Genomic DNA, 57,671 nt, shown 5'->3' with positions numbered 1-57,671 from the left:
ACTTATCATGCCAGTTGTCTTTTCTTTCACCAATTTCTTCATAAACATATGGAAATCTAACAGTAATAATATCTGCATCATATGCTTGATTTTCACTTTTGTGATTTCTATCCAACACATAATTTTCTAAAACGAAAAAGCCATAGAGCTGAAAATACCATATACAAGTACTTCTGCATAATTTTCATATAATTTTCGCCATTCCTTTTGTCCTTTTATCAATACTACCATATAAGCTAAATCATCATTTTCATTCCTCTTCAATGCATTTAGCACACTCAAAATACATGCCTGATTGTGTTGTTCAATGGTTTTTGAAAATATAATTAACAATGTAATTTTCAAATACATATTCTTTATCAGCAAAAAAAGATACAAAGTAATTTTCGTATGCATGAATATAATTTTCTGTAATTTTTCTAATGAAACATCATATCTAAAGTCAAGTCCTTGCAAAAATTTTGCAAATAAATCTAAATATTTCAGACTAATGCCAGGAGAAGAAAAAAGTATATCTGCTATTTCTTTGGATAATCTCATTTGAAGTGCATAATTTATAAGCACATCTTTTAAGTTTCCTAAAAAACCATTCTTTACAAATTTAGTATATATATCAATTAGCTTTGGAATACCATTTATATTGTTGACGCTCTTTATCTTATTTAGTTTTTGCATAAAAAAGTCTAAAATCAATAATCTATCCTATATAGAATATTCTCTTGTTTTTATAAGTTGGATGCAAAATGTTCTTATATCCCACAAATATTTTTTTATGTTGTTTCTAGTTCTAAAATCTTTCACATCAATAACTTTGTTTATACTAACTGGTCGCTCAAATTGCTCTTGAATCTGAATAAAATTAATACCATTTTTGTTTATCAATACTATCATTGCTTTAACAGGACAAGATATAGTTGCTAATTTTTCAAAAACCCTGTCAACAAGGTTTATTATTCGTGGATAATAATAACAGGTTGTGGAAAAAATCTTCGACATGTTCTTCTTGAATTTTGCAAAGATTTTGCTAATCCAAAAAAGGATATCTACCATTATTTTTCATTACAAATTTGCCAAAGTTAAACTTTAAAGGGGTTGAACGATTTCTTTTTATATATTTTTCAAAATCAGCTTTGAGAAAAGAGTTTTTGGCTTATTTATACTTTTTGTAAATTCCCTCATCTATTGATACTCTTCAACCAATACAACAATTATCTTGGCATGATGAGCCTATGAATTTGAATTTTTTCATGTGTTTTGGCATTATTACATCAATAAGCACATAATTTTCAACTTCTTAAATATTTTCTTTATTAAGTTCATCATCTTCTTTCCCATCTTTAAACCATTTTAATAAAGGTTTTTTGTAAGCTTTTCTTCCTGTATAAAATTCGATGAATACTCCATAAGCATATTGAAATTCTCCATTTTGATTTGTAAATTGTTGCAATTTGTAGTAATCATAAATAATATCATCATAATCCGAATTCATTTTCTTTATTTCTATAACTAATAAATTATAGTTGTTATTTCCTCTTTTGTGAATAATTATGTCTGGATAAACATTAACTTCCTGCAAAAACTCTAAAACTTCTTCTTTTAAATTTTGATGATACATCATCAAACATTTTAACTTATCAAATGCTTTTCTTTTTAAATCTTCAATAACCCAAATCTTTTTCCTACCAGTTGCATGATCTTTATTACCATTATACTCACAATCAACATTAAAACAAAAACCAAATAATGTTTCAAGGTAAATTGCTAATCTATGAGCTATTGTTCTTTCATGTAAATTTTCCACAATTAAATGTTTATCATATATGAATAATAATTCTAAAGCATATTCTAAATATAATTTAATTAAACTTGGTTCATTCTTAAAAATACCCATAAAAAGATCAATACAATTTTCTTCCACTCTTCATCATCCTTTGTTAGAAAGTTTTATATACTAAAAGAGCCAGGAAGTATTCCTTCCTGACTCTACATTTTTTGCTACAAAATCTTTTTACCTTAATAATTGTAATACTGCCTGAGGTGCTTGGTTAGCTTGAGCTAACATTGCAGTTGCAGCTTGCATTAAGATGTTGTTCTTTGTATAGTTCATCATTTCTTTTGCCATATCAACATCCCTAATACGTGATTCAGCTGATGTTAAGTTTTCAGCTGATGTACTAAGATTTGTAATAGTATGTTCTAATCTATTTTGATAAGCACCAAGTTTTGCTCTTTCCTTAGACACTGTTTCAAGTGCTTTATCTATAGCTGTTACGCTACCACCAGCAAGTGTATTATTTGATACATTTACTCCTTTAATTTCAAATGTATCACCATCTGTTAGACCTGCTGTTTTTTCAAATACTGTATTAAGATCTATTGATGTTCCATCAAGTAAATCAATTTGAGTTGTAGTAGTAGTATTTACAGTACCTATCTTATAACCATCTTTTAATACATCACTTCCTGATACTGTATAAGTGCCTGCTGCTAACTTATCGTTTGTTTGTCCTGATGCTACTACTTTTTCCATAGTGAAAGTATCACCATTATTTGAAACTTTAATAATTGCACCTGCTGTTATATTTTCATTTGTAAACGAAACTGTAGTTGAACCATCAGCAAGAGTAATATCCTTACCAGATATTGTTCCAACTTGTTTACCAGCAGAATCAAGAAGTTTAGCTCCTGCAGAATCTACTGTATATGTCCCATCTTTAATAAGTGCCCCCGCTGCTGCACTTGTTTTTGTTTCTACTTCTATTGAACTAGCAAGCCCTAGAGCTGCAGAATTCATTTTGCTGATATCAAGTGTTAATGTTTGGTTTTCATTTGCACCAATTTGAAATTTACCACTAAATGTTCCATCTAATAATTTCTGTGTATTGAATTCAGTTGTATTTGAAATTCTGTCAAGTTCTTGTACTAATTGATTAATTTCGTCATTTATTGCAGTTCTATCTTGATCAACGTTTGTATCATTAGCTGCTTGAACTGCAAGTTCTCTCATTCTTTGAAGTATTGAATGTGCTTCATTTAATCCTCCTTCAGCTGTTTGAATAAGAGAAATACCATCTTGAGCATTTCTTGAGGCTTGGTCAAGACCTCTTATTTGTGCTCTCATCTTTTCTGATATTGCCAAACCTGCTGCGTCGTCGCCTGCTCTGTTGATTCTTAGCCCTGATGACAATTTTTCAAGTGATTTTGATAAGTTTGAGTTATTGATTGTAAGTCTGTTGTAAGTGTTTAAAGCTTGAATGTTGTTATTAATACGCATTTAAAAACACCCTCCCTGAAATTAATTTTTAGCTTCACGTCCCTATGAAGCTTTATTTTGTTTTCAATAAGATTATCGGTAGAATATTTTTTTGAGTTTAGGGGTTAAGGAAAAAATTTTTTTAAATTTAGCTAATTAATTTTTCAAGATTCATTGCTAATTGTGTATCTGTAATATCTTGAAATTCAACCTTTTTAAATAGTTTTATTTCATCTTCTAAGTTTATAATCCTAACTATTTCTTTTACCCTGATTTTTATTGGGAGCAGTTTGCTGTAAGGGTTGATTTTGAGAGCTTTTTCTATCCACTCAATGTCTTTTTCTATAAATTCAAGCATTGGGTAACAGTTTAGATTTTTCAAAGAAGCAATAACTTCTTTGTAATTGCTTTTATTAAACTGCACAAAAAACGGGTTAACAGCTTCAATGCCCTTTAAATTCAACATCCTCATCAATAACTTTATAAAAAATTCCCTTTGTGTTGAACCTAAATGAAAGACATATACCATATTATCTTCTGTAATGTAATGAAAAACATGATCTTCTAAATTCAAATATGACCTTATTGCATATGGCTGCATGTTAAAAAATACAGTTTCATATGGTACATAACTCAAAACACCGCTATCAAACCTCTCAGATGAATTTTTAACAATTATACTATTTTTTCGAACATCTATTATCTCTTTGCTTTCACCTGTTATTTTAATCTTTTTATTCTGAAAATCTTGAATATTTATTGCTAAAACCTTGTTCTTTTCAAAATCATAAATTGACATTCCACTTGCAAATCTGATGGTTGAATGAATTTGCCCATTCGAAAACTTATCAAGCCAATCCTTGTTTACTGTTAGTCTGCCATCGTCTGCTTCTACAAGCTGACCGCTTAAAATTAGATTATCTATAATATCATTCTCAACTGATAAATCTTCAAAATGATATTTTAAACAAGATTCAACTACGCTTTTTAATGCATTTTTGCTTCGTTTCAAATCTTTTGACTGAAATATGTATGAGATTATCTGCTGAATAATAACATGAAAAATATCACCAGATGCTGTATTGAAAAGAATTCCATTTTGTGCACAAAAAAGCATAGCTCTTTGAATTAACCTTTGAGCATCACTTTCAGCACATAAAAGTATATCTATTTTTTCGTTTTTCCTGTTTCCACGACCAATTCTTTGAAGAAAGCTGTTAATGTCAAGCGGTGGTTCTTCCAAAACAACCAGATCGATTGAACCAATATCTATTCCTATTTCAAAGGTAGAAGATGAAACTGCTATAACCCTTTCTTGTCTTTTTAAAATTTCTTCTGTTTCTTCTCTTTCAGGCCTTGTCAAACTTCCATGATGAGATACAATTTGGTAGTTTGAATTTCTTAAAATGTTTCTGAGTTCTGCTGCTAGAGCATCAACTCTGTTTCTTGAATTAGAAAAAATCAGTATCTTTTTAAACCTGTTTTGAAAATCAGCACTGCAAAAATACTTATATATTACCTCATCAATCGAAACAATTTCATCTGAAATTAGATTTATCTCTCTTTTTCCTTCAGCTTTTACTATCTCGCCATTAGGAATATAATACTTCAATATCTTCTCAGTGTCTTTCATTGTAGCACTCATTGCAGCAATCTGAATCTTTTCATCATCACACCATTTTTCTTTAAATGCCTGAGTTTTTAGCCTTCTCAATCTTTCAATCAGCCACCTTACCTGTTCACCTCTTGAGCTACCATACAAAAGGTGCACCTCATCTAAAATAACTGCATAAACACAAGATAAAATATGCCCAAAGCCATTTTTAAGTCTTCCTCTACACATCATACTGTCAAATGACTCTGGTGTTGTAATTAGTATATTTGGAATGGTTTTAAATTCTGATTGATAATCTCCTGTTTTTCTTAATATCTCAATACCATAGTATACAAGCCGTGAATAAAGCCTTTCATAGATATCGTTAACCAGTGCTCTTGTTGGGCATATATATAAAATTGTCCAAACCTTGAATCTTGACTTTAAAGTCTCAATTAAAGGTGCACATGCCGCTTCTGTTTTACCGCTCGCAGTAGGTGAGCATATTAAAATATCCTTCCCCTCAAGTATTTTGGGAATTGCCCTTCTTTGAACATCTTTTAGCCTACCGTAGCTTCCAAAAAACATATCCCATGTTGAGGAAAGCTGATTTTTTATAGCAAGATCTTCTAAATAACTATTATCCATCTTGCTTATCACCTACTTTTGCCTGGGGGACCATACTGCAAATCCAAAAGTGTCAAATACCATTTTATAATCGAACGAATTTGCCTGCTCTCACTGTTAGGAACCTTACTTTCTATGAGCTTTGTAAGAGTTTCCCCTGTGTTTAAACTAAATTCAGACCACAATTGATAAGTTTCACAGTAAAGAACATGTAGCTTTTTCAGAAGTTCTATCTTATGATGCTCACTCCACCTTGTCACCTCAAACATATTTTCAGGTGTTTTGGAAATATATCTTGTGATGTCTGGATCACCCTTTTCACCACCCTGGTTTATTGCTGAAAAGATTATACAAAGTGGAGCTTTTGGAATATTCAATTTACCCATCAGATATTGTCCGATTATCTGCAGCATATTTTGAACTAGTTTATAATTGCTGGGATTTTTTATTCTCTCAACCTCATACTCGTCAATTGTAACAACAAGCCCTTTATAACCAGCTGCAGCTACTAAAGTGGCAATTTCTGCTAAAGCCTCAATAAAATCCAAATATCTTTCATCTACTTTTCTGCTAATAAGAGTTTTTAGTTTTAAATTTGAATGACCTGAATATCTCAAAGCTTCTGAAAGTATTTTATTCACATCAGTTGCACTTACCTCATCAGAGCATGAAAAAAGTGATTCTATAAAATAAGAATACTCATCCACTAAACCAAGCTCTGCCAAAGCTGATATAACATGCAGGTATTTTTCGATTGTTTCAAATCTTTTTAGTTTATCAAAGCTGCTATTTTTCAGCATCAAAGCCTTTAAAAAAAGACTTACTATTGGATAGTCAGAATATATGTCATTGTCATTAACACTCAAAAACAGCATGTTCAAAAGTTTTGTTGGATTAGAAAGACTCACACCTTCACCATCAACTTCCACTTTTAAAGTAAAAAACCCTTCTTTTCTTGCTATATATCTCATAACAGATAAGGTATGACTTTTCCCACAGCCATATTCACCACATACTTGAAATCCAACAGGCATAAAAGCTTCACATTTTCTTAATATCTTATCTGTAACATCTTTTATCTTTTCAAAGCCTATTGTAAGCTGGTCTATGTAATACTCTGGCACCAATCCAAATCTGAGCGATTCAATAATCCTCAATTTTTTAAATGCGATATCGTCTTTCACCATGTCCTTTATACCTCATCTTCATATATGTTTTGTGTATTTATTTCTAAAATGTTACTATTACACTCTCTACCTTCAAGAACTCCCAATAAACATGTGCAAACAGCCTTTGTTATTTCACGCTTGTTTGAGCTTGAAACACCTCTTCTTATAATTTCACCTGATATCTCATCAGCCTTTTTTAGTAGCTCATTTTTTGAAATGCTAATCTGGTCTTTGAAAGTATCATAAAATACATCTGAAATCTTCATAGCTATCTTCTTTGATAAGTCAATCGAGTCAAGCCTTGTAAGATCAATAACTGGAGCCAAAATATTTCCACTGAAAAAATCTTTGTCATATGGGCTTGAAAGCCTTTGCTGCAAAGCTGGGTATTTATTCATTTCCTCATAAACATCGTTTGTCATAGCATATATAATTAAAGCAGATGCATCTTTTAAATTAACAACTGCATCCAATAAAGAGCGTAATGTTGCAAAAATCTTAGCAAGTTTTTTTCTGTCCACATTAAAGCTCTGCTCGGCTTCATCAAAGCCAACAATTATTCCTCTATAACCGATATAATAAACAAACTGAAAAAGAGAAAAAAGCATATCCTCTGCTCGCTTATTTTGTGCTGATTTTGTCACTTTTGGTATACCTAATTCTTTACATAGCTTATTGTCTGAGATATTACCTAATAAATAATCACAGCACAAATCAAAGGTTGAAATATCATTATTAATATAAGAAATCAATGCTAATTTTAGCACCTTTCCAAATTCCCTTGATTTAAATCTGCTATCATTAATATCTTTTGAAAATCTTTCTTTTAAATACTGAGGATTTTTAGTATCATTTATCATACTGTTCAGTGTATATCTTAAAAACTCACTTAAACCCTCATTTTTCTGTAAAGGTGCTTTTATATTTCGCACAACTTCACTGTATATCAGAAGCTTATCAGAAAAATCTATATCCCTATTCAAAGCAGTTTCAGAAGTAACACAATTTTCATCCCTTGCTATTTCCATTAAATGCCGCAAAAAATGTGTCTTGCCAGAACCATATGGCCCTACAACAAACTTCTGCGAGCAAATGTTTCGACCAAACTGCTCATAAAAATATTTTTGTTTAATGGCTTCAAAAAAATTTTCATATCCAACACCAATAAACTTACACCCTTCAGCTGGTGCCGTTCCGTGTTGTGCCATGGTATATAATGCTCTTAAAAATAAGTCCTTGTCCAATTTATCTCATCCTTTCCAATATCATAGTAGCAATAGTCTTTGCCAGTTCTCGTTTATAGCCCGAGCTTATATTCCTTTTCAGCACCATACTACATGTATCTATGACTTGTTTTTTAAAATCATCATTTAAGATGCCAAAATTTTTAGCCATTCTCAAATAAGCCTCAACCATTCTAACCATAAAAATCTGTTGGTTGTCTCTCATTGTATTAACAGAGTCAACCTTTTGAAATGGAATACGCCAACCAATCGATTTATTTTCACCTTTAACTATTTGCAAACGCTGAGCTAAAGCCTCATACCTACTTGCAACCTGTGATATAAAATCAGGTAAAACCGAAAATATTATCAAAACCCCTTCCAAAGCACCATTTGAACATCCATCTATTAATCGTCGCATAAGATTTGCTGCAAGCTGATTATGCCTTGAAATTCTCTCTCCAAAACCAGAAAGAGTTCTCTCATTTTCATCAAACAACAATACAACCCCTTTAAAACCTAAAATATGTAAAGATGATAAAGCTGTTTTTAAAATATTCTCTGCATTAGACTTGCTCAAACTTGCCCTTATGTTATTAATTCCTATTCTTTTAAAGGTTTGAACATTGACTTTTCGACCAACCAGATACTCTTTTACAACTTCCCATGCCTCACTATTCAAATTCTTTTTATTAAGAGCAAGCAAAATGGCATTTTTAAAACTTGTAGAGGGCAATTTTGCTGACTTTAAAATCTCTTTTTGTTTCTCATTTACAAGTTTTTCTCCTGCAAAAGCTAAAATCTCCGGCAGTGATTTGTATGTTATTCCTTCATGCCTGTATTCGACATTTTCTAAGATGTACTCAACCACCAGTTTCCAATCAGTCAACGAAATAGCACTGTCTAGAGTTGTAAATGCAACCAGCATACCTTTTGATAAAGCTTTTTTGTAAATGAGATTTAAAAGATGAGTTTTTCCAGCACCATAAGCACCTTCAATAAATTTACATGTTGCTCCACCTTTTGCTATAAGATTTTCAATCACTTCGTTTTCCAAATAGTTCATATAATCCTGATCCCCAACATCAATCAAATCTGCAATCTCAACATCATCTGTCCCATTCTGAGCAATTTTCTCAAGTGAAGATATAATACTATCCTTGCTTATCACTTGCATTTTTTAAACACCTTCTTTTACTTCATAAACATAACACATTATCTTGTAATCATCATCAGGATTAAGTCCGTTTACATACATCCCTTTTCCCTGCATTGTTTCTTGCATACTGCCAGTTTGCAAGGCAATCCGTTTGTTTTTGGGTACCTCATTCCATATGCTCCTGTATATATCTAAATTATACAAAAAAGCCCATTTGGGAAACTCTATATACTTTGTTATCTTAGCATCAGGTTTGTTTTTCTCCAAATATCTTCTTAGCTGAATTAATCTTACTTCTGTATAAAAATCCAAAATGCTCATAATATCCTTTCCATTCTTAAACCTTGCATATTGATATGCATCCCAGAATATATCTACAAGATCATTCTTAGGCATCAGGTATTGAATTAGTAATTTTTCCGCCTCTTCTATCAAAGATTTAATATCTTCTTTAGAACTAACCCTCGTCCAATCAATGATTGTTTGGTTATTGTATGAAATGCTAACAGCCGAATATTGAGGTTTTGTCTTTAAATGAATGCTTTTTATTCTCCAACCATCACTACATTCTCTTAAGTGAACACCTTTTTCTTTTAGCTCCATTATTAGTTCAGATTCAATTAATTTAAAATTATCAGCCATCGTTTCCTTTTCTTTAGCAATTACATCCTTTGCTCTGGTTATGATGTCATTCAGCGTTTCAAATACACTATTAAGATTCGAAGTATTGCTTACAAATTTTTCTAATTTTTCTAAAACATCTTTGTCATTTGGCTTTATCTCTGTTATTTTATTGAATATCTTTAAACCCTCTTTGAGCTCTTTTATAATATTTTCAAGTTTTGATGATTGCTTCATATAAATACGCCTCCCTCATCTTTGGTGATTTTTACAAAATTAATTGCTTTTAATTTATTTATACCACCTTGGTTTCACTTTAACAAGATAAAAGCAATTTTTGATAGAACTTTTTTAAATATAAAAAGCTATCAGCAAAAATAATCACTGATAGCCTACAAAAAGCATATTTTTAAATCATCTTCTACCCATCAAATACATAAACGCAAAAGCAGGGATTTTTATTATTGGAACTTTAGTTGATATTTGAACCTTCCCATAATCTTCAGCTCTTTTTGTGATAAGTACTGCTGAGATTACATCCTTTTCTTTTTGGCTCATCTCTACAATTGCATCACTCTCAGGAAGTGTGCTATCTTCTCTAAATTTTACTTCGATTAAAGCCTTGCCATTTGGAAACTCAACAACAATATCAATTTCCTTTTGTTTATCAGTGGACTTTCTAAAATAACCTACCTTCGCATTTGTTTGATTATAAAAATTGTATACATGCTTAAAAATTGCTGTTTCAACTGTAATTCCAAGTTCTTTACTATCTGTAAAAAGCTCTTCCATCATTAAGACTGCATTTCTAATGGCTGGATCTGATATATATATTTTTGGTTTTGCTTTTAAAATCTTTTTGCCACCCAATTCAATTGGGAAGCTTCTATAAATCAAATTTGCATTTTCAAGCAAGTGAATATAATTTTCTACTGTGGTTATTGATACATTTTCAATCTGCTTGCTGATGGTTGAAATATTGATTACACTTGAAGAATTAAAACAAAGATACAAAAAAACTATTTCCAAAGATGTTTGCATTTTTAGCTTATTAATATAAACTGTACTTTATATTTTTTGTAATATACCCTGCATTCTAAGGATAAATGAAGCAGTCGATAGACTCATAAAATCAAAAAGGCAGGTTTTTAGAATCAATATCCCATAAAACCTGCCTTTATAATCTCATCCCTCATCATCTTTGATAAGCCCTTTCAAATCCTTAATCTTCATAAGCCTCTCTTTACCCTGCAGTGCCTCAACATTTTCGCTTTTTACCTCTTGAATTAGCTCATACCTCAAAACTTTTACATTCTTTGGTGCCTCAATGCCAATACGAACTATATCTTTTTCAATACTGATAACTTTAACTATTATATCATCAGCAATTAAAACCTGCTCACCAGCTTTTCTCGTTAACACAAGCATGCTTTTTTACCTCATTTCTCATAAGTTGAATTCTGAAATAGATAAAACCTTATGCGGTATCTCTCATCATCTAATACAACTTGCATGCCTTTTTTCTTATTTACGTTTATAATAATTGGAGCTCTTAGATTTATACGTGTTTCTTTTATGTTCTCTGGTATTACTGCTATTGAGAAGACTACAACATCTTCAATACTTTCTATTTCTAATTTACTTATAACCTCATCTGGTATATCAAATTCATAGTTTTGAACAACTTCGAATGGATTAATGATAACAAATGCAATATCCTTATCATCAAGTGATTGTAGCCATTTAAATGGGCTATCTTTTTCCTCAACTATAATAAACTTTTTTAGATTTTCAAAAGCTGGTATACCATCTTCAAATACAATTATATTCTCTTCTGTAACCTCAAGCTCTCCAAATACTCTTGTTTGTAAAACTGATTTTTGAATTAACATAACCTATTACTCCTTAATACATAAATTATTTAATTTTATATAATCTTTATACCATATTTTTTTATTTCACTAACCAATGGGTTATCATCAACAAAGTCATTTGGTGTAAATGGATGTGGCTCAATTCGTAAATCAATATCTCTTCTAAATCTCATAAGCCTAAATGTATCTTCTATTATATCTCCAGTAAACTGTTCTGAAACAATTGCAATATCGATATCACTGTCCTCATTAAAAGTACCTTTTACATATGATCCAAAAAGATATGCATCTAATACAACAATGTTTTTTTCAAATTTTCAATATATTTTTTCAATATTGTTTCTAATTCTGGTCTAATAACTTTATTAGCCATTCTCTCTACCCCTTTTAATTTCACACCCTCACATCAACCGAGCCCATTTCAAAGTCGATATTTACAGTACCACCTTCAAAATAAATCACAGGTTTTGATTTGGGAATTACATCAACGTTATAGTCAATGCTTTCAAAAGCTTCTTCAACACATATATCTATTATGGGTTTACCGCCTTTTTCAATCTGGCTTAATCTATCGCCGTTTTGAGCAGTTTTTGCTGTAAAGTTTAAAACTGCATTATAGCCTCTTTGAGCCGAACTTTCGATTAAATATGCTGTTGAGCCTAAATTCCTTTCATTCCAACACTCATCTTGATTTATCTTAACCTTAAGCTGCTCGGTTTGAATTTTTACCTTTGGAAATTCGGTGTGTAATGACAAGATATTTAGCTGCATTTTTGAATCATCTCTTTACATTAATATTTCAAGAAGTCAAGTAATGTAGGTGGTAAAATCCTTGCACCAGTTTCAAGTGCAGATCTATATACATTTTCATCTTGTTTTAGTTTCATTATTGCCTCTGCTATATCAACATCTTCATTCTTTGATAAAAGATTGGTAAAGTTAACATTGTCATCTGAAAGCCTATTTTTTATAAGCTCCATTCTGTTTTGTAGTGCCCCTATATCCCCTCTTTGTGCAACAACATTATCAATATGTTTGTCAATATCTCCTAATTGGTTTGAAACTGCATTATAATCCCCATTATTAAGGTTAGTAATAAGGTTATCTAGTACTTTAAACAAATTCCCTTTATTTGGGTCAGTTTCATTTTTGAGATTAAATATATCATTAGCAGTTTTATTTATCTGAATAAAATTACCCTTCATTAGCTCAAACTCAATAACATTTTGCTTTGTAGAAAGATCTACTTGATATCCACCTGAAGAAGAATAATCTCCAGTATCTGAAAATGTCCCATCTGAGTTAATTGGTGCAGTAGAAGTTTTAAACCCAGAAAAAATATATCTTCCTGCATAGTTTGTATTTGCAACTTGAATAATGTGGTCTTTTATCTGACTTATTTCTTTAGCAATTTGAGATAAATCCTCTTTTGTTTTGGTTCCATTTGAACCACTAACTGCAAGTTCACGAACTCTTTGTAGTACATCTCCTATGTCCTGAAGTGCATTTTCGGTTGTATCAAGCCAAGAAGTTGCATCATCAACATTTTTGTCAAACTGTTCTATCTCAGCAATATCAGTTTTTAGCCTTAATGACCTTGCAGTAATAACTGGTTCATCAGAAGGATATCTTATTTTTTTACCTGTTGACATCTGATACTGCAAATCATCCATTCGAGCTAAGTTTTTATTTAGATTTAAAAGAAAATTATTTACCATCATATTATTTGTAATTCTCATTAATGTCTCACCTTACCTTCCTACAAGCCCTAATCTATTTACGAGTGTATCAATCATCTCATCAAAAACATTAATCATTCTTGCTGATGCTTGATATCCATGCTGATATTTAATTAAATTTGTCATCTCCTCATCAATTGATACACCAGATAGTGCCTGTCTTCTATTATCGAGCTGAGTTACCATAGCCTTTTGATTTTCTGAAAAGTTTTTTGCTCCTTGTGAATCAACACCTAAATTAGATATTAAAGACTTTACAAAATCCTCTATACTACCTTCATTAAAAAGTGTTGTATTCGATCTTATTTGTAGCATTTTATTCACAAGGTCATTTCCACCTGGAAGACTATTTACATCAGATGTTGTTGCAATGTTATTTAAGTCGTTCATTATATCATCAGAAACCTTTATGTTTTTAGCATAGAAAAATTCTGTATTTGAGGCATCTGGTTCAAAGAAATTTATATTTGTTTTTGTTCCATTCAAAGAATATCCTGTTTTATGAACAGCATTGAATTGTTCAATTATCTTTTTTGTAAACTCATTAAGTCTATTTAAATAGTATGGTATTCCTGTAAATGTATTTTCATTTGGAACATCTATTCCTGCAAGCGTATCTTCATTTAGTCCACCAACACCATCTCTAAGGTCCAAAAGCCCTTTTAACTCACCTGAATTTATAGCAACCTTTTGTCCCGTATCAGCCCATGTAACAACAAAAAGACCTGGCGTATCATATAGGTTTTGCTGGGATAGTGTATCATTTACATCAAACTGTGTTGGCTGGCCTGTAGAATCAAAACCACTATCCCTAGTAATCTTCGATTTATCAGTTTCAAGTTTATAATAAGTAAAGTGATTTACAAGTACTTGGTTTCCAATGAATACAGAAAACCTTCCTTCGCTATCCTCATAGGCCTTTGCATCAACAATCTTAGAAAGCTTATCTACAAGAAGATTTCTTTGGTCTCTTAAATCATTTGCCTTCTCACCACGAAGCTCTAGTGTGAATATTTGTTTATTTAAATCGGTAATTTGAGATGCTATACTATTAATGTCTAAAATTCTATCATAAACTTGAGAGTTTAGCTCCACTTGCAAATCCTCTAGCTGTTGATTTACTTTTTTAATTGTATCAGCTAAAGCTTGTGCTCTTTGTCTTACCAATGCACGTGTTGTCAAGCTTTCCGGTGACTTTGAAAGCTCTTGTAAGGCACTAAAAAATTGGTTTAAAACATTTGAAATTCCTGTATCAGAAGGCTCGTTGAAAATTGCCTCAATAAAGTTTAGGTTGTCTGCTTTTATAGAGTATTCACCTTCACGAGATGCTTCGTTTCTATACTGCATATCCAAAAACATATCTCTAATCTGGTCAAGGCTTTGGATATCAGCTCCAAAACCAGCTTGAAACTTAGGGTCAAAAAAAGAAACACTACTATATGCTGGAACTGATTTTGTATTTAAAACCTGTCTTGTATATCCCGGTGTTGAAGCATTAGCTACATTATGCCCTGTAACTTCTAAAGCCTTTCTATTTACAAATATACCTGATCGAGCAATCTCAAGTCCGTAAAATGGTGAGGACATATATTCTCATCCTTTCGTCATTTATAGCTTTATATCAAAAAGACTTCTGCTTTTATCAATGTTTTTACCACTTTTTTCATAGCTTGTTTCTAGCTGATTAGATGAAATTAGATTTACCATAAAATCTATATATTCAAGTGAACTTTTAATTAGTCCCTGATTTATTTCATTTACTTTTTTAAGTTTTAAAATAACATCTTCAATATCATTTTTTGCTTTCATTAGCCTTTCTTTAATATCACCATCAGAAAGCAATATTAAGTCATCAATATTAATGTTGTCTTTATCAATAATTTTTGAAATCTCATTCATATACTGATATCGGCTGTTTTCAATATCATTTAATCTTTTTACTTCAATATTCTCTTTATTATTAAGCTCAACTATATAAGCCACCTTATTCTCTACAATAAACTTTGTCTTTGCATTTTGAATTTCCAATATATTTTTCAGTATACCAATCTCATCCATTAATAAATTCAATACTTTGTTTAATAACTCATACATAAATTATATGGCTGCCATATATGTGCAGCCACTAACCTCCTTACTTTGAGTTCTTGTAGTCACTAATCAATTTTTCAATAATATCATTTGAAGAAACATTATATGTGTTAGATTCAATCTTTTTCTTTATTTCATCAACTTTATCCTGTCTTATATCAGGTGTATTTTTTATTGCATTTAAAATAGCCTGAAAATCTTTAGCCTCTTGAGAAATCTCAACCTTATCTGCTTTTTGAGAGACTATCTTTTTATCTACCTTTTCAACTTTTGAAGTCTTGTTGTAAATCTGAAATATCCTAAACTTATCCTCTATCCTCATATCCCTCATCCTCTTAAAACTTTCTCATAAGATATATCGGTGATAATGGAAGAAAATTTACTACTAGTTTTATTATTTCTTCTCATCTTTAAAATCACGTGTAAGATATTTATACCCTGATTCTTTTTTATCTTTAATTGGTTCATCTTTCTTTACAGGTTTATTATTATCAATATAGCTCAGAAATTTATTACCCACTTCATTTTTGCAATCCTCACATAATCTCCCTGTTTTTATTGATTTCCCACATCTTTCACATTCTAAAACAATATTACTCTCCCCAATAATCTCTAATCTTTCTTCCTTTAAGAATCTTAAAATTTTGTCGGGTGAAACACCAGTTGCTTTTGCTACTTCAGGCAAAGATGCTCCCGGGTGGTCATAAAGATAATCCTTTACCTTTTTAAAATCCTCTTCCTCTTCCTTCTGACATTGTGGACATATTGGGCTTCCGTTATATAGATAAACTCTCCCACATCTTTTGCAGTTTCTAACATTCATTTTTAAACCCCCTCGAATTATCTATACTTTGCAATAGCAATAACTGCTGCAAAAACTTTTTGGGCTCCATTTTCTTTAAGTATTCGGCTACATTCATTTAATGTAGCACCTGTTGTAAATATATCGTCAATAAGTAACACATTTTTATCCTTAATCAAATCAATATATCTTTTGTTTATTACAATTGAATTTCGTATTTCTTTTTCTCTTTGTTCTTTTTTTAGTTTATAGAATGGCTTTGTATCCTTTGTTCTAATTAATACATTAACGTATCTTGTTTTTAAAAGTTTTGATAGCTTCATTGCCAATAGCTCAGAATGGTTGTAGCCTCTTTTTAGAAATCTTTTTCTACTAATTGGAACAGGAACAATTATATCATATATAATATCGGATTTTTCAATTGCTTCCTTCATAAATTCAGAAAATTTTTCTGCACTTTGATAGAATCCATGATACTTAAATAATCTAATTCCTTTTTTTACTTTCTTGTCATAGTAAAAAACAGGTATTATTTTATCATAATATGTTTTTTTGTTGATGCAATATGAGCAATAGTTATATACTATATCACCTATCGGAACACCACATTTTAAGCACACTCTGCCTTCAATTTTTTTTATCTCTTTTTCACACTCAACACATGGAGTAGAACCTAATCTACCGCAAAAAATACATCTTGATGGGAAAATATATTCTAATAATTTATCAATCATTGATTTTTTAAAGAAAAAATTTATCTAAATATAATTAAAACATATTGATAAAAAAATTTCCATAAGCTCCTATACAAACTCTTCTTTAATTCTTTCAAGAGCCTTTTTTTCAATTCGTGAAACATGAACCTGTGATATTTTTAGCTCATCAGCAATCTGTGATTGAGTTTTGTTTTTAAAGTATCTCATAAATATTATGTAGCGTTCTCTGCCTTTGAGTTTTTTTAGCCCTTCTTTTAGTGCTAATATATCTAAAAGCTTATAAGAATAGTCTTCCTCTGATGCTATGTCCATAAGTGTAATTGGTTTTCCATCCTCTTGATTTATAACCTCATTTAGTGATGAAATATCATTTGAGGCATCTAAGCACACAACAATATCCTCATACGATATTCCAGTACTTTCAGAAATATCTGATATTGAAGGTTCTTTACCGTATCTTGCTATATACTCATCTCTAAACTTCTTTACCTTTGCACTATTTTCTTTTATTCTTCGTGAAACCTTTATTTTCCCGTCATCCCTCATAAATCGCTTAATTTCGCCAATTATCATTGGAACTGCATAGGTAGAAAATTTAACATTAAAGCTTGGATCAAATCTATCAACAGCTTTAATCAAGCCAACACAACCAATCTGAAAGATATCCTCTGTTTCATAACCCTTGGATGTAAATTTTTTTACAATGCTCCAAACAAGAGGAATATTTTGTTCAATTAGTTTTTCTCTTGCTTCTTGATCACCTAATTTTACCCTTTTTATCAATTCCTCTTGGGATAGAATCTCATTCAATTTCTACTCCCTCACCTTTTTTATTCTTTATTTTCTTAAGCATTTTTACAATGGTACCTTTCTGAACCTCTGATGTAACATCCAATTTATCCATAAATGTCTCCATAACCGTAAAGCCCATACCTGATCGTTCGTCATTAGGCTTTGTTGTAAAAAGAGGCTGCATAGCTAATTCTACATCTTCAATTCCTTTGCCAAAATCAATTATTTCAATTTCTACCACCCAGTTTTCATAAATTTTCCCTCTTATTATTATTTCACCAATTTTATCTTCATATGCATGAATTATTGCATTTGTTACTGCTTCTGACACTGCTGTTTTTATTTCTGTAAGCTCGTCTAACATAGGGTCAAGTTGTGATACAAAAGCAGCCACTACAACCCTTGCAAATGCTTCGTTTTGTGATTTTGAAGGGATTTTTAGTTCAAAAGAATTTAAAACCTTCATTACATACACACCTTTCAATAATATTTATCCTATTGCTTCTTCTATATTTGTATATTTCTTTATTAACTTCTCTATTCCACATGTGGAAAGCATTCTATTAATATATTTTGAACTACATACCAAAACAAGCTCCTTTGAAAAAGCCCTTGCAGTTTTGAACCTTCCGACCAAAAATCCAATACCTGAGCTATCCATAAATGTAAGCTCAGATATATCAATGACAACCTTTTTTACATCTGGACTTACAATTTTCATATCAAACCTAACTCTATATTTATCAGCATAGAATTGATCTAATTCACCTTTTAATTTAAGTATGAGGATATCTCGGTTTTGAATTGATTCAAATTCCATATGTTTCACCTCAAGTTAATAGTTTTATTTATCTTAATTCTATTTTTCCTCAAAAACTCCTTTATTATTTTTTGTATATTTTTGTCGTATTGTTAATATTTTCTTGTCAATATAAATAAAAAAACCCCAAACATAAAGTTTGGAGTTTATATTCATTATTGGAGCGGGTGATGGGAATCGAACCCACGCTGCCAGCTTGGAAGGCTGGTGTTCTACCATTGAACTACACCCGCAATTCATATTCTTTCAACGATTATTAATTATAACAGCATAATTTTATGTTGTCAATAAGTTTTTCAAAAATACAGCCTTGATATTTCTTGGCTCTGTTTAATTAGCTTAAAGCAGTATAAAAGCAAGAAAAATTCAAATGCCCCCACAATGTAAATAGCACCTTCAACATTTAGCATTAAAATAAAATCATAAAATCCATGAAGTATCATTGGATATATCAATGAAACCTGACGATAAAAATAAGCTTTAGAAGGTGGTGCAAATTTAGCAAATCCAAGATAATATCCCATAACAATGCCAAACATTGCATGAGCTGGCACAGACATTATGCCTCTTGTGATTATAACACTCATTGTATCTTGTGGTGATGTCTGAAATACTGATAATACATATCCGATATTCTCAATTCCAGCAAACCCAACTGCTGAAAAAACACAATAAACAATGCCATCAAATGGCTGATTAAAAAAAGGTGTATCATAAGCAAGCCTTAAAACAACAAACCTTTTAAAGTATTCCTCAGTAAGACCTGCTACAATAAATGCCTCAAAGAATGTAAAACTAAGTTGCGATCTTGCTGAAATTCTACCATAAACCATAAGGAATTGCTCTACAGGAACAACAACTGCACTAATCAATGCTCCAAAAACAAATACCTTAATAAGCAATCTAAAAGGCTCTTTTTCGTATCTATCCCTGAAATAGATAAAAAGTGCTATAAATATTGATGGAGCAACACTTAAAATAAGAAGTTTGTTTGGAATATTCATAACATTCCTCCATTCATTCGTATATAGTGAAATAAAAACAATTGTGCGTATCCAGCATATTCACCTAATGATTTAATAAATGTTTCTATATCATATTTACTTTTAAAACCATACAAATTATTTAATACCCTTTTTGTCCATACATCTAAAGGAAAAGAATTATATTTTTTAAGAGAATAAAGCAGGATGCAATCTGCAACCTTATCCCCTATTCCCTTTATTTTTTTGAGTTCTTTTTTTGCCTGTTCATATTCAACTTCTTCAAGCTCTTCAAGGATAATTTCCCCATCTAAAACCTTTTTTACTGCATCTATTACATATTCAGCTCTATAACCAAGTCCAATTGAAAGTAAATCTTCGAGTTTTACATCTTTTAAATCCTCTGGTTCTGGGAATGAATATAAAATGTTTTGATTAAAAATAATTTGTCTTCCATATCTTTCACATAATCTCTCAATAATGCCTTTAATTCTTTTTATGTTGTTATTTTGAGAAATTATAAAGGAAATCATGCATTCAAAAGGTTCTTGGTTTAAAAGCCTCATTCCATTATACTTTAAAACAGCCTTTTGTAGAATCTTATCTTTTCCTATTAATTCATCAATTATCTGGTTATAGTCCTTATCAAAGTCAAAATACCAATAAAAGTATTTTTTAAATTCATCTGGAGATACGTTATATATATCAACGCTTTGATCTTCATTTTTCGTAATCAATACTGCTTTGCTGTTAACAACACCTAAATATGTATCCTTATCAATAGCATTCCATCTAAAGCATTGTCCTGATTCAAAGGTTGATGCTAAATCAAAAGACTCCCCTGAGATTTTAATAAACTTGTTATACTCTTTTATTTGCAAAAAATTTCAGTCCTTTCGAATGAAAATTAGTTTTTTGGAAATTATTTAAAATATAAAAAAACAATGTTATATTAATATTATACATAAAAATAGATGCATATAAAATGAAAGGGTGAATAAACATGACTGAAAAAATCTATATGATCCCAGTTAATGATGCTTTTTCTGTTGTTTCAAATTGTCCATTTTGTGTTCTTGAAAAAGATTATGAAAATCAATGTATAGATATTGTTCTTGGTGAAAGCGTTATGGAGGTTGATGAAAGGCTTGAAACAAATAAAAAAGGGTTTTGCACTAAACATTTTTATATGCTTTTAAATCAAAAAAATAAGCTACCTTTTGCCTTAACACTTGAAACTCATTTAATGGAAGTAAATAAAAATATATTTTCAATTGCTTCAAAATATCTATCTTCTTTGGACAGCCAAAGAAAGTTAAATCCTATAAAGGCACTTATCTCGTCAACAAAAAGCAATGAGGATATAATTAATGATTTAAATAAATATTTAGATACGCTAAATAACTCCTGTGTTATTTGTGACAGGATTAATGAAAGGATGAATAGTTATTTTGACGTGTTCTTTTATATGTGGAAAAATGAAAAAGATTTTCAACAAAAGGTTTTAAATACAAAGGGGTTTTGCTTGCCTCATCTAAATCAAATTATTAAATTGTCAAAAAGTAGCTTAAGTTCAACTAAATTATCAGATTTTCTTTTAAAAATACTAAAGGTTCAAATGGATAATATGGAAAGTCTTTATAATAGTGTTCATGACTTTACACAACAATTTGATTACAGGAATGCAAACTCAGTAATTACTGAAGAAATAAGATCATCCTTATCAAATGCTGTAAATAAATTAGCTAAGTTTGATTGAGGTCTGTAATAAAAAGTGATGCAATCTTTAAATCCTCAGGTGTTGTAATCTTTATATTTGTTAAACTACCTTCAATAAAATAAGGTTTTATACCCAGAAGCTCAATATATCCTAAATCATCTGTAAGGTTTAAGTTAAAGTATTTTTCATGTGCATATTTTATTAGATTATACTCAAACACCTGTGGTGTTTGAATACTAACAAGTTTTTCTCTATCAATTGTGCTTGTGATATATCCTTGCTCTACCATTTTTATTGTATCTTTAACCTTTACACCAAGTGCTGCAGCTCTATGTTCTTTAGCTGCATTTATTACATTAATTAAGTCATTCATTTTAAGGCAAGGCCTTGCTGCATCATGTATTGCAACATAGCTGCATCTTTTGTCAATAAGCTTTAATCCTTCATATACTGTTTTTGATCTTTCTGATTTTCCAATTCCATACATAAATAGTTTGGAATACTTTGATAAAAGCTTTTCACCAATATCATCAAATCCTTCCGGAAGCATAACTAGAATATTATCTATAAGTGAGCATTCTTGAAATAGTCTAAGCGAATACTCAATAATCATCAAATCATTTATGTATAAAAATTGTTTGGGGGTAGAACCCCCAAACCTTTTGCCAACACCACCTGCTACAACCAAAGCTGTAATCATCAATTTCACCCTTTTTTAATCAATTTCAGGGAAATACATTCTCCAAGATGTATATCCACCAGACATATTGAAACATTCAAAGCCTTTTGATTTTAGAATAAGGCAAGCATGGTATGATCTAAACCCAACACCACAGTATGCAATTATTTTTTTACCCTTTGGAACTTCATCTATTCTCTTTCTTAGTTCATCAACTGGAATATTAATTGCACCCTCAATATGTCCAAATTCGTATTCTTCTGGTGTCCTTACATCTATTATAGCATATTCTTGATTTCCGATTAATTCTTTTACCTTATCAGGTAAAATATTGTTTACTTCTTTCCTTACAATGTTAGCAGCAGTCATACCTGCCATTATAATTGGGTCTTTTGCAGAACCAAATGGCGGTGCATAAACTAAATCAAGGTTTTCTAAATCAAACACCTTAAGTTTAGCATACATTGCTGTTGCAACAACATCAGCCCTTTTATCTACTCCTTCACGGCCTAAAACCTGAACACCTAAAATAGTTCCATCATCTGGATCAAATAGTAGCTTTATTGTAAGCGACTTTCCACCTGGATAGTATCCAGCATGATGAAGCGGATGAACTATTGTTGCGTTATATTTAATACCATATTGTTTGCAGTCATTTTCATTAAGTCCAACTTTTGCTATTGCAAAGTCAAATACCTTTATTATAGAAGAACCCAAAGCCCCAACAAACTCCATATTGCCACCTGCAGCATTTAAACCTGCAATTCTTCCTTCTTTATTAGCAGGTCCTGCTAATGGTATCCATGTATCTTTATTAAGTATAAGGCTTTTTATTTCAACTGAATCTCCAGCAGCATAAATATCTGGATCAGAAGTTTGCATAAACTTATTTACAACAATACCTCTATTTACTTCAAGCCCAGCATCTTTTGCTAATTCTGTATTTGGTATTACACCAGCAGTTTGAAATACAGCATCAGTTTCGATTACATCTCCATTTGATAAAACAACAGAAACAATTCTATCATCTTTATAATTTGCTGATACAACAGATAATCCAGTTTTTACTCTAACTCCTCTATTTTTCAATTCATGCTCAAGTAAGTTTGTTAGTTCTTTATCAAACTGAGGCAAAATAGAATCCTTAAGCTCAACCAATGTAACTTCAATTCCTGAAATACTTAATTGCTCAACTGTTTCCATACCAATGTACCCGGCACCAATAACAACAGCTTTTTTAAGATGGCCTTCTTTTATATATCCTTTTATTCTATCAACATCATTTATTGTAAAAACGGTAAATGAATTTGTTTTATCATTTAAAAATGGAAGTGTAAAAGGTCTTGCACCTGTTGCAAGTATCAATTTATCATAACTTTCTTCGTATGTCTTGCCTTCTTTGTGGTTTACAACAGTAATGGTTTTTCTGTCCCTATTAATTTTTACAACCTCATTTGATGTTCTAACATCAATATTATATCTTGTTCTTAACATATTTTCGCTTACAACAAGAAGATTATCTCTTCTTTGAATGGTACCCCCCACATAATATGGAAGTCCACAATTTGCAAATGATACATATTCTCCCTTTTCAAGAAGAATAATCTCTGCATCTTCATTTGTTCTTCTTGCCTTGGTAGCAGCCGAAGCACCAGCAGCTACGCCACCTACAATAACTATCTTCATGTTTTTCAAAACTCCTTTCAAAAATTTTAAGCCACATCTATTTTACCACTTAACCTACATCTTTTTCAATCAAATAATTAAAAATTGATGGGGTAGTTGCACAAGCTAATACAATAATCCATTCAATTCTTGTTAATCGATAGGTATTAAATATAATACCTAAAGATGGTATTAGTATAACCGCTAAAAATAAAGCAAGTGAAATTAATATAGCAAAGAATAAATAAATATTAGAAAAAATATTAATTTCAAATATCCCTCTCCTTTCTGATGTGCATTCAAAAGCATATATTAATTGAGATATAACAAGTGTTGCAAATGCACATGTTCTTGATAATTCAATGTTATTTGTATTTTTATATGGAAGATAAAATGATATTAATGTAGTAATCCCTATTAAAATTCCTCTTACTATAATTTTACCCATTAATCTATCTGCAAATATACTTTCATCTTTTTTTCTTGGTTTTTTTTCCATAAGGTCTTCATCTGGTCTACAAACTGATAGTGCTGCAGCAGGAAGTCCATCTGTTACAAGGTTTACCCATAATATTTGCATAGGTAAAAGAGGAAGAGGCAAAAAAAGCAATGACGCTAAAAACATAGTAAATACCTCACCAATATTGCATGCCAATAAGTATTTAATAAACTTCCTAATATTGTTATATATTATTCTTCCTTCTTCAACTGCCGATATTATTGTAGAATAATTATCATCTAATAAAACCATTGAGGCGACATTTTTTGTTACATCAGTGCCTGATAAACCCATCGATATTCCAATATCAGATTCTTTTATTGCAGGTGCATCATTTACCCCATCTCCCGTCATAGCAACAATATGGTTTTTCTTTTTAAGTGTTCTTACAATTTTTAATTTATGCTTTGGACTTACCCTCGCAAAAATATTAAATTTATCTATGTATTTATCATAATCTGCCTCATCATTCTCAAAAATATTTCCTTCTGCAACCTCTTCGAAACTATTTGCTATCCCTAAATCCTTTCCAATAGCATAAGCAGTAAGTTTATGATCGCCTGTTATCATAATTGTTTTTATCCCGGCTTTTTTTGCTCTTTCTATTGCTACCTTCACACCTCTTTTTGGTGGATCTATCATGCCAACAAGACCTAAGAATATTAAATCATCAATAACTTTAGAATTTTTCTTCATGCACAAGCAAAGAACCCTCATTGCATTATTACATAACATTGCATTCTTTTCTAATATTATCTTTTTTGAATATAAACTTAGCTCCTTAATTTCTCCATTGCTGTCCATATAAAAAGAGCACTTTTCCAGAAGATTTTCAAGTGCACCTTTTACAAAAAGGTAATATTCTGAGTTATGTTTACAATAAACAGCCATATATTTTTTATCAGAGTCAAAAGGAATTTCATCAATTCTCTCAAAATCACCTAATCTTTCGCTATATTTATATGAAAATACTAATAAAGCTATCTCAGTCGGATCTCCTTTTACAATATAATTTGTCTTATTCCCAAACTCTTTTTTAACCTCAAATGTAGCATTATTACAAAGCTTTGAGCAAAGAACAATATTATCTAAAAGCTCATTTTTAATAATCTTCCCATCCTGAAGTATTCTTCCCCTTACATCATAGCCGTTTCCTTCAACCTCAATCATTTTGGAAACTGTTTCTATTTTTTTTACTGTCATCTTGTTTTCAGTTAAAGTACCCGTTTTGTCAGTACATATTATATCTACACAACCTAATGTTTCAACAGATGACAGTTTTCTTATTAATGCATTCTTTTTGACCATCCTTTGGACACCTATTGCTAATGTAATAGTTACAACAGCAGGTAACCCTTCAGGAATTGCTGCAACCGATAAAGATATCCCAATCATAAACATCTCATATATATCCTGATGTCTTAAAATACCTAATATTACAATCAAAAAACAAACAGATAGGCATATTAAAGCAAGCCATTTACCAAATTGATTTAACCTTTGTTGAAGTGGTGTTTTCTCTTGTTCAATCTCACTTATCATTCTTGCTATGCTTCCCATCTTAGTAGAAAGACCTACTGATGTTACTTTAAATACTCCTTTACCTGAAACCACATAAGTACCCATATATACCTTATTGTCATCATAATTAGATTTCATAACTGGTACAGACTCACCTGTAAGTAATGATTCATCAACAGATAAAGATTTTGCCTGAAGAAGTTCCCCATCAGCAGGTATTCTATCTCCCTCTTCTACTATTACAATATCACCTATTGTAAGAAACTTGGTATCAATATCTACTACTTTTCCATTTCTAATTACTTTTGCTTTATATGAAATATAGCTTTGTAGTGACTCTATTGCCTTTTCTGCTCTAAATTCTTGGATAAAACCAAGAATGCCATTTATTATGATAATAATAAAAATTACTATTGCATCAAGCCATTCACCTAATAAAAATGAAATTGCTGTTGAAATTGCTAATATAATAATCAGGATATCTTTAAATTGGTCAAGAAGAATGTTATATACTTTCTTTTTATTATTTATGTTTATATCATTAAGACCAAATTTATCAATTCTTTTATTTGCTTCATCTTCACTTAATCCTTTATTCTTAACAATAATACTTTCCATGTTTATAACCTCCATGCATTTGCAGTTTTATAATGCTATATTAAATTTTATTAGTACTTTAGTAAAAATATTAATTATAAGGTTTATAGGAAAAATAAACGAAAAAATAGCAATAAATTTTAAAATACTGATATTTATTTTGGTAACTCATAGAAGTATAATAATTAATCGTAACTAAAAATATATGCTTTGGTAGGTGATTCTAATGAATAACTTTAAAAAACTCATTCCTTACGCCAAGCGGTACAAAAGCTTAATCATTTTAGGTTATTTTCTAATAATATGCTCAATTACATTAGCAATGATTAACCCTTATATCTCAAAAAACATAATTGATAAGGTAGTTATGGGAAAACATTATAACCTTCTTCTTAAGTTTCTATTAACCCTTCTTTCTATAAGTCTTGTTAGAGGTCTTATCAGATATTCCCAATCGTACATATTCGAAACTGTATCACAAAGACTAATATTTGATTTTAGAAATCAGCTTTACTCATTCCTTCAAAAACAATCATTTGAATTTTATGATAAAACAAGAACTGGTGAATTGATGGCAAGGCTAACAGGCGATTTAGAAGGTATTAGAATGTTTTTTGTGGCTGCACTTCCAATGCTTTTTGAAAACCTTTTTTATTTTGTCATAGCTCTTATTATTATGTTTACAATGAATGTTAAACTAACCTTAGCAATATTGCTTACTTCACCATTCATATTAGTTGGAGCTTATTTTTTTGATAAAACAATTAGACCAGAGTTCAGAAAAAATAGAGAGAAATATTCAAATCTAAATACAGCTACTCAGGAAAATATTACTGGAATTAGAGTAGTTAAGGCATACTCTCAGGAAGATTATGAGATTGAAAAATTCTCATCTGTGAATACAGAATATATGGAACAAAATATTAATATTGGACTTATATGGGGTAAATTCTTCCCTATTCTTGAAGCTGCAAGTTCAATAAGCACACTTGTTATATTTATTTATGGTGGTTATTTAGTAATAAATAACTCCATTTCCCTTGGTACACTTTTTGCATTCCAAGGTTATATATGGATGATCATGGGGCCATTAAGGTCAGTTGGTTGGGCTATTAATCTAATAGAAAGAGCAAACGCATCTTCAGAAAGGGTTTTTGGACTTTTATATACACCTATAAAGATTAATGACGGAAAATCTGACCATAAGGTTCAAAATGGGAGTGTTCAATTTAAAAATGTTTATTTTAAACACTATGGAAAGGATATTCTAAAGGATATAAATATTGATGTAAAACCTGGTATGAAGGTTGCTATAATGGGTGAAACAGGTTCTGGTAAAACATCTATAGTAAACTTAATTGCCAGATATTATGACTGCTATAAAGGACAAGTACTTGTTGATGGCGTAGATGTAAAAGAGTACAAACTGAAAAATCTTCGTGAAGCAGTTTCAATAGTTCCTCAAGAAACATTCTTATTTTCGGATACAATAGCAAATAATATAGCTTATGGTGTCCCCAATGCTAGCTTGGAAGAGATAATAGAGGCTGCAAAGATTGCTTGTGCACACGAGTTCATTGTAGAATTACCCGATGGTTATGATACTCTAGTTGGCGAACGTGGAATTGGCTTATCAGGTGGACAGAAACAAAGAATTGCAATAGCAAGAGCGTTGCTTAAAAAGTCAAAGATAATAATTCTTGATGATTCAACATCTGCTGTTGATATGGAAACAGAGTACATAATTCAAAAGTCTCTTGATCAATATTTTGTAAATTCCACTGTTTTTATTATTGCTCATAGAATTTCATCAGTTAAAAACTGCGATGTAATTTATTTTATTGAGGATGGACAAATTGTAGAACAAGGTAATCATGATGAATTATTAGCAAAAAAAGGTAGATATTATAACATATATATTGAACAATACAAAGAATTTAGTAAAAATAAAGAAGGTGATGAATAATGGCTACAAATGTAAGACAACGTATAGAAGAGGACGAGCCTATTACAAAGCCTTTTAATTGGACACAATTTATTAGATTATTATCTTATGTTAAGCCGTATAAAAAATACTTTTTTATTTCATTCATATTTATGATTTTAGCAACAATATATTCATTAGCAGGCCCTTATCTGATTAGATTAGTTATTGACGACGATATTGCAAAGAAAAATGTTAAAGGTTTATATTTAAAAGCATTAATATATATTACATTAACAATTATTTACGTCATTAGCTTGAGAATTAGGGCAAATTCTATGACAAGACTTGGAAATCATGTTGTATCTGATATTAGAATGGAACTGTTTAACCATTTACAAAAACTATCACTAAACTTTTTTGATTCAAGACCAGCTGGTAAAATAATGGTTAGAATTATGAATGATGTTGACTCGTTGAATGATTTACTTTCAAACAGTTTACTAAATGTTTTAATAGATTCTATAAATTTAATTTTTATCATTATTATCATGCTTTCAATTGATGTAAAGTTATCCTTTGTTGCATTTGGAGTTTTGCCGTTTTTGATGTTTTTTATAATACTTCTAAAAAATAGGATACGAACAAGATGGCAAGATGTTAGAAAAAAATCATCAACAATGAACGCATATATCCATGAAAGCATACAAGGTATGAAAATAACTCAAGCATTTACTCGTGAAGAGGAAAACTATAAAACATTTCTTGACTTAAATACTACATTTAAGAAAACATGGATTAAAGCTATAAAGGTAAACAACTTGTTTTGGCCAACAGTTGATTTTACAGGAACATTATCATCAGTTTTAATCTTTATGGTAGGTATTTGGATGATGAGAAAGGGCTACACAACATTAGGTACTATTGTCGCTTTCTCTAATTACATGGGAATGTTTTGGCAGCCAATTAACAATATCTCTAACTTTTATAATCAATTACTTGTCGCAATGGCATCAACCGAAAGAATTTTTGAGATATTAAATACAGAACCAGATGTAAAAGATCATCCAAATGCTGTTGATTTACCAACAGTAAAAGGTGAAATAAAATTTGAAAATGTTACTTTTTCATATGATGGAGAAAATCCTGTTTTAAAAAATGTTTCATTTACAATAAAACCAGGTGAAACAATAGCATTAGTAGGAGAAACTGGTGCTGGTAAGACAACAATTATTAATTTAATATCTAGATTTTACGAACCTCAAAGTGGAAGAATACTGATTGATGGATATGATATAAATAAGGTTACACTAAGGTCATTAAGAAAGCAAATGGGTATAATGCTTCAAGATACTTTTATTTTTTCTGGAACAATAAAAGATAATATTAGATATCCAAAGCCTTATGCTCATGATTCTGAAGTTTTTAATGCTGCAAAAGCTGTTCATGCACATGATTTTATAATTGATATGGAAAAAGGATATGATACAGAGGTAAATGAAAGAGGTTCAAGACTTTCAATAGGCCAAAGACAGCTAATTTCATTTGCAAGAGCACTACTTGCAAATCCAAGAATTTTAATACTTGATGAAGCAACCTCCTCTGTTGATACAAAAACTGAAATTCTAATCCAAAGGGCTATAGAAAGATTACTTAAAAATAGAACTTCAATTGTTATAGCACATAGATTATCAACAATAAGAAATGCTGATAGAATTTTTGTTATTGAGAATGGACAAATCATTGAAATGGGAAGCCATGACCAGCTAATGGATAAAAAAGGTTCATATTATGAATTATACATGTCACAGTATAAATTCCTTAAAGAATGAAAAGAGGCTGTCTTTTTAAGGCAGCCTCTTTTTAATTCATCTCAGATAAATTACTCTCTATTTCATTTCTCCATGTATTAAATGCAGGAATTATTTGATATTTATATATTTCAACAATCTTTTCATAATTATTTTGATTATATGCTGCTATTACGTCTGATAAATTATTCTTAAGTATTAATGCCTTTTCTAAAATATTATCATAGTTATTTACTAACCCTTCAGCAGCATTATTTATACTTGTAAAAGCTTCGACAAAATCATTTAAAAGATGTAATGAATCTTCATATCTAATCTCAACAAGTTGCTTATTAATAATATGTTTTAGTGCTTCATCCATAGTTGAAAGAAGCTCAAATATCTTTTCAACAACATCCTTTTGTTTTTCATTAAGCATTTATTTTTGTCCCTTTCTTAATAATTATATTTTTATATTATCATAACCAAATTATTTTGCAAAGCTTTACAAAATAAAATGGGCTAGAATTCTCTAGCCCATATAAAATATTATTACTTAAGTTCAACCTTTGCTCCAACTTCTTCAAGTTTCTTCTTGATTTGTTCTGCTTCATCTTTTGAAGCATTTTCTTTAACAGTCTTTGGAGCTCCATCAACTAAATCTTTAGCTTCTTTTAAGCCAAGACCTGTGATTTCTCTAACAACTTTGATAACCTTTATTTTGTCTGCACCTGCATCAGCTAATACAACATTGAATTCTGTCTTTTCTTCTGCTGCTGGTGCTGCTGCAGCTGCTGGTGCTGCTGCTACTGCAACTGGTGCTGCTGCTGTTACACCAAATTCTTCTTCTAATGCTTTTACCATTTCTGATAATTCTAAAACTGTTAATGTTTTAATCTCTTCAATTAATTTTAAAACTTTTTCACTTGCCATCTTATTTTAACCTCCTATATAAAATTATATTTTTGTTTATATTAAGCACTCTGCTTTTTAGATATAGCATCGAGTGCATAAACAAGCTTTCTTATTGTACCAGATAGTACTCCAACTAAACCACTTATTGGTGCGTTTAAGCCACCAAGCATTTTTGCAACAAGTTCTTCTCTTGAAGGAAGTTTTGCAATAGCTTCTACATCAGCCGCTGATATAACCTTTCCTTCAATGAAGCCACCTCTTATTTCTAATTTTTCGAGTCCTTTAGCACTTTCAACAACCAGCTTTGCTGTTTTTACTGGATCATCATAGCTCATTGCTATTGCTATTGGTCCCTCGAAAAATTGCTCAAGATCTGAGAGATTTGCTTCTCTTGCAGCGAATGTGAATAATGTTTTCTTTACAACCTTGTATTCAATACCTGCTTCTCTAAGCTTTTTTCTAAATAAAGTGTCTTGTTCAACAGTTAATCCTCTGTTGCAAACAATTACACCACTAATTGCTCTTGAAAGTTTATCTTTGTATTCATTCAAAAGCTGTTCTTTTACTTCTCTGTTCTTTGGCAATTTATTCACCTCCTAAAATTAATAAAGCCTCTTTAAGATTACCTTAAAGAGGCTGTAATGACATAGTATAAGAATAAGTTAAACTTATCTATCTATGATTACAACCTCGGTAGGTAAACATTAAGCAAAGTTTTTCTTTGCACCTACTGTCTTTGGTTGTAGTAAGCTTATTTATAATGGTTTTACTGGGTTTACTTTAATTCCAGGTCCCATTGTTGTAGCTAAAGTAATGCTCTTTATATATTGTCCTTTAGCTGCTGCAGGTTTTGCTTTGATAACTGCTTCAACAAGGGTTCTGTAGTTTTCAACCAATTTTTCCTTCCCAAATGAAACCTTTCCAAGTGGGCAGTGAATAATTGCTGTTTTATCAAGTCTAAACTCAACTCTACCAGCTTTTGCTTCTTTAATAGCTTTTGCAACATCCATTGTAACAGTACCTGATTTTGGGTTTGGCATTAAACCTTTTGGACCAAGTACTTTACCAAGTCTTCCAACTAACCCCATCATATCTGGTGTAGCAATACATACGTTGAAATCAACCCAACCTTCGTTTTGAATCTTTGCAACTAATTCTTCTGCTCCTACATAATCTGCTCCAGCTTCTTCAGCTTCTTTTGCTTTTTCACCTTTTGCAAAAACTAAAACCTTAACAGATTTACCAGTTCCGTTTGGTAATACAACTGTCCCTCTTACTTGTTGGTCAGCATGTCTTGGATCAACACCAAGTCTAATATGAACTTCAAGTGTCTCGTCAAATTTTGCTTTTGCAGTTTTTAAAGCTGTTTCAATTGCTTCTTCGCATTCATAAAGTTTTGATTTGTCAATTACTTTCAATGCTTCTTGATATTTTTTCCCTCTAAACATTATTTATCCTCCCTTTCGTGGTATTATCGGTCTTTGCCTCCCACTTTAAAAGAAAGCAAACCAAATTAGTCTTCAACAACAATGCCCATACTTCTTGCTGTTCCTTCTATTGTTCTCATAGCAGCTTCTATTGATCCTGCTGTTAAATCAGCCATCTTTTGTTCAGCAATTTTTCTTATTACATCTCTCTTTAGTGTAGCAACCTTTTGTTTATTTGGCTTTGGCGAGCCACTTTCAATACCAGCTGCTTTCTTTAGTAATACAGAAGCTGGTGGTGTCTTTGTAATAAAAGTAAATGATCTATCAGAATAAACTGTTAAAACAACTGGTATAATCATTCCAGCTTCCTTTGCTGTTCTTTCGTTAAACTCTTTACAAAACTGCATTATGTTAACACCATGTTGACCAAGTGCAGGCCCAACTGGTGGTGCTGGTGTTGCTTTACCTGCAGGAATTTGTAATTTTACTTGTGTAACAACTTTTTTTGCCATGTTATTTCACCTCCAAAACTTAGTACTTTTCTACTTGATTAAAATCTAATTCAACCGGGGTCTCACGCCCAAATAAGTTTAGTACAACTTTAACCTTGTTTTTTTCCTTATTTATTTCCATAACAGAACCATAGAAATCTGAAAATGGTCCTGATATAACCTTTACACTATCACCTACATCATAGTCTAAAACATGAATAACTTGATCCTTAATACCCATTGTTTCAATTTCTTCTTCGGTTAAAGGTGTTGGTTTTGAGTCGGGACCAACAAAACCTGTCACACCACTTACATTACGAATAATATACCAGATCTCATTATCCATAATAGCCTTAATCAATACGTATGACGGAAATTTCTTCTTTTCCTTTTTAACTTGTTTACCATTTTTGACCTCAAAAACAATCTCTGTTGGTATTTGAATATCAACAATTCGTTCATTTAAATTACGATTTTCAATAATCTTTTCAAGATTAGCTTTTACTTTATTTTCATACCCTGAATAAGTATGAACAACATACCACTTTGCTCTTTTATCACTCATGTTGAAGGGCTAAAAAGCCTGCCCCTCCTTTATCCAATATTTAATATTAATTTAAATAAGACCCAATTATATATTTGGTCAATCAAAAGTATAAATATAGCAAAGAAAGCCATAACAGCAAGAACAACAATTGTGTGTTGGTATACTTGTTTTTTTGATGGCCAGATTACCTTTTTCATTTCAGCCTTTACATCTCTGAAAAACTTACTAGTTCTTGCCCACCATTCCTTAAATGTTATCTTTGGTTTTTTTGGAACTGAGGATTTTGCAGCTTCTTTCTTTGTATTATTATTTCCATCTTTATTTTTCAAAAAACCCATAACACACACATCCTCTTTATTCTATTATTTTGTTTCTTTATGATTTGTATGTTTGCCACAAAATCTGCAATATTTCTTTAGCTCCATTCTATCCGGGTCGTTCTTCTTATTCTTTTCTGTTGTGTAGTTTCTATTCTTGCATTCTGTGCATTCTAAATGGATTGTTAATCTTGCCCCTTTTACTGCCATTTTTTTCACCTCCGGAATCTTAGAAAGCATAATTTCTCTATGTTATCATCAATATATTTTGTTCAGCAACTTGACTAAAAAAATACAAAAAAAAATAAGCTCTATTTAGTTGCCATTATAATTTATCATAAACAAAGAAAATTGTCAACAATAAATAAAATGGAGCCCACGAGGGGAATCGAACCCCCGACCTACGCCTTACCAAGGCGTTACTCTGCCGACTGAGCTACATGGGCATGTCTACAAAAAGAAAGGGCAAATTTGCCCTTATTTTGCTTTGTGGAGCGGGTGATGGGAATCGAACCCACGCTGCCAGCTTGGGAAGCTGGTGTTCTACCATTGAACTACACCCGCTTTCATAGCAAGATATATTTTAATATCATTTTTTCAAAAAGTAAAGTATTTTTTTATGCCTGTTCTTTTGATTCAAGATATTGATTAAGCTCATCAACTAATTTTTGGGCATCTATACCATGAAGAGCACAAGCCTCTTCTATACTTTCGCCTTGAGATGATGGACATCCTAAACAATGAAGACCGTTATTTAAAAATATAGGAATAGTGCCTCTATCAATTCTAAGAACATCAGCAATTATCATATCAGTTGTAACTTTAGCCATTTTAAAACCTCCTAACACGAAAAAATAAAATAAATATGAATATATTTTACCACAAAATTTCTTTTTTTAATATATTATTTAATCTCTTTTATTAAAATATTGATTAGCTGCCTTTAGGTCTGACTCTTTATCAACATCCTGACCTATTTCAGGATATGTAGAAATGATTGCCTTAGCTTTTATTTTAAAAACCTTCGAAACCCTTTTTTCAACTCTCTTTATTGATAATTTTTTTGTTAAAAACAATAAAAGTATTGTAGGGCCTATAATTCTAGCCATTGCAATTGGATTTTTTCTTTTCTCAACCAATTTTTCAGCCACTTCATAACATTTGTCAAATATAGCTGGATTTACAAGAACAACATTTCCTCCTGTAAAAGTCCCTTCTTTGACAGTTCCATAGGTTCTTTTCATTTCAGGATATTTAGTGTCATTGACTTTTTTCTCTACTATTGGATAACATATATCAGCACCACTTTGCATTGATTGTTCAATAAATTTATCAACTGCTTCAGATGTAATGAAAGGAATATCACATGTCAAAAACATTACTTTTAAGTTCTCATTTAAGTATTCAATAGCCTTTTTTGCATTCTTCATTATTGATAAATCCTGATCAATAAACTCTACTTTTGTATATTTTTCATTTGGTAAGAGCTCTGATGTAAGTAGTTCTTTAGGACCTATAACAACAACTCTATTTATATATCTTGCCTGTGTCACAGCATCAAGAACGTATTCAATCATATATCTATCATTTAACCTTATTAATGCTTTGTATTCATATTCTGTACCTGCTTTTGACAAATCAGAACCTGCTAAAATAACAGCATTCACCATAGCAATTTCCACCTATCCTCTTTTTTTTAGGCTATTTATAAGTTCTCTCTCTTGGTTCTTTATATGTCTTTCAGCAATCAATTCAGCCTCTTTACAATTACCCGAAATAATAGCTGAGACTATTTCTTGATGCTCTTTTAAAATATCCTCGCTTTTTAGAAAAATCTCTTTTAGATATATAATTCTAAATCTCATTATTTGTTCACGTAAGTTATTTATAATTTGCTGAAGCTTTTCATTTTTTGAACCAGCATATATAACATCATGTAACCTTATATCATCATTAATTAATCCTTCTATATTTCCTACTTTAAAGTTTTTTTCAAATGAATGTAATATCTCAATCATTTGTTCTTTTTCATTTTTGCTCATTCTCTGAGCTGCTAAAGATGCAGCTAATTTATCGAGAACAGCTCTAAGTTCTAAAACATCCATAATCTCTTTTTCAGAGATGCCTGCAACATAAGCTCCCTTCCTTGGAAGCATTATAACCAAACCTTCTAATTCTAATTTTCTAATTGCTTCTCTTATAGGGGTTCGCGAAACTCCTAATAAATCAGCAAGTTTTATTTCCATAAGTCTCTCTCCAGGTTTTAAATCACCTGAAACAATCATATCTCTTAATTTTTCAAAAACAATATCTCTTAATGGTTTATAGTTATCTATTATAAAAAATTGTGAATCATTTTTTTCATTCATAATATTCAACCCCATTAGTAGTTGTTGTCAATATAGTTTCTTTAATAAATACCTTTAGTCTTTCTGATGTAGTTATTGCATCGTATTTATTGTTGAAAATACCAAAGACCGCAGGCCCGCTCCCTGTCATTAAAACGCCTAATGCATTGTTATTTCTCATTATATCTTTTACTTTATTTATAATAGGATGTTGATTTATAGTGACTGTTTCTAACACATTGCATAGATTCTTTGCAATTAATCTAATATTCCCATCATTTATTGCATTTAACATAGCTTCTGTATCAGGTCTTTTCTTTATTTTAGAAAGATCTAATGCTTCATATACTGCTTGAGTAGAAACATAGACCTCTGGTTTTGCAATAAGTATGTTCATTTGAGGACATGAAGGAAGTACGCTCACTTTTTCGCCAATACCCTCGCATAAAGCTGTTCCTCTAACTAAGCAGAATGGAACATCAGCACCAATTTCTTGACCTATCTTCATAAGTTCTTCAATACTAAGATTTAAATCAAACATCTTATTTAAACCTTTTAATACTGCTGCTGCATCTGTACTTCCACCGGCTAACCCGGCAGAAATTGGTATGTTTTTTTGAATATGTATCTTTACACCTTTTTTTATGTTAAAGCGTTCCTTTAAGGTTGATGCAGCAATATATGCATGGTTTTTATTATCGGTTGGAATGCTATCATTTGATGTTGTTACAACAATCTCATCTGTATCTGTTTCTTCAATGTCGATTATATCATATAAATCTACTGTCTGCATGATTGTTTTTATTTCATGATAATTATCCTCTCGTTTTGTTAAAACATCAAGGGTAAGATTTATTTTTGCGTATGCTTTTAGCTTCAATTCATTCCACACCTTTCATGATGTTTTGTCTTATAGTTAATCAATTGTGTATAAAATAAGCTAATTTATATTCTATCATTTTTAGAACAATTTTATCAATTTTAATATATAATTTAATAACAAAAATTTCTTAACACGAAAGTTTTAATTCTTATATATTAATAATATTCATTATTATAACATTTTTGTCAAAATAAATAAAAAAAATCGGTATTTTTTATACCGATTCGCTTTTATATTTATGGCGGAAGGGGTGGGATTCGAACCCACGGCCCGCGTAAACGGGTCACTGATTTTCAAGACCAGCTCCTTAAACCACTCGGACACCCTTCCATATCAACTTCTTTTTTCATAACGCAATAAAGATTATAAACTAATATATCTTTTATGTCAATATGCTATTTCAAATTTTAATTAACACCAATATTTAACTTTTATCATATATTGTATTGATAATGATTGTCAATTTCAATAAGGAGGATTAAGATGTGCGGTATAGCTGGCATAGTAAGTTTTGATAACAACTTATTAAATCAAACAGATAATATTAAATCAATGACTTCTGTCTTAACTCATCGTGGCCCTGATCAATTTGGCTTTTATTTTTCCAATCAAATATTGTTAGGCCATAGAAGACTAATTGTTATTGATCCAGTAGGTGGTAAGCAACCTATGAAGAAAGTTTTTAATGGCAAAACATACATTATTGTTTATAACGGTGAACTTTATAATACCAACGAATTAAGACATGAATTATTATTATTAGGTCATAGCTTTAATTCATATTCTGATACAGAAGTATTACTCTCTTCTTATATTCAATGGAAGGAAAAATGTTTAGAAAAAATAAATGGAATTTTTTCATTTGCTATTTGGTGTGAAGAAGACAAAACTCTTTTTTTAGCAAGAGACCATTTAGGCGTTAAGCCATTATTTTATTCCTATATTAATAATACATTTATCTTTGCATCAGAAATTAAAGCCTTGCTAAAAAGTTCATTTGTATCCACAAAGGTTGACCAAAAAGGTGTTTGTGAATTAATAGGCTTAGGACCTGCTCGTTCACCTTTTTCTGCTATTTTTAAAGATATAAATGAATTACCCCCTGCACATTATATACTATATTCAAATAAAAAATTAACTGTAAAAGAATATTGGAGTTTGCCTATATATGAAAATAAATATCCTATTAATGAACTTATTGAACATATAAGGATATTAGTATCTGATGCAATAAAAAGACAAACAGTATCAGATGTAGGAATAGTAACATTTCTTTCAGGTGGATTAGACTCAAGTATAATATCTTTAATTACATCAAAGTATATAAATAATTTAAAAACATTTTCTATTGATTATAAAGATAATAATTTATACTTTAAGGAAAATTTGCTACAACCAACAATGGATACCCAATATGCTTTAACTGTTTCAAATTCAATTAATAGCTATCACAAAATAATTGAAATAGAACAAGATACATTAGTTCATTCTCTAGAAGAAGCACTTTATGCAAATGACCTACCTGGAATGGCTGATATAGATTCATCATTATATCTTTTTTGTAAAGAAATAAAAAAAGAAGCTACAGTAGCTCTTTCTGGAGAATGTGCTGATGAAATTTTTGGTGGTTATCCTTGGTATTGGAGAGATGATTACAAAACTGCAAAGTTATTTCCATGGGCAAGATCATTAATGTTTAGAAAAAATCTATTATCATCTTACTTTGATAAAGAATTGTTGCATGAATATGTTGAAGAAAAATATAAAGAATCTATTACTAAAGCTCCAATTATCCATAGCGAAAGTGATGAACAAAAACTTCATAGAAGGCTCTTTTATCTTAATATTAAATGGTTTATGGTAACTTTATTAAATCGAAAAGATAGAATGTCAATGGCAAATAGCCTTGAGGTTAGAGTTCCATTTGCTGATTACAGAATAGTAGAACTATTATTTAATATTCCATGGAAAATCAAATACTATAATAATATTGAAAAGGGGCTTTTAAGAAAAGCTTTTGAAGGTTTACTTCCAAATGAAATAATATACAGGAGAAAAAGTCCTTATCCAAAAACTTATAATCCTCAATATTTTAGATTAATAAAAAATATATTAATAGATATTTATAATAATCCACATCCTTATTTTTTCAACATTATTAACAAAGATTATTTAAAAAGCCTTTTAGATAATCAAAATGATACTTTAAATATCCCATTTTTTGGTCAGTTAATGACTCTCCCTCAGTTGTTTGGTTATTTAATTCAAATAAATTATTGGCTTACAAAATACAACATTCAATTATATTAAAAATATATTGTATTATTATTCATTTTGTTGTATAATTATAATTGTTATATAATGATATTGATAAATAAATCATATTTTGATACTCTATTAATCAAAAAGTTATGAGGGAGTAATGGATTTATGAATAAAGCAATTCTTGTTTTTGAAGATGGATTAACTTATGAAGGAATATCGCTTGGTGCTCAAGGTGAAACAATTGGCGAGGTTGTTTTCAATACATGTATGACAGGATATCAAGAGGTTTTAACAGATCCATCATATAATGGACAGATAGTAACAATGACTTATCCTCTAATTGGTAATTATGGTATTAATCAAGATGATGTTGAATCATACAAACCTCATGTTGAAGGATTTATTGTTCATGAAGCATGTAAAGAGCCATCTAATTTCAGGTGTCAAAAAACCCTTCATCAATATCTTGCAGAAAATGATATTATTGCAATTGAAGGTGTTGATACAAGATCTATAACAGAACATATAAGAAACAACGGTTCAATGTTAGCAATTATCTCTACAATAGATGATAATATCCCAAGTCTGTTAGATAAAATTCAAAGATACAAAAGAAATAAAAGGTTTTTGGTTGATGAGGTATCTACCAAGGAGATTTATCATATTGAAGGACCTGGTAAAAAGATCGCTGTACTAGATTTTGGAATAAAACAAAATATTTTGCGAGAATTAAAAGAAAGAAATTTTGATATATATGTTTTCCCATACAATACAAATATTAAAAAGATTTTAGAGTATAACCCAGAGGGTTTTGTATTTTCAAATGGGCCTGGAGATCCAACCGATTTAGAACAGATTTTTGATAATCTAAAATATTTGATATCTTTAAAGAAGCCTATATTAGGTATTTGTTTAGGGCATCAATTGCTTGGATTGTGCTTAGGGCTTAAGACATATAAATTAAAATTTGGACATCATGGTGGAAATCATCCTGTAAAGGACCTTCAAACAGGTAAGGTATATATAACATCTCAAAACCATAACTTTGCAATAGAAAATGTCGAATATGAAAGCATAAAAGTAACTCATATAAACGTCAACGATAAAACAGTTGAAGGTTTTATGCATAAAGATTATCCAATATTGTCAGTTCAGTATCATCCAGAAGCAAGTCCAGGTCCACATGACTCAAAATACATCTTTGATCAGTATCTAAACATTATGAATGGAGTGTAAATAATGCCAAAGAGAAAAGATATTAACAAGGTTTTGATAGTTGGTTCTGGGCCAATTATTATAGGTCAGGCTGCAGAATTTGATTATTCTGGAACACAGGCATGCAGATCATTAAAAGAAGAAGGTATTGAGGTAGTTTTAGTTAATAGTAATCCAGCCACAATTATGACTGATATTGAAATTGCGGATAGAATATATATAGAACCAATAACTTTAGAATTTATTGAACAGGTTATCAAAAAGGAAAGGCCAGATGGTTTAATATCTGGCTTAGGTGGGCAGACAGCATTAAATATGGCATTTGAGTTATCAGAGTCAGGTATTCTTGATAAGTATGGTGTTAAATTACTCGGATCAAACTTAGAAACTATTAAAAAAGCTGAGGATAGAGAATTATTTAAAAAAACAATGGAGGAAATTGGCGAACCTGTCCCGAAAAGCCTTATTGTTCATGATGTTGAATCTGCTATAAAATTTGCTAATGAAATAACAGGTTATCCTGTAATAGTTCGCCCAGCATATACTCTTGGTGGAACTGGAGGTGGTATTGCTTATTCAGAAGAAGAATTAAGATATATTGTAAGTAAAGGACTTAAATTAAGTTTAATACATCAAGTACTAATTGAGCAAAGCGTTCTTGGTTGGAAGGAAATTGAGTATGAGGTTATGCGTGACTCCAACGACAATTGCATTATCGTATGTAATATGGAAAATATTGATCCTGTTGGTGTCCATACTGGTGACAGTATTGTTGTTGCTCCTTCACAAACATTATCAGATAAAGAGTATCAAATGCTAAGACGTGCTTCTATAAATATAATAAGGGGGCTTAAAATTGAAGGCGGTTGTAATGTCCAGTTTGCACTGAATCCAAGCAGTATGGAGTATGTTGTAATAGAAGTAAACCCAAGGGTAAGTCGCTCATCAGCATTAGCTTCAAAAGCAACAGGGTATCCTATTGCTAGAATTGCTGCAAAAATTGCAGTTGGGCTTACATTAGATGAAATTATTAATCCAATTACTCAAAATACCTTCTCAAGTTTTGAACCTTCAATAGACTATGTTGTTGTAAAGGTTCCAAGATGGCCATTTGATAAGTTTGAAAATGCTGATAGAAAACTTGGAACACAGATGAAATCTACTGGAGAGGTTATGGCAATCGGTAGAACATTTGAGGAAGCATTTTTAAAAGCTATAGATTCACTTGACGTAAAAATAAATTATCAATTAGGCCTTAAAAAGTTTGAAGAAATGGATAACAAAGAGCTTATAGAATATATTAAAATCCCTAACGATGAAAGAATATTTGCAGTTTGCGAAGCTTTAACACGAGGTTTCTCATGTACAGAAATTTATGATTATTCAAAAATTGACTTATTTTTTCTAAATAAATTAAAAAATATTACATGGCTTTCAAAGAAATTAAAAAAATATGATATTGATTCTCTTCCATACGAATTACTTGAACAGGCAAAAAAGATGGGTTTTGGAGATTCTTATATTGCTAACTTATTAAAAGAAGATGTTGATGAAGTTATTCAGATTAGAGAAAAATGTAAACTAAAGCCATCATTTAAGATGGTTGATACTTGTGCTGCAGAATTTGAAGCAAAAACTCCATATTACTATTCTACTTATGATACCCATAATGATTTTATTTCTACTAATAATAAAAAAGTTATTGTAATTGGTTCTGGACCCATTAGAATTGGCCAAGGTATTGAATTTGACTATTGCTGTGTTCAGTCAGTTTTTGCACTTAAAGAAGCAGGAGTTGAAGCAATAATTATAAATAATAATCCAGAAACTGTTTCAACAGATTTTGATACATCTGATAAACTTTATTTTGAACCACTTACTAAAGAATGCGTCTTAGATATCATTAAAAACGAAAAGCCTGAAGGAGTAATTGTTCAGTTTGGTGGACAAACCTCAATTAATATGGCAAGCTTTCTTGCAAAAAATAATGTAAAAATACTTGGAACATCAATAGAAAGTATTGATATCGCTGAAGATAGAGAAAAATTTCTGAACCTTTTAAAAGAACTAAATATTTTGTTTCCACAGGGTGGCAGTGCATATTCTCAAGAAGAAGCTTTAAAAGTAGCAAATAAGATAGGATATCCAGTATTAGTTAGACCCTCTTATGTACTAGGTGGAAGAGCAATGCAGATTGTTTATAATGATGAACAACTAAAAGACTATATCAAAGCTGCCATAGAAATATCCATCAAGCATCCTATCTTAATTGATAAATATATTGTTGGAAAAGAGGCTGAAGTTGATGGTATATCTGATGGAACTGATGTATTGATCCCAGGTATTATGGAACATATCGATAAAGCTGGTGTCCATTCTGGCGATAGTATGGCTGTTTATCCAACATATTCATTATCACAAAAAGTAAAAGAAAAAATTGTTGAATATACTATAAAATTGGCAAGAAGACTCAATATTGTAGGGTTATTTAATATACAATTTGTTATTGATAAAGATGATAATGTATATGTAATTGAAGTAAATCCAAGAGCAAGTAGAACTGTTCCTATACTTTCAAAGGTTACAGGAGTTCCAATGGTTAATATTGCTACCAAATTAATATTAGGTTCATGGTTAAAAGAACTTGGTTATAAGACAGGACTTGTTAAAGAACCTGATTATTTTACTGTTAAAGCTCCAGTATTTTCATTTTCAAAGTTAACAAAGGTTGATGCATATTTAGGACCAGAAATGAAATCAACCGGTGAAGTTTTAGGAATTGGTAGCACATTAAGTTCAGCTTTATATAAGGCCTTTATCTCTTCTAATCATAAATTTAAGAAAGAAGGTTGTGCATTAATAATTGGCCCGAAGACTGAAAGAGATTTTCTTCTCCAGTCAGTAAGAAAGCTTTATGAAATGAATTATAACATCTATACTTTAAATGAAATGAAAGATTTATTTAGATCCAATTTAAATATTAATTTTATTGATTTTGAAGAAGCTAAAAAGATGTTAAAGGATGATAAATTCTCATTTATTATTAATATTCCTTCAACTGAACAACCTATTGATCAATATGGATATAATATAAGAAGGATATCTGTTGAATTTGGAATAACTACATTAACATCCACTGATTCAGCTATTGCTTATTTAGATGTCCTAATAAATTTAAATGAAATAAATAATGAGATATTTTGCCTTAATGATATTATTAAAAAGTGTAGAGAAAGGATAGATTGTTATGAAACATTTTCTACATCTAAATGATTTAACAAAAGAAGATGTTATTTATCTTGTTGATTCATCATATAGATTAAAAAAGGAGCTTAAAAAAGGTATATACAATTTATATTTAAAAAACAAATGTCTTGGCCTTCTTTTTACAAAATCTTCAACTAGAACAAGGGTTTCCTTTGAGATAGGAATTTATCAACTTGGAGGTTATTCTCTTTATCTTAGTAAAAACGACCTCCAACTTGGTAGAGGAGAGATTATCTCTGACACTGCTAAGGTTCTATCAAGATATATCGATTTAATGGTAATTAGAACTTATAATCAATCAGAAGTAGAAGAATTTGCAAAATATTCTTCAATCCCAATTATCAATGGTTTAACTGATGATTACCATCCAACACAAATAATTGCTGATTTATTAACAATATATGAAAATAAAAATAGACTTTCTGATTTAAAAATATCATACGTAGGCGATGGTAATAATGTTGCTGCAACACTTGGTATTGCTTGCAGTAAACTTGGTATTGATTTTAGTATTGCAACACCAAATGAATATAGTTTGAATAGCAACATTATTGATTTAATAAAAGATGAAGCAAAGAAAAGTGGCTCAAATATATTGATAACTGATAATCCAGTAGAAGCAGTGAATAATGCTGATGTAGTATATACAGATACGTGGATCTCGATGGGACAAGAAGACCAAAAAGCTGAAAAACTAAAAGCTTTCAAAGGCTTCCAAGTAAATAGTGATCTTATGTCAAAAGCAAAAGAAGATGCAATTTTCTTGCACTGCTTACCTGCATACAGAGGATATGAAGTTTCAGATGAAGTCATTGATGGTAATAAATCAGTGGTATTTGATGAAGCAGAAAATAGATTACATGCACATAAAGCTATAATGATTTATTGTGTATATGAAAATTCAATATAAAGAGACTGTACAAAAACTATATAGCCCCCTGTCAAGTAGACAGGGGGCTGTTTAATATCTTTTGAGATACCCTCTTTATTATGTAGTTTTTATACCAAAAGCTTTCTTATTCTTGATATTTCAAATTCGTGCTTTCCACTTATCTCAGCTAATGTATCAATACCTGAATGAATCTCCTTAACATCTTTTGCCAACGATTTAACTGCTGTTTCAACAACTTCTATTTTATCATTAAAAAGTACTTTTAGTTGTTCATGTTCACGTTGATTTTGGTCAATGTAAGATTGTTGTATCTCTGCCATAAGCTCTACTTTTCTCTTTGTATCTTCTAATAGTATTGCATTTTTATTTACTGAATCCTCAAGCTTGTCAACTCTGTCTTTAAGAATAGCTACATCTTGTTCTAAATTGTCAAGTCTTTGTTCTACCATATCGAGTCGCTTTTCTACATTGTCAAGTCGTTGCTCTACTCTTTCCAGTCGCTTTTCTACTCCATCAATCTTTGTAATTATGACTTGAAGCATACCCTTAATTTCTTCCATATTTTTGCACCTCAGCACCCTTTTTTACTATAACTATTATAATAAATTAAAATATTTGTTTCAATTAAATTGATGGTGGAAAATTAAATAAGTGTTTTACAGGCTTTACTCATTATAGATAGATAATTTTCAAAATTTATTAATCCTTCATCAAGCTTCTTAATTAATGCACTTCCTACGATAACGCCATCAGAAAACTTGTTTAATTCTTTTATATGTTTTTCATCACTTATACCGAATCCAGTACAAATGGGAGTGTCAGTTTCACTTTTTAATTTCTTTAATAAATCATAAATTTTATTATCAATATCAGTTTTAAAGCCTGTTGTTCCTTTTTTTGAAACAGCATATATAAATCCTTTTGAATCTTTAGCTATTTTTATTGCTCTATCTATGGAACTAATTGAGACTAAGCTTATAATATAAATATTATATTTTTCTGAAACTTCTTCAAATACTTTCTTTTCTTCATATGGAACATCAGGAATTATACAAGCATCTACACCAAAATCACTACACATTTTAAAAAAATTGTCTATTCGGTGTCTTAATATATTATTGGCATAAAGCATTAGAATAATTGGCTTTTCATTTTTTATTTTTGATATCAATTCAAGTGTTTTTTTTATAGTAATTCCATTTTTTAAAGCTTTACTTGATGCTTCCTGAATTATTTCACCATCTGCAGTAGGATCTGAAAATGGAAAGCCTACTTCAATAATATCACAGTATTTATTCATAATATTAAAAATATCATATGATTGTTCATACGTAGGATAACCACAAGTCATATATCCAATAAAAGCCTTATTCCCTTGATTTTTTAGTTTCATAAATGTTTTATCAATAAGATTCAAAATATTCACCTCTGTTTCGTAATACATTATCTAAATCTTTATCTCCTCTACCCGATAAATTAATAACTACCAAATCATCTTTAGTAAATTCACCATTTTTAGCTCTCTTTATTACCTCAGCTATTGCATGTGAACTCTCTAAAGCTGGTATTATACCTTCTGTTTTGCACATTACCTCAAAGGCATTTATTGCCTCTTTATCTGTAATCCCAACATATTCAACTCTTTTTTTATCTTTTAAATAAGAATGTTCTGGCCCAACACCTGGATAATCAAGACCAGCCGATATAGAATGTGTAATATTAATCTGACCTTCATCATCTTGAAGAATATAAGTTTTAGAACCATGAAGTATACCAACAGAACCGCTGCTTAATGTAGCTGCGGTCTTATTTGAATAAATTCCTTGGCCTGCACCTTCAACACCAATCAATTTTACTTCACTTTCAATAAACTCTGAGAAAATACCAATTGAATTTGAACCACCACCAACACAGGCAAATATATGTGTGGGCAGCCTTCCTTCAAACTGTAATATCTGTTCTCTTGTCTCTCTTCCAATTATACTCTGAAAATATTTTACTATTGTTGGAAAGGGGTGAGGCCCAGCAGCAGTTCCAAATAAATAAAAAGTATCTTCGAAGGTCTCACTCCAATCCCTCAAAGCCTCGTTTATGGCATCTTTTAATGTTTTGCTCCCTTTGTTAACCTCAACCACTGAGCTTCCAAGCATTTTCATTCTAGCAACATTAGGGGCTTGTCTTACTGCATCCTCTTTCCCCATATAAATATCACATTTCATAGAAAAAAGAGCTGCAACAGTGGCTGTTGCAACACCATGCTGTCCTGCACCAGTTTCTGCAATAAGCCTTTTTTTCCCCATATACTTTGCTAAAAGTGCTTGACCTATACAATTATTAATTTTATGTGCACCAGTGTGATTTAAATCCTCTCTTTTTAAATAAATCTTAACATTAAGTAAATCACTTAGGTTTTTGGCAAAGTATAAAGGTGATGGCCTTCCAACATAGTTTTTTAGATAGAAATTTAGCTCATATCGGAATTCCTTATTGTCTTTCAATTCTAAAAATTTCTCTTCAATTTCTAATAATGCTGGCATTAATGTTTCAGAAACAAACATTCCACCATATTCCCCAAAATATCCCTTCATAAATATCCTCTCACCTTCAGAATTATTTTTTTCATCTTTTGATAATCCTTATTTCCATCAGTTTCAATACCACTTGATATATCAATTCCTAAGGGATTTATTTCTAGATATCTATCTATATTTTCTTCATTTATTCCACCAGCAACAATAAATTTATATTCAGCTTCTTTAGCTATACTTAAAATATCTATGTTTGTCCCTTTTGGCCTATCTAAAAGTATAAAATCCACTTGATTTTTTAATACATTGCCTTTTTCTAAATCCCTATATGAATAAACTTCAATAGCTTTAATAACTTTTAAATTCTGCTTTCTAATATTTCTTATATAATCGAGGTCCTCATTTCCATGAAGCTGAACATAGTCAATTTTAAGTTTTTTTACAATTTTACAAACCTCATCTAAACTTTGGTTTTTAAAAACTGCAACAGATAAAATATTAGGGCTTTTTCTTTTTAAAATATTTTCAGCTTGTTCTAAAGGAATTTTCCTCGGGCTTTCAGCAAAAATTAGGCCAATCATTGTTGGCTTAAGAATATTACAAAGTTTTATATCATTTTGACTTTTAATTCCACAAAACTTTATAATCAATTCAAAAGCCCTCCAACTGTGTCAATAAAGCTAAAGTCTTTTGAAAATGCTGTCCCAATCAAACATCCATTAACTCCTATAGACTTTATATACATAAAACTTTCTCTATTAGTAATACCACTTTCACTTATAACCTTTATATCTTTAGGTATATATTTCATTAGCCTTTCAGTTTTTTTAATATCTATATTTAAATCATTGAGATTTCTGTTGTTTATCCCAATGAGCTTCGCATTGGCATTAAGGGCTATCTCTATTTCTCTTTCATCTTCTACTTCTACTAACGAAACAAGATTTATGGCATTTGCAATATGAATATATTGTTTTAATTTATTTTCATCTAATAATTTTGTTATAAGAAGAATAGCATCACTTTGGATATACTTAGAATGATATATTTGGTATTCATCTATAATAAAATCCTTTCTTAGTATTGGAATATCGACTTTTTCCTTAATTTTTATTATGTCATTATCATCTCCTAAAAAGAAGTTTCTTTCTGTAAGAACAGATACAGCAAAAAAGTTATTATTCTTGTACAAATTTGCTACATGGACTGGATTCAAATCTTTATTAATAATTCCTTTAGAAGGCGATGATCTTTTGATTTCTCCTATTACGCAAAACTTCTTTGTTTCAAAAATGTCCTGAAATTTATTATATACACTTATCTTTTCTATATCTTTTATCATATCATCTATTTTTAAGATATTCTTTTGAGTTTGAACTTCAACATATTTTAGCTTTGCAATTTCATATAAAACCGACATTATTGCCCTCCAAGCTTATAGAAATTTTTTATATCATTAAATTTTTTCATAACAAGCCCATTTTTTATGTTTCTTTCAACTTGTTTTGCAGCTTCTACCAAGTTATCAGTTAACCCTAAAATGTATAAACAAAATGCACAGTTTATTTGTGTTGCATAATAAAATGGTGATTCAATTCCTTCAAAGATTGATAATGTAATTTCAGCATTTTGTTTTGGATCTTCACTTTTTATCTCAGATAAATCATATCTATTAACACCAAAATCTTCAGGTTCAATAAAATATTCTTTAGTAATACCAAGGCTATTTTCCAATATTTTAGTGCTGCTTGAAATAGAGATCTCATCTAAACCATCATCACTATGAACAACAGCATACCTTTTCCTTCTCCCATTAAGTGCATTGAATATTTTATTTTGACTGTCTAAGTCAAATGTCCCAACAACTTGATAGTTAATTGGAGCAGGATTTAAAACAGGACCTAATATATTAAAAACTGTTTTGATACCAAGGCTTTTTCTTATTGGAGCAACTTTTTTCATTGCCGGATGAAAATTGGGTGCAAAAACAAATCCAAAGCCAATCTTTTCAATACCTTCTTCTAATTTTTCTTGGTTTGCATTAATATCTATACCTAACTGTTCCATTAAATCGGCTGAACCAGATCTGCTTGTTATCCCTCTATTTCCATGTTTTACTACCTTTATATCAAAAGAGCTTAATATTATTGATGAAACTGTTGAGATATTAAAAGTCCCTTTTGAATCCCCACCAGTTCCGCAGGTATCAATTGAAAACTCATTTGATAAATATATTTTCTTAGATCTTTCTAAAAATGTATCTATGAATGCTTTAATTTCTTCAAGGGATTCGCCTTTTTTTCTCAGTAATGCTAAAAAAGCTCCAAATTTTATTGAATCAATTTCATCATTTAGTAGTTTTTCAATAATTTCTTTTATTTCATAATAGGTAAGATTTTGGCCTTCTATTACTTTTTCAAGATAATTTTGCATTCTGAAAACCCCTTTCAAAACAAATATTGAGAAAATTATTAATAATCTTACTACCATCTGGTGTTAAAATTGATTCTGGATGAAATTGCAGCCCATATATCCTTAAATAATCATTGACAACAGCCATTATCTCATTATTTTTAGTTTTTGCTGCTATCTTTAATTTTCCCAAAGGGGTTTTTTCATCTGCAATTAATGAATGATACCTACCTGCTATAAAGGTTTTTGGAATGTTTTTAAATATGGTGCTTCTTTCGCCATCTTCAGTTAGATTAACAATGGAACGCCTTCCATGATATATTCTTTCAGCAATCTTTATTTTTCCTCCAAAGCTTTCAACAATTGCTTGATGACCAAGGCATACACCAAGAATAGGTATTTTCCCTGTAAATGCATTAATCACTTCCATAGTTATACCTGCATCTTTGGGTTTTCCGGGTCCGGGAGATATGACAATCCCAGAAATTTTATCTCTGTCAATTTCATCTAATGATATTTTGTCATTTCTAACAACATTAACTTCAGTTTTTGAAGCAATTAGATTTACTAAGTTGTAGGTGAATGAATCATAGTTATCAATTATTAATATCATCTTCATTCACCCCCAAAGCATTTAATATGCTTTTTGCTTTTGTCAAACATTCTTTATATTCATTTTCAGGTTTAGATAAATGAACAATTCCTGCTCCTGATTGAACTCTATACACTTTCTCATCTTCGTTTATTGCCATTCTAATTGCGATAGCAAAATCAATAGTATTATTAAAAAAATATCCAATAGCTCCACCGTATAGTCCACGAGAAATAGCTTCATAAGCATTGATTAATTGCATTGCACGTACCTTTGGAGCACCAGTCAATGTCCCTGCTGGAAATACAGATAAAAGACTTGAAAATGGCATCTTGTTTTTTAATTGACCAGATACAACAGAGTAAATATGAATAAGGTTTTTAAGTTCTTTTATCCTTAAAAATTCATTTACAAAGACAGTTCCAGGAATACATACTTTACTTAAATCGTTCCTCGAAAGATCAACAAGCATCATATGTTCACTTAGTTCCTTGGTGTCTGTAATTAATTTATACTTTTTCTCGTTTAAATTTTCATCAGGGTTTAATTTATAAGTTCCTGCAATTGGATATGTTAATATTTTTTCATCTTCAACTTTAACTAATGTTTCTGGAGAGAAACACACTATCTTTTTATCTAAATCATTAATTAAAAAACAGTAATCTGAAAGGTTATTTTCATACAAATTGAAAAATAGCTGAAATGGAGTTATATTACTTTCAACATACATAATTTGGGATAAAACAAGTTGAAATATCTCTCCATTTCTTATATCCTCTTTTACTTTCATAACATTTTTAATATATTCATCTTTAGGTGTTCTATAAATAAAATGGCCAACAGCATTGCTAATATTTTTTGATACCCCATTTTCATTTAAAGGATGGTTCATATCATTAACTGTTAATAAATATGTTTTCTTTTCCTTTTTGTTATATATAATGTTATATTTGTATAGTATCAAAGTACCATACTCTTCATCTGTTTCAAAGATGTTTTCTGTAATGTTAATTGCAGAATAATTAATAATGCTCGCAACAAACGCATTTTTTTCAGTAGTCAAATTTGAAATTATCTTATTCAAGCTATCTTCAACTTCAATATTTTCAAGTAAGTAGTCAACAATACCCTTGAAAGATATCTTATTTTTGTAAATATTTATCCTTTGCACAACTTCAAATGACAAAACCTTTAAGTCTCTTGATTCCATGAAATAATATGGAACATCAAAATGGGTAGGAATAAATTGTTCTAAATTTTGTGCATCAAAAGAAGAATGGCAGATATTAAAAACAGGTATTTCTTTGAAAAGATCATGGTAAAATGAAAGCTCCGAAGAGCATTCGGAGCTTTTAGTTGCATAGATATTCATATTAGCTCTTCTCCTCTCATCTAATCTATTCTACTCTAATCTATACTAATCTAAAATATATTAAAATTAATTATAAATCAATATTTAAAAAAATGCAACAATTTTTATATTACTTTAATTCTGGTAAAAACTCTTTCTCAGCTTCAAATAATTCATCAACCATACATCTAATCTGGTCTAAATCGAGAACTGCTGATGTTAGAGGATCCATATAAATAGCTTGATAAACTGCTTCTTTGTCATTATTTAAGATTGCATATACAGTTAACTCTTGAACATTTATATTAGTCCTATTTAGTGCCGCAAGTTGTGGCGGTAAATCTCCAACTATTGTTGGTTGTATACCATTACTATCCACAAGACAGGGTACTTCAACACAGCTATCAGCAGGAAGATTAGTAATTAAACCTTTATTCTGGACATTTCCATTTATTACAGTAGGTGTATTTGTCTCAATTGAATGAATAATTGTAGCACAATATTCATGGCTTCTTGCAGGATTAATATAATCCTCTTCTGCCATCTTTTTTAGGTCATCTAATAAAGTTTTCGCACCATCTAAACAACAATGTAAATACATTCCGTTGTAATGGTCTTTATGCCAAGAGTGTGTTTTATGAATTTTATTAATCCAATCATCACTTTTTCTAAAATAAGGTATGTATTCTGACATATGAAAACTTGATTCAGATACATAATATCCAAAATGTTTTAATATCTCAAATTTAGTTACATCTTGTGTGTATATCTCTGGATCATTTGCCTTTTCTCTAATTAAAGGATAGGCATCTTTTCCTTTCCATTTATATTCCAAAAACCATGCCATATGATTTATTCCAGCACAAAGGTATGTAATATCCCTCATGTCAGCTCCAATAATCCCGGCTAAAAATTCAGCAGTACCTTGAACACTATGGCACAAACCAACATTTTTTATATTGGTAGCTTTATTGAGAGCCCAACAGTTCATAGCCATAGGATTCACATAGTTTAGCATTAAAGCATTTGGACATAATTCTTCCATATCTTTAGCAATATCAATTAGTACCGGAATAGTCCTTAAAGCTCTAAATACACCACCAGGTCCTAATGTATCCCCTACAGCTTGTTTTACACTATACTTTAATGGTATGTATATATCAGGTTCGTATGGCTTTAGGCCCCCTACTTGAATTGATATAATTACATAGTTTGCATCCTTTAGAGCATATCTTCTATCTGTTGTAGCTTCTAATTTTGCAGGATATTTTTCTTGCAAAACCAATCTATCAAGTGCCTTTTTCATATACTCAAGCCTTGTTTCATCAATATCCATAAGCACGATATTACTTGAAGATAACTCAGGATATGATAGAATATCTCTAACTAAGTTACGAGTAAATACACCACTACCAGCACCTATTATAGCAATCTTAGGCATACAAATCACCTCAAGTAAAATATTTTCTTTTTATTATAACAATAAAGTTTAATAAATGCTTTTAAAATACCCACTTAATTATTATTTAAATGTCAAATATATCGATTTATTGAATTTGTTAATCTATATTGTTGAGGTGAATATCCAGTAAGCTTTTTAAATAGTAATGAAAAATACTGTCTACTATTTATACCCACATAGTTGCAAATCTCTGTTACTGGTATATCGGTATTTACTAGAAACATCTTTGCTTTCTCGATCCTTACTTTTATAAGGTAATCTATAGGAGTAGAGCCTGTATTTTTCTTAAATATCTTTTCTAAATATGTAGGATTAAGATTGACAATAGATGCTAAATCAGATATCTTTATTTCTTTATAATAATTATGTTCAATAAATTTTTTAATGGTATCAACATAAAAGTTTTTTATATCTTTTTGGCCTTCAATTATTTCAGAATAAAGTCTTGATATTTTTATCATCAATTCAGTAAACATGAGATTTATTAAATTTTGGTTTCTATTTATTCTTTCTAATTCAGAAAGTATTCCTTTAATTGCCAGATATACTTCATCTGAATCTTTAAGAACAATATATTGTTTACTATGGTTTAAAAATTCTGGTGTTAAATAATGTTGATAATTTATATTAATTATGTTATGATTTTGCTCTTTCATAAAAGCAAATTCGAGACATAATACTTTACATGGAAGATTAATATCAACTAGAAGTTGATGTTCTATCTCTCCATTTATTAATATAAAATCACCATTCTCCAATTTTACACATTCATTCTGAATATTTACTTTGCAATGTCCCTTAGTAACATACATAATCTCTGCTCTTTTATGTTTATGCGGTTCCATATAAAAGCCATTTTTATAGTATCTATAATAATAACATAGAACAACCGGAGCTAAACCATACTTACTTATACCATTTGAGTAAATATCGCAAATCTCCATAATACCCTCCAAAATCTATATAACAATAACTTCTTTAGATGATTTGGTTAAGATCTCTGATTTATCCTTTTTTACAACCACTATATCTTCAATTCTTACACCCCCAAAATTAGGTATATAGATACCAGGTTCTATTGTTACAACCATATTCTCTTCTAAAATAACATCAGATTTTGGGGATAATCTTGGTAATTCATGTATTTCAAGCCCTACGCCATGCCCTAATGAATGTCCAAATTGTTCTCTATATCCAAAAGAAGCAATATAATCTCTTGCTATTCTATCAACTTCATTAGCTTTCATCCCAGCCTTTATTTCCTTTTCTGCTCTTTCTTGTGCCTCTTTTACTATATAATATATCTTTAATTGTTGTTCATTTGGTTGTCCTAAGAAAACTGTTCTTGTCATATCTGACATATAGCCATCAAAATTACATCCAAAATCTAGTGTAATAAAATCCCCTTTTTTTAATTTTCTATTTGATGCAACACCATGAGGCAATGATGCTCTTTCACCAGATGCAATTATAGGTTCAAAAGAAAAACCTCTTGCTCCATTTTTTAAAAAGAAATAATTTAATTCACATAGTAGGTCTTCCTCTTTAACTCCTTCTTTTATGAATTTTAAAATATATTCAAAAGCTCTATCAGCAATTTCTACAGCTGTTTTTATAGCTTGTATTTCTTCCTGTGTTTTTATCATTCTGAAGATATCTAAATTTTCTTTTATTCTTTCTATTTTTATATTCGATAATTTCTCTTTGTATTCAATAAATTCATCAGCTGTAAAAGCATATCCTTCAATATGCAATGTATTTATATTGTATTGTTCAAGAATACTTTTAATAGAATTATGAAGTTCACCTTTGTAATCAATAACAATTGAATTTATTGCTTCTTTTTCAGCTTGTTCAACATATCTAAAGTCTGTTATTAGGTATCTCTTTGAGTTACTTAATAATAGTAAAAAGCTATCATCACCCTTAAAACCAGAAAAATACCTTATATTCTCCTTTTTCTTTAAAAGTAATGCATTTACCTCGTTAATATGATTAAACACCTTCTGTATTCTTTGATTAAATATGTCCATAATATCATCCCTTTCTTATAACATGCTCTTGTAAAGCATAAAGCCCTAAAACATAACTATTAAATCCAAATCCTGAAATTTGACCTATACAAGCTGGAGCAGTAACACTTTTATGTCTAAACTCCTCTCTTTGATGTATATTGGAAATGTGTACCTCAACTACTGGAATATTAATTGCTTTTATTGCATCATGTATAGCATAACTATAGTGTGTAAAAGCTCCCGGATTAATAACTATTCCATCATATATATCTTGTGCTTCATGTAGTTTGTCTATTATCTGTCCTTCATGATTTGATTGATAAAAGTCAACCATAATTGAAAGTTCAGATGCTTTTTGTTTAATCTGTCTTAATAAATCATCATATGACTTATTGCCATATACCCCTGTTTCTCTTTTCCCGAGAAGATTTAAGTTAGGTCCGTTAATAACTAATACCTTCATTAGTTCTCTTCCTTTTCTTTTAATATCTCAGAATATATATTTTTAAATTTGAGAGCATCCTCGCTCATATAATCCCTTGATTCACAAATTATTACCGGTTCTAAATCAAGTTTAATTAATGCTTCTGCCAATGGATTGAATTCAGGTCCATATCCTTCATCATCATAGTTTAGATGTCTTTTCTCTCCTTGTTGTGTATATTCAATTCTACTAAAATGGCTATGAAAATGCTTCATTCTGTCATAACCTAATTTATTTATAAATTTTTTCAAAAGGTCAACAAAATCACTTTTAGTTTTTAATATCCCTCCATTAAAAGCATTCACATGGCCAAAATCAATTGTAGGCAAAAGCATATCGTCAAGCATACATATTTCTATTATTTCATCTACCGAGCCAAGATTATTTTTCTTTCCCATTGTTTCAGGACATAAAAAGATATCATTAAAACCAATATCCTTAACTGTATAAATCATTTCTTTTATGGATTTTAATGCTGTATTAAAAGCAATATCCCTATCAACCTTAGCACAGGAACCTGGATGAAAAACAATTCTTTCTGCTTTCATTTCTTTTGCAACTTCAAGGCATTTATAAATGTACTCTTTTGATTTATCTAATTTTTCTCTTTCTTGGCTTCCAAAATTAATATAATAAGGTGCATGAATTGACAACAAAATATTGTATTTATTTGCCTCTATACCAATTTCTTTTGCTTTATTAAGACTGATATTTACTCCTTTATTACATTGATATTCGTAAGCATTAAGTCCAATCGAATTAAGCCACTTCGGAGCATCAACACTCGACTTATTACCAGCATTATAAAAACTTTCTGAATTACCTGCAGGTCCAAATCTGATCATCTTGTAGTCTCCTTTTTAAGATGAATATTTAATATTTTATCAACAATTTCTTCAATTTTCATATTATCAGTATTTACTTCATAATCACAATTCTTATAAAATGGTATTCTAAAATTCATTAAGTTAATTATTGTTTTAAGCTTATCTTTATTTTGGAGTAGTGGCCTTGATGTATCATCTTTAATTCTTTCAAATACAACCTCAGGTGAAGTATGAAGATAATATATAATACCATTTTTCCTTAAATACTCTATATTATTTTTATTAAGAACAACACCACCACCTGTAGAAATAATCAAATCTTGATTTTCAGAAATTTCTTTGATAACCTCTTCTTCAACTTCTCTAAATCTCCTTTCCCCATAGATCTTGAAAATATCCTCAATTGGCATATTAAACTTTTTTATTATCAATGAATCTGTATCAATAAAGTTTATATTTAGTATTTCGGACAATTTCAGACCTACTGACGTTTTCCCGCTTCCCATAAAACCTGTCAGAACAATATTTCTCATTATATACACCCTTAAGTTTTATCTAAAGTTTTTTTTATTATATCATATTAAATGATAAATTTTTATAAATAAAATAAAAAAGCTACTCATCTGAGTAGCTACTTTATAAACTCAATATTCTGTTCAAAATCCTTTAATCTTGCCCATCCAGTTAGGTTTGAACTTGTTTTAATTAAGTACCAATCATATATTTTATTATTCTTCTGATTTGATTTTTTGAACCAATTGGATGTATCGCACATTACAATATCTATAATCTCGCCTTCTGAGAGAGTAATTGTTGCTAATTCCTTACTATCTTCTCTGTTTGAAAATAATTCAAATCCTTTCTTTACTCTTGCTTTTGCCCCAACGTAATATAATTCTTGAGGTAATTGCTTAAGTTTAATTTTCCCGGTTTTGTCTGTTAGAACATATTTATCTTTTTTAATCCAAAATCCCATATCCTCTTCAATTATTACTGTTCCATTACCTAATATGACCGGCATCTTATTTAATCGTGCTATCTCATAAAATTGTTTACCATTATATTCTAAAATTATAAATTCGCTTTTATCATCTTTTATTGTTTCAATCAATATTTCTTTATTTAAATCATTTGTTTTTATATCAATTACTGAAACATTTCTAACCTCAATTTTTGAGGTAGAAAATTTATATTTTAATTTATTAAAAATTATAAAATAATTATTTTTCTCATTTGAAATTGATATATTTTCTAAATTCCCGTCACCATTTAAATCATATTTTATTGTGCTAATTATATTTATTGAAGTGTCATTTTTAGTACTATTGTTTTCTTTTACCTTGGGTGCAGCAAATATATATATATTTGACAAAAATACAGAGAAAATTAGTATTAATGTACCAATAAATGTTATCCTTTTTTTCATGCTATAAACCTCATCTAATAATATTCTTAATTTTATAATACACAAATAGTTAGTTATATTCAATTATGTATATTCATTTTTCATATATTATTAATTTTTTTGTAATAGTATCAAATATTTAGCCAACGAGCCAATGGGGACGGTTCTTT

At 30.2% G+C, this 57,671-nt stretch carries 62 protein-coding genes, 4 tRNA genes, 1 pseudogene and 1 other annotated feature (1 of these 68 running past the window's edge); of the genes and pseudogenes, 7 read left to right on the top strand and 60 right to left on the bottom strand.

Features of this window, described 5'->3' with window-relative positions; genetic code table 11:
* The 27 genes and pseudogenes from ACAG39_08270 to ACAG39_08140 form a co-directional block, all read right to left on the bottom strand.
* Window positions 1–115, bottom strand: the 5' portion of a protein-coding gene (locus ACAG39_08270) for a hypothetical protein (protein MEZ0537233.1). It extends 143 nt beyond the left edge of the window; only the first 115 of its 258 coding nucleotides appear in the window; it begins with the start codon at window positions 113–115; its stop codon lies beyond the left edge, outside the window.
* 11 nt (window positions 116–126) lie between these two features.
* Window positions 127–693 (bottom strand): hypothetical protein, encoded by a 567-nt coding sequence (locus ACAG39_08265; protein MEZ0537232.1) that lies wholly within the window; start codon window positions 691–693, stop codon window positions 127–129.
* A gap of 9 nt (window positions 694–702) precedes the next feature.
* A complete protein-coding gene (locus tag ACAG39_08260; GenBank protein ID MEZ0537231.1) occupies window positions 703–996 on the bottom strand; it encodes a hypothetical protein in 294 nt (97 codons plus the stop codon).
* A gap of 298 nt (window positions 997–1,294) precedes the next feature.
* A complete protein-coding gene (locus tag ACAG39_08255; protein ID MEZ0537230.1) occupies window positions 1,295–1,918 on the bottom strand; it encodes a hypothetical protein in 624 nt (207 codons plus the stop codon).
* 90 nt (window positions 1,919–2,008) lie between these two features.
* Window positions 2,009–3,274 carry a flagellin gene (locus tag ACAG39_08250; GenBank protein ID MEZ0537229.1) on the bottom strand — a complete coding sequence of 422 codons (1,266 nt, stop codon included), beginning with the start codon at window positions 3,272–3,274 and terminating at the stop codon, window positions 2,009–2,011.
* Between the two features lie 127 nt (window positions 3,275–3,401).
* Complete coding sequence (locus ACAG39_08245) at window positions 3,402–5,495, bottom strand: DEAD/DEAH box helicase (GenBank protein ID MEZ0537228.1); 2,094 nt, start codon at window positions 5,493–5,495, stop codon at window positions 3,402–3,404.
* An 8-nt stretch (window positions 5,496–5,503) separates the two neighbouring features.
* Window positions 5,504–6,661, bottom strand: a complete 1,158-nt coding sequence (locus tag ACAG39_08240) for a BREX system ATP-binding domain-containing protein (protein MEZ0537227.1) — start codon at window positions 6,659–6,661, stop codon at window positions 5,504–5,506.
* A gap of 5 nt (window positions 6,662–6,666) precedes the next feature.
* Complete coding sequence (locus ACAG39_08235) at window positions 6,667–7,887, bottom strand: BREX system ATP-binding domain-containing protein (protein ID MEZ0537226.1); 1,221 nt, start codon at window positions 7,885–7,887, stop codon at window positions 6,667–6,669.
* 1 nt (window position 7,888) lies between these two features.
* Entirely contained in the window at window positions 7,889–9,043 is a 1,155-nt protein-coding gene (locus ACAG39_08230) for a BREX system ATP-binding domain-containing protein (protein MEZ0537225.1), read from the bottom strand.
* Window positions 9,044–9,046: 3 nt separating this feature from the next.
* Window positions 9,047–9,883 (bottom strand): hypothetical protein, encoded by an 837-nt coding sequence (locus ACAG39_08225; protein MEZ0537224.1) that lies wholly within the window; start codon window positions 9,881–9,883, stop codon window positions 9,047–9,049.
* A gap of 177 nt (window positions 9,884–10,060) precedes the next feature.
* Window positions 10,061–10,675: pseudogene (locus ACAG39_08220) on the bottom strand (DUF4143 domain-containing protein).
* 156 nt (window positions 10,676–10,831) lie between these two features.
* On the bottom strand, window positions 10,832–11,074 hold the full coding sequence (csrA, locus tag ACAG39_08215) for a carbon storage regulator CsrA (GenBank protein MEZ0537223.1): 243 nt from the start codon (window positions 11,072–11,074) through the stop codon (window positions 10,832–10,834).
* Window positions 11,075–11,085: 11 nt separating this feature from the next.
* On the bottom strand, window positions 11,086–11,538 hold the full coding sequence (gene fliW, locus ACAG39_08210) for a flagellar assembly protein FliW (protein ID MEZ0537222.1): 453 nt from the start codon (window positions 11,536–11,538) through the stop codon (window positions 11,086–11,088).
* A gap of 35 nt (window positions 11,539–11,573) precedes the next feature.
* Window positions 11,574–11,822, bottom strand: a complete 249-nt coding sequence (locus ACAG39_08205; protein MEZ0537221.1) for a nucleotidyltransferase domain-containing protein — start codon at window positions 11,820–11,822, stop codon at window positions 11,574–11,576.
* Window positions 11,823–11,913: 91 nt separating this feature from the next.
* A complete protein-coding gene (locus tag ACAG39_08200; protein ID MEZ0537220.1) occupies window positions 11,914–12,291 on the bottom strand; it encodes a DUF6470 family protein in 378 nt (125 codons plus the stop codon).
* 20 nt (window positions 12,292–12,311) lie between these two features.
* Complete coding sequence (gene flgL, locus ACAG39_08195) at window positions 12,312–13,259, bottom strand: flagellar hook-associated protein FlgL (protein MEZ0537219.1); 948 nt, start codon at window positions 13,257–13,259, stop codon at window positions 12,312–12,314.
* Between the two features lie 12 nt (window positions 13,260–13,271).
* Window positions 13,272–14,846 carry a flagellar hook-associated protein FlgK gene (gene flgK / locus ACAG39_08190; protein ID MEZ0537218.1) on the bottom strand — a complete coding sequence of 525 codons (1,575 nt, stop codon included), beginning with the start codon at window positions 14,844–14,846 and terminating at the stop codon, window positions 13,272–13,274.
* A 21-nt stretch (window positions 14,847–14,867) separates the two neighbouring features.
* Window positions 14,868–15,353 carry a flagellar protein FlgN gene (locus ACAG39_08185; protein ID MEZ0537217.1) on the bottom strand — a complete coding sequence of 162 codons (486 nt, stop codon included), beginning with the start codon at window positions 15,351–15,353 and terminating at the stop codon, window positions 14,868–14,870.
* A 40-nt stretch (window positions 15,354–15,393) separates the two neighbouring features.
* Window positions 15,394–15,672: a flagellar biosynthesis anti-sigma factor FlgM gene (gene flgM, locus ACAG39_08180; protein MEZ0537216.1), complete on the bottom strand. Its 279-nt coding sequence runs from the start codon at window positions 15,670–15,672 to the stop codon at window positions 15,394–15,396.
* A gap of 72 nt (window positions 15,673–15,744) precedes the next feature.
* Window positions 15,745–16,173, bottom strand: a complete 429-nt coding sequence (locus ACAG39_08175; protein ID MEZ0537215.1) for a TIGR03826 family flagellar region protein — start codon at window positions 16,171–16,173, stop codon at window positions 15,745–15,747.
* Window positions 16,174–16,190: 17 nt separating this feature from the next.
* Window positions 16,191–16,886 carry a ComF family protein gene (locus ACAG39_08170; GenBank protein ID MEZ0537214.1) on the bottom strand — a complete coding sequence of 232 codons (696 nt, stop codon included), beginning with the start codon at window positions 16,884–16,886 and terminating at the stop codon, window positions 16,191–16,193.
* 69 nt (window positions 16,887–16,955) lie between these two features.
* A complete protein-coding gene (locus ACAG39_08165; protein MEZ0537213.1) occupies window positions 16,956–17,678 on the bottom strand; it encodes a SigF/SigG family RNA polymerase sporulation sigma factor in 723 nt (240 codons plus the stop codon).
* The gene (gene spoIIAB / locus ACAG39_08160) at window positions 17,671–18,126 is read right to left on the bottom strand and encodes an anti-sigma F factor (protein MEZ0537212.1); all 456 of its coding nucleotides are present in this window, start codon (window positions 18,124–18,126) and stop codon (window positions 17,671–17,673) included. The genes ACAG39_08165 and spoIIAB overlap by 8 nt, the downstream gene beginning before the upstream one ends.
* 24 nt (window positions 18,127–18,150) lie before the next feature.
* Window positions 18,151–18,480: an anti-sigma factor antagonist gene (locus ACAG39_08155; GenBank protein MEZ0537211.1), complete on the bottom strand. Its 330-nt coding sequence runs from the start codon at window positions 18,478–18,480 to the stop codon at window positions 18,151–18,153.
* Window positions 18,481–18,639: 159 nt separating this feature from the next.
* Window positions 18,640–18,713: transfer RNA gene (locus ACAG39_08150), tRNA-Gly, on the bottom strand.
* A gap of 63 nt (window positions 18,714–18,776) precedes the next feature.
* The gene (locus tag ACAG39_08145) at window positions 18,777–19,484 is read right to left on the bottom strand and encodes a PrsW family intramembrane metalloprotease (protein MEZ0537210.1); all 708 of its coding nucleotides are present in this window, start codon (window positions 19,482–19,484) and stop codon (window positions 18,777–18,779) included.
* On the bottom strand, window positions 19,481–20,344 hold the full coding sequence (locus ACAG39_08140; GenBank protein MEZ0537209.1) for a DNA-3-methyladenine glycosylase: 864 nt from the start codon (window positions 20,342–20,344) through the stop codon (window positions 19,481–19,483). Before ACAG39_08140 ends, ACAG39_08145 begins: the two co-directional genes overlap by 4 nt.
* A gap of 122 nt (window positions 20,345–20,466) precedes the next feature.
* On the opposite strand from ACAG39_08140, the gene ACAG39_08135 reads away from it, so the two are divergent.
* A complete protein-coding gene (locus ACAG39_08135; GenBank protein ID MEZ0537208.1) occupies window positions 20,467–21,222 on the top strand; it encodes a DUF6062 family protein in 756 nt (251 codons plus the stop codon).
* Here the strand turns inward: ACAG39_08135 and ispD are convergent.
* From ispD to ACAG39_08120, 3 genes are read right to left on the bottom strand one after another with little or no spacing between them, the layout of a single operon-like run.
* Entirely contained in the window at window positions 21,209–21,883 is a 675-nt protein-coding gene (gene ispD, locus ACAG39_08130) for a 2-C-methyl-D-erythritol 4-phosphate cytidylyltransferase (protein MEZ0537207.1), read from the bottom strand. The two genes, ACAG39_08135 and ispD, sit on opposite strands and share 14 nt — an antisense overlap.
* Before the next feature lie 15 nt (window positions 21,884–21,898).
* Window positions 21,899–23,548 carry an FAD-dependent oxidoreductase gene (locus ACAG39_08125; GenBank protein MEZ0537206.1) on the bottom strand — a complete coding sequence of 550 codons (1,650 nt, stop codon included), beginning with the start codon at window positions 23,546–23,548 and terminating at the stop codon, window positions 21,899–21,901.
* A 49-nt stretch (window positions 23,549–23,597) separates the two neighbouring features.
* Window positions 23,598–26,165 (bottom strand): cation-translocating P-type ATPase, encoded by a 2,568-nt coding sequence (locus ACAG39_08120; GenBank protein ID MEZ0537205.1) that lies wholly within the window; start codon window positions 26,163–26,165, stop codon window positions 23,598–23,600.
* 205 nt (window positions 26,166–26,370) lie between these two features.
* Here ACAG39_08120 and ACAG39_08115 point away from each other — a divergent pair, with 205 nt between their 5' ends.
* Both ACAG39_08115 and ACAG39_08110 read left to right on the top strand, forming a co-directional pair.
* Complete coding sequence (locus tag ACAG39_08115) at window positions 26,371–28,110, top strand: ABC transporter ATP-binding protein (GenBank protein MEZ0537204.1); 1,740 nt, start codon at window positions 26,371–26,373, stop codon at window positions 28,108–28,110.
* Window positions 28,110–29,900: an ABC transporter ATP-binding protein gene (locus ACAG39_08110; protein ID MEZ0537203.1), complete on the top strand. Its 1,791-nt coding sequence runs from the start codon at window positions 28,110–28,112 to the stop codon at window positions 29,898–29,900. The genes ACAG39_08115 and ACAG39_08110 overlap by 1 nt, the downstream gene beginning before the upstream one ends.
* 31 nt (window positions 29,901–29,931) lie before the next feature.
* Here the strand turns inward: ACAG39_08110 and ACAG39_08105 are convergent, their stop codons facing one another.
* From ACAG39_08105 to ACAG39_08035, 15 genes are all read right to left on the bottom strand, one after another.
* A complete protein-coding gene (locus ACAG39_08105) occupies window positions 29,932–30,297 on the bottom strand; it encodes a hypothetical protein (protein MEZ0537202.1) in 366 nt (121 codons plus the stop codon).
* A gap of 113 nt (window positions 30,298–30,410) precedes the next feature.
* Window positions 30,411–30,791: a 50S ribosomal protein L7/L12 gene (gene rplL, locus ACAG39_08100; protein MEZ0537201.1), complete on the bottom strand. Its 381-nt coding sequence runs from the start codon at window positions 30,789–30,791 to the stop codon at window positions 30,411–30,413.
* A 41-nt stretch (window positions 30,792–30,832) separates the two neighbouring features.
* On the bottom strand, window positions 30,833–31,357 hold the full coding sequence (rplJ, locus tag ACAG39_08095; GenBank protein ID MEZ0537200.1) for a 50S ribosomal protein L10: 525 nt from the start codon (window positions 31,355–31,357) through the stop codon (window positions 30,833–30,835).
* A gap of 11 nt (window positions 31,358–31,368) precedes the next feature.
* Window positions 31,369–31,531: a sequence feature (ribosomal protein L10 leader region), on the bottom strand.
* Window positions 31,529–32,221: a 50S ribosomal protein L1 gene (gene rplA / locus ACAG39_08090; protein MEZ0537199.1), complete on the bottom strand. Its 693-nt coding sequence runs from the start codon at window positions 32,219–32,221 to the stop codon at window positions 31,529–31,531. It overlaps the preceding feature by 3 nt.
* 65 nt (window positions 32,222–32,286) lie before the next feature.
* Window positions 32,287–32,712, bottom strand: a complete 426-nt coding sequence (gene rplK, locus ACAG39_08085) for a 50S ribosomal protein L11 (protein ID MEZ0537198.1) — start codon at window positions 32,710–32,712, stop codon at window positions 32,287–32,289.
* A 19-nt stretch (window positions 32,713–32,731) separates the two neighbouring features.
* Window positions 32,732–33,256 carry a transcription termination/antitermination protein NusG gene (gene nusG, locus ACAG39_08080; GenBank protein ID MEZ0537197.1) on the bottom strand — a complete coding sequence of 175 codons (525 nt, stop codon included), beginning with the start codon at window positions 33,254–33,256 and terminating at the stop codon, window positions 32,732–32,734.
* A gap of 29 nt (window positions 33,257–33,285) precedes the next feature.
* Window positions 33,286–33,576, bottom strand: coding sequence for a preprotein translocase subunit SecE (gene secE, locus ACAG39_08075; GenBank protein MEZ0537196.1), 291 nt, complete (start codon window positions 33,574–33,576; stop codon window positions 33,286–33,288).
* Between the two features lie 24 nt (window positions 33,577–33,600).
* Window positions 33,601–33,765: a 50S ribosomal protein L33 gene (gene rpmG, locus ACAG39_08070; protein MEZ0537195.1), complete on the bottom strand. Its 165-nt coding sequence runs from the start codon at window positions 33,763–33,765 to the stop codon at window positions 33,601–33,603.
* 160 nt (window positions 33,766–33,925) lie between these two features.
* Window positions 33,926–34,001: transfer RNA gene (locus ACAG39_08065), tRNA-Thr, on the bottom strand.
* A gap of 44 nt (window positions 34,002–34,045) precedes the next feature.
* A tRNA-Gly gene (locus tag ACAG39_08060) sits at window positions 34,046–34,119 on the bottom strand.
* A 53-nt stretch (window positions 34,120–34,172) separates the two neighbouring features.
* Window positions 34,173–34,385: a DUF1858 domain-containing protein gene (locus tag ACAG39_08055; GenBank protein MEZ0537194.1), complete on the bottom strand. Its 213-nt coding sequence runs from the start codon at window positions 34,383–34,385 to the stop codon at window positions 34,173–34,175.
* Between the two features lie 78 nt (window positions 34,386–34,463).
* Entirely contained in the window at window positions 34,464–35,225 is a 762-nt protein-coding gene (locus ACAG39_08050; protein MEZ0537193.1) for a nucleotidyltransferase family protein, read from the bottom strand.
* Window positions 35,226–35,237: 12 nt separating this feature from the next.
* Entirely contained in the window at window positions 35,238–35,924 is a 687-nt protein-coding gene (locus ACAG39_08045) for a GntR family transcriptional regulator (protein MEZ0537192.1), read from the bottom strand.
* On the bottom strand, window positions 35,917–36,783 hold the full coding sequence (gene ispE, locus ACAG39_08040; GenBank protein ID MEZ0537191.1) for a 4-(cytidine 5'-diphospho)-2-C-methyl-D-erythritol kinase: 867 nt from the start codon (window positions 36,781–36,783) through the stop codon (window positions 35,917–35,919). The genes ACAG39_08045 and ispE overlap by 8 nt, the downstream gene beginning before the upstream one ends.
* A gap of 242 nt (window positions 36,784–37,025) precedes the next feature.
* Window positions 37,026–37,116, bottom strand: a tRNA-Ser gene (locus ACAG39_08035).
* A gap of 153 nt (window positions 37,117–37,269) precedes the next feature.
* Here ACAG39_08035 and asnB point away from each other — a divergent pair.
* The 4 genes from asnB to argF all read left to right on the top strand — a co-directional run bounded on the left by asnB (window position 37,270) and on the right by argF (window position 44,443).
* Window positions 37,270–39,096, top strand: coding sequence for an asparagine synthase (glutamine-hydrolyzing) (gene asnB, locus ACAG39_08030; protein MEZ0537190.1), 1,827 nt, complete (start codon window positions 37,270–37,272; stop codon window positions 39,094–39,096).
* Between the two features lie 120 nt (window positions 39,097–39,216).
* Window positions 39,217–40,287: a glutamine-hydrolyzing carbamoyl-phosphate synthase small subunit gene (carA, locus tag ACAG39_08025; GenBank protein MEZ0537189.1), complete on the top strand. Its 1,071-nt coding sequence runs from the start codon at window positions 39,217–39,219 to the stop codon at window positions 40,285–40,287.
* A gap of 3 nt (window positions 40,288–40,290) precedes the next feature.
* Window positions 40,291–43,539, top strand: a complete 3,249-nt coding sequence (gene carB, locus ACAG39_08020; protein MEZ0537188.1) for a carbamoyl-phosphate synthase (glutamine-hydrolyzing) large subunit — start codon at window positions 40,291–40,293, stop codon at window positions 43,537–43,539.
* Complete coding sequence (gene argF, locus ACAG39_08015) at window positions 43,514–44,443, top strand: ornithine carbamoyltransferase (GenBank protein MEZ0537187.1); 930 nt, start codon at window positions 43,514–43,516, stop codon at window positions 44,441–44,443. Before carB ends, argF begins: the two co-directional genes overlap by 26 nt.
* An 89-nt stretch (window positions 44,444–44,532) precedes the next feature.
* Here argF and ACAG39_08010 read toward each other — a convergent pair whose 3' ends face one another.
* From ACAG39_08010 to ACAG39_07940, 15 genes are all read right to left on the bottom strand, one after another.
* Complete coding sequence (locus tag ACAG39_08010; protein MEZ0537186.1) at window positions 44,533–44,985, bottom strand: hypothetical protein; 453 nt, start codon at window positions 44,983–44,985, stop codon at window positions 44,533–44,535.
* Window positions 44,986–45,068: 83 nt separating this feature from the next.
* On the bottom strand, window positions 45,069–45,842 hold the full coding sequence (gene trpA, locus ACAG39_08005; GenBank protein MEZ0537185.1) for a tryptophan synthase subunit alpha: 774 nt from the start codon (window positions 45,840–45,842) through the stop codon (window positions 45,069–45,071).
* Window positions 45,829–47,013, bottom strand: a complete 1,185-nt coding sequence (trpB, locus tag ACAG39_08000) for a tryptophan synthase subunit beta (protein ID MEZ0537184.1) — start codon at window positions 47,011–47,013, stop codon at window positions 45,829–45,831. The genes trpA and trpB overlap by 14 nt, the downstream gene beginning before the upstream one ends.
* Window positions 47,010–47,603, bottom strand: a complete 594-nt coding sequence (locus ACAG39_07995) for a phosphoribosylanthranilate isomerase (GenBank protein MEZ0537183.1) — start codon at window positions 47,601–47,603, stop codon at window positions 47,010–47,012. The genes trpB and ACAG39_07995 overlap by 4 nt, the downstream gene beginning before the upstream one ends.
* Window positions 47,600–48,373 carry an indole-3-glycerol phosphate synthase TrpC gene (gene trpC, locus ACAG39_07990; GenBank protein ID MEZ0537182.1) on the bottom strand — a complete coding sequence of 258 codons (774 nt, stop codon included), beginning with the start codon at window positions 48,371–48,373 and terminating at the stop codon, window positions 47,600–47,602. Before trpC ends, ACAG39_07995 begins: the two co-directional genes overlap by 4 nt.
* The gene (gene trpD / locus ACAG39_07985; protein ID MEZ0537181.1) at window positions 48,373–49,386 is read right to left on the bottom strand and encodes an anthranilate phosphoribosyltransferase; all 1,014 of its coding nucleotides are present in this window, start codon (window positions 49,384–49,386) and stop codon (window positions 48,373–48,375) included. The genes trpC and trpD overlap by 1 nt, the downstream gene beginning before the upstream one ends.
* Complete coding sequence (locus ACAG39_07980; GenBank protein ID MEZ0537180.1) at window positions 49,370–49,978, bottom strand: aminodeoxychorismate/anthranilate synthase component II; 609 nt, start codon at window positions 49,976–49,978, stop codon at window positions 49,370–49,372. Before ACAG39_07980 ends, trpD begins: the two co-directional genes overlap by 17 nt.
* Window positions 49,962–51,329: an anthranilate synthase component I family protein gene (locus tag ACAG39_07975; GenBank protein MEZ0537179.1), complete on the bottom strand. Its 1,368-nt coding sequence runs from the start codon at window positions 51,327–51,329 to the stop codon at window positions 49,962–49,964. The genes ACAG39_07980 and ACAG39_07975 overlap by 17 nt, the downstream gene beginning before the upstream one ends.
* 109 nt (window positions 51,330–51,438) lie before the next feature.
* Window positions 51,439–52,749 carry an alpha-glucosidase/alpha-galactosidase gene (locus tag ACAG39_07970; GenBank protein ID MEZ0537178.1) on the bottom strand — a complete coding sequence of 437 codons (1,311 nt, stop codon included), beginning with the start codon at window positions 52,747–52,749 and terminating at the stop codon, window positions 51,439–51,441.
* Between the two features lie 92 nt (window positions 52,750–52,841).
* The gene (locus tag ACAG39_07965; protein ID MEZ0537177.1) at window positions 52,842–53,714 is read right to left on the bottom strand and encodes a helix-turn-helix domain-containing protein; all 873 of its coding nucleotides are present in this window, start codon (window positions 53,712–53,714) and stop codon (window positions 52,842–52,844) included.
* A 15-nt stretch (window positions 53,715–53,729) separates the two neighbouring features.
* Window positions 53,730–54,803, bottom strand: coding sequence for a M24 family metallopeptidase (locus ACAG39_07960; protein ID MEZ0537176.1), 1,074 nt, complete (start codon window positions 54,801–54,803; stop codon window positions 53,730–53,732).
* A 4-nt stretch (window positions 54,804–54,807) separates the two neighbouring features.
* The gene (aroQ, locus tag ACAG39_07955) at window positions 54,808–55,248 is read right to left on the bottom strand and encodes a type II 3-dehydroquinate dehydratase (GenBank protein MEZ0537175.1); all 441 of its coding nucleotides are present in this window, start codon (window positions 55,246–55,248) and stop codon (window positions 54,808–54,810) included.
* Window positions 55,248–56,114 carry a TIM barrel protein gene (locus ACAG39_07950; GenBank protein MEZ0537174.1) on the bottom strand — a complete coding sequence of 289 codons (867 nt, stop codon included), beginning with the start codon at window positions 56,112–56,114 and terminating at the stop codon, window positions 55,248–55,250. Before ACAG39_07950 ends, aroQ begins: the two co-directional genes overlap by 1 nt.
* Complete coding sequence (locus tag ACAG39_07945) at window positions 56,111–56,629, bottom strand: shikimate kinase (protein ID MEZ0537173.1); 519 nt, start codon at window positions 56,627–56,629, stop codon at window positions 56,111–56,113. Before ACAG39_07945 ends, ACAG39_07950 begins: the two co-directional genes overlap by 4 nt.
* Window positions 56,630–56,727: 98 nt before the next feature.
* Window positions 56,728–57,522: a hypothetical protein gene (locus ACAG39_07940; protein MEZ0537172.1), complete on the bottom strand. Its 795-nt coding sequence runs from the start codon at window positions 57,520–57,522 to the stop codon at window positions 56,728–56,730.
* Window positions 57,523–57,671 lie beyond the last annotated feature (149 nt).

Source organism: Caldicellulosiruptoraceae bacterium PP1 (assembly GCA_041320695.1).
GTDB lineage: Bacteria > Bacillota > Thermoanaerobacteria > Caldicellulosiruptorales > Caldicellulosiruptoraceae > JBGGOQ01.
The sequence above is the reverse complement of the archived record's forward strand: the minus strand, read 5'-3'. Positions and strand labels throughout refer to the sequence as shown.

What these genes read in the sequence shown, in the direction of transcription:
- aroQ (MEZ0537175.1), bottom strand. Translation starts at nt 55,248, where the DNA reads ATGAAGGTATTAGTTATTAACGGACCTAACTTAAATCTTCTCGGGAAA.
- ACAG39_08185 (MEZ0537217.1), bottom strand. Translation starts at nt 15,353, where the DNA reads ATGTATGAGTTATTAAACAAAGTATTGAATTTATTAATGGATGAGATT.
- ACAG39_07975 (MEZ0537179.1), bottom strand. Translation starts at nt 51,329, where the DNA reads ATGAATATCTATGCAACTAAAAGCTCCGAATGCTCTTCGGAGCTTTCA.
- secE (MEZ0537196.1), bottom strand. Translation starts at nt 33,576, where the DNA reads ATGGGTTTTTTGAAAAATAAAGATGGAAATAATAATACAAAGAAAGAA.
- rpmG (MEZ0537195.1), bottom strand. Translation starts at nt 33,765, where the DNA reads ATGGCAGTAAAAGGGGCAAGATTAACAATCCATTTAGAATGCACAGAA.
- ACAG39_08240 (MEZ0537227.1), bottom strand. Translation starts at nt 6,661, where the DNA reads ATGGTGAAAGACGATATCGCATTTAAAAAATTGAGGATTATTGAATCG.
- rplA (MEZ0537199.1), bottom strand. Translation starts at nt 32,221, where the DNA reads ATGTTTAGAGGGAAAAAATATCAAGAAGCATTGAAAGTAATTGACAAA.
- ACAG39_08155 (MEZ0537211.1), bottom strand. Translation starts at nt 18,480, where the DNA reads ATGGAATTTGAATCAATTCAAAACCGAGATATCCTCATACTTAAATTA.
- flgK (MEZ0537218.1), bottom strand. Translation starts at nt 14,846, where the DNA reads ATGTCCTCACCATTTTACGGACTTGAGATTGCTCGATCAGGTATATTT.
- ACAG39_08250 (MEZ0537229.1), bottom strand. Translation starts at nt 3,274, where the DNA reads ATGCGTATTAATAACAACATTCAAGCTTTAAACACTTACAACAGACTT.
- spoIIAB (MEZ0537212.1), bottom strand. Translation starts at nt 18,126, where the DNA reads ATGAAGGTTTTAAATTCTTTTGAACTAAAAATCCCTTCAAAATCACAA.
- ACAG39_08055 (MEZ0537194.1), bottom strand. Translation starts at nt 34,385, where the DNA reads ATGGCTAAAGTTACAACTGATATGATAATTGCTGATGTTCTTAGAATT.
- ACAG39_08260 (MEZ0537231.1), bottom strand. Translation starts at nt 996, where the DNA reads ATGTCGAAGATTTTTTCCACAACCTGTTATTATTATCCACGAATAATA.
- flgL (MEZ0537219.1), bottom strand. Translation starts at nt 13,259, where the DNA reads ATGAGAATTACAAATAATATGATGGTAAATAATTTTCTTTTAAATCTA.
- ACAG39_08045 (MEZ0537192.1), bottom strand. Translation starts at nt 35,924, where the DNA reads ATGAATGAAAAAAATGATTCACAATTTTTTATAATAGATAACTATAAA.
- ACAG39_08010 (MEZ0537186.1), bottom strand. Translation starts at nt 44,985, where the DNA reads ATGGAAGAAATTAAGGGTATGCTTCAAGTCATAATTACAAAGATTGAT.
- carA (MEZ0537189.1), top strand. Translation starts at nt 39,217, where the DNA reads ATGAATAAAGCAATTCTTGTTTTTGAAGATGGATTAACTTATGAAGGA.
- ACAG39_08230 (MEZ0537225.1), bottom strand. Translation starts at nt 9,043, where the DNA reads ATGCAAGTGATAAGCAAGGATAGTATTATATCTTCACTTGAGAAAATT.
- csrA (MEZ0537223.1), bottom strand. Translation starts at nt 11,074, where the DNA reads ATGCTTGTGTTAACGAGAAAAGCTGGTGAGCAGGTTTTAATTGCTGAT.
- ACAG39_08125 (MEZ0537206.1), bottom strand. Translation starts at nt 23,548, where the DNA reads ATGAAGATAGTTATTGTAGGTGGCGTAGCTGCTGGTGCTTCGGCTGCT.
- ACAG39_07950 (MEZ0537174.1), bottom strand. Translation starts at nt 56,114, where the DNA reads ATGATCAGATTTGGACCTGCAGGTAATTCAGAAAGTTTTTATAATGCT.
- flgM (MEZ0537216.1), bottom strand. Translation starts at nt 15,672, where the DNA reads ATGAGGATAGAGGATAAGTTTAGGATATTTCAGATTTACAACAAGACT.
- trpD (MEZ0537181.1), bottom strand. Translation starts at nt 49,386, where the DNA reads ATGCAAAATTATCTTGAAAAAGTAATAGAAGGCCAAAATCTTACCTAT.
- argF (MEZ0537187.1), top strand. Translation starts at nt 43,514, where the DNA reads ATGAAACATTTTCTACATCTAAATGATTTAACAAAAGAAGATGTTATT.
- trpC (MEZ0537182.1), bottom strand. Translation starts at nt 48,373, where the DNA reads ATGTCGGTTTTATATGAAATTGCAAAGCTAAAATATGTTGAAGTTCAA.
- ACAG39_08145 (MEZ0537210.1), bottom strand. Translation starts at nt 19,484, where the DNA reads ATGAATATTCCAAACAAACTTCTTATTTTAAGTGTTGCTCCATCAATA.
- ACAG39_08245 (MEZ0537228.1), bottom strand. Translation starts at nt 5,495, where the DNA reads ATGGATAATAGTTATTTAGAAGATCTTGCTATAAAAAATCAGCTTTCC.
- rplL (MEZ0537201.1), bottom strand. Translation starts at nt 30,791, where the DNA reads ATGGCAAGTGAAAAAGTTTTAAAATTAATTGAAGAGATTAAAACATTA.
- ACAG39_08175 (MEZ0537215.1), bottom strand. Translation starts at nt 16,173, where the DNA reads ATGAATGTTAGAAACTGCAAAAGATGTGGGAGAGTTTATCTATATAAC.
- rplK (MEZ0537198.1), bottom strand. Translation starts at nt 32,712, where the DNA reads ATGGCAAAAAAAGTTGTTACACAAGTAAAATTACAAATTCCTGCAGGT.
- ACAG39_08110 (MEZ0537203.1), top strand. Translation starts at nt 28,110, where the DNA reads ATGGCTACAAATGTAAGACAACGTATAGAAGAGGACGAGCCTATTACA.
- fliW (MEZ0537222.1), bottom strand. Translation starts at nt 11,538, where the DNA reads ATGTTAATTCAAAAATCAGTTTTACAAACAAGAGTATTTGGAGAGCTT.
- ACAG39_08120 (MEZ0537205.1), bottom strand. Translation starts at nt 26,165, where the DNA reads ATGGAAAGTATTATTGTTAAGAATAAAGGATTAAGTGAAGATGAAGCA.
- ACAG39_07945 (MEZ0537173.1), bottom strand. Translation starts at nt 56,629, where the DNA reads ATGAGAAATATTGTTCTGACAGGTTTTATGGGAAGCGGGAAAACGTCA.
- ACAG39_07940 (MEZ0537172.1), bottom strand. Translation starts at nt 57,522, where the DNA reads ATGAAAAAAAGGATAACATTTATTGGTACATTAATACTAATTTTCTCT.
- ispD (MEZ0537207.1), bottom strand. Translation starts at nt 21,883, where the DNA reads ATGATTACAGCTTTGGTTGTAGCAGGTGGTGTTGGCAAAAGGTTTGGG.
- ACAG39_08105 (MEZ0537202.1), bottom strand. Translation starts at nt 30,297, where the DNA reads ATGCTTAATGAAAAACAAAAGGATGTTGTTGAAAAGATATTTGAGCTT.
- ACAG39_07980 (MEZ0537180.1), bottom strand. Translation starts at nt 49,978, where the DNA reads ATGATATTAATAATTGATAACTATGATTCATTCACCTACAACTTAGTA.
- ACAG39_08200 (MEZ0537220.1), bottom strand. Translation starts at nt 12,291, where the DNA reads ATGCAGCTAAATATCTTGTCATTACACACCGAATTTCCAAAGGTAAAA.
- carB (MEZ0537188.1), top strand. Translation starts at nt 40,291, where the DNA reads ATGCCAAAGAGAAAAGATATTAACAAGGTTTTGATAGTTGGTTCTGGG.
- ACAG39_07965 (MEZ0537177.1), bottom strand. Translation starts at nt 53,714, where the DNA reads ATGGAGATTTGCGATATTTACTCAAATGGTATAAGTAAGTATGGTTTA.
- trpB (MEZ0537184.1), bottom strand. Translation starts at nt 47,013, where the DNA reads ATGAAGGGATATTTTGGGGAATATGGTGGAATGTTTGTTTCTGAAACA.
- ACAG39_08135 (MEZ0537208.1), top strand. Translation starts at nt 20,467, where the DNA reads ATGACTGAAAAAATCTATATGATCCCAGTTAATGATGCTTTTTCTGTT.
- ACAG39_07970 (MEZ0537178.1), bottom strand. Translation starts at nt 52,749, where the DNA reads ATGCCTAAGATTGCTATAATAGGTGCTGGTAGTGGTGTATTTACTCGT.
- ACAG39_07960 (MEZ0537176.1), bottom strand. Translation starts at nt 54,803, where the DNA reads ATGGACATATTTAATCAAAGAATACAGAAGGTGTTTAATCATATTAAC.
- nusG (MEZ0537197.1), bottom strand. Translation starts at nt 33,256, where the DNA reads ATGAGTGATAAAAGAGCAAAGTGGTATGTTGTTCATACTTATTCAGGG.
- ACAG39_08225 (MEZ0537224.1), bottom strand. Translation starts at nt 9,883, where the DNA reads ATGAAGCAATCATCAAAACTTGAAAATATTATAAAAGAGCTCAAAGAG.
- ACAG39_08115 (MEZ0537204.1), top strand. Translation starts at nt 26,371, where the DNA reads ATGAATAACTTTAAAAAACTCATTCCTTACGCCAAGCGGTACAAAAGC.
- asnB (MEZ0537190.1), top strand. Translation starts at nt 37,270, where the DNA reads ATGTGCGGTATAGCTGGCATAGTAAGTTTTGATAACAACTTATTAAAT.
- ACAG39_08050 (MEZ0537193.1), bottom strand. Translation starts at nt 35,225, where the DNA reads ATGGTGAATGCTGTTATTTTAGCAGGTTCTGATTTGTCAAAAGCAGGT.
- ACAG39_08170 (MEZ0537214.1), bottom strand. Translation starts at nt 16,886, where the DNA reads ATGATTGATAAATTATTAGAATATATTTTCCCATCAAGATGTATTTTT.